Origin of the sequence: Pseudomonas paraveronii, from assembly GCF_963681955.1 — a bacterium.
GTDB lineage: Bacteria > Pseudomonadota > Gammaproteobacteria > Pseudomonadales > Pseudomonadaceae > Aquipseudomonas > Aquipseudomonas paraveronii.
This window is the reverse complement of record NZ_OY817130.1, coordinates 6,313,024-6,369,728: the sequence shown is the minus strand read 5'-3', so window position 1 is coordinate 6,369,728 and position 56,705 is coordinate 6,313,024. Positions and strand designations below refer to the sequence as shown.

Here is a 56,705-nt window from a genome sequence, read left to right as displayed (position 1 = left end):
AGATGACCCCGGCCAGCACGGTGATCTGGTTGGCGGTGGTGCCGTTGTCATAGAGACGCTGCACGAGGGGGCGCAGCAGGTTTTGAAACCGCGGTTTGAGCTGATAGATCGAAATCATGGGGGTGACGCTTCCTTGTCCGTGAACCCGCGAAAAACTGCTCGGGAGTGTGCCGATTAATCGTAGCCTGCACCAGTGATGGCGCGTGTTTATGGGGGTTTAGTCACGCTCCGGAGCGCGATGAAGAACAAATGTGGCAGGGGGCTTGCCCCCGATGGCGGCGGACCGGCCAACCCATGCATCAACTGACCCAGAGCGATCGGGGGCAAGCCCCCTCCCACAGTGGATCTGTGTTGCATGTAAAGACGGCGTTCAGCGAACAAAAATTTCACGCATTGTGTTATATCGTAACGAATTATGTACAAGCGGGCATGAGTGGATGCAAGTGGATCTAGAAGCTGACGGCGCTTCGGTTGAAGGCCTGCCGCGTTTTCAGCAAGGGCTGTTCCATGCCCGTCGATTGAGGCAAGCCGGTATCAGCCTGACTGCCGTGGCCATCAGCGGCTGGGTGTTGGCGCTGTTTGTTGCGCTGTTTGCACCGGTGTCGATCTGGCCGGTGGTGTTGATCAACTGCGCGTCCGCGCTGCTGGTGCTGGTGGCCGGGTTGCAGTCGGCGTGGTGGGTCGCCGATTGGCGTGCCCAGGCGCTGGAAGCGTCGGCACCTGAGTTACTCGTAGCAGAGGACGAACCCGCCGGCTGGCAGGCGCGCCTGGTGGGGCGTTTTGGCAGAGGGTTGCTGGCCCAGATCGGCGCGCCGGTGTTGTGGCTCGGCGGTTGGTCGTTGTTCGCGCTGGTCAGCATCATCGAGTTCTGGAACCTGGGCTTGCCGGCGGCAGCGGTCGGCCAATCCGCCAGTATCGGCGCCGCGCTGGCCTTGGCATTGGCCTTTGGCCTGCTGGTGTTCGAGCGGCGCCTGGCCCAGGAAACCGCCGCGCAATGGCCGGAAGCCGCGCAGTTGGCGCAACTGAGCCGGGTGGCGATTGCGTGCCTGCTGATCAGCGCGATTTGCCTGCTGTTTGCCAGTGCCGGGTCGGTGTGGCCGCTGCGCCTGGCGACGCTGGTCGGGCTGTTGCCGGCGCTGGTCGCGCTGGAGTTTCTGTTACGGGCCGTGCTGTCACTGTTCAGCCCGCGCCAACCGCGCCTCGAACCGCGCCTGATGGCGCAGAGTTTTATCGCCGGTCTGCTGCGCTGGCCGCCGCAACCGCTGCAGGCCTTGCAGCACGAATTGCACAACCGCTTCGGTATCGACCTGCGCCAGATCTGGGCGTTTACCTACATGCGCCGGGCGTTTCTGCCGGTGCTGCTGGTGGTGCTGGCCGTCGGCTGGGCGCTGACGGGGGTGCATGAAGTGCCCCTGCAAGGCCGTGGGATCTATGAGCGCTTTGGCAAACCGGTGCAAGTCTTCGGCCCTGGCCTGCATGCCGGGTTGCCGTGGCCGTTGGGCCGCGTGCTGAACGTGGAGAACGGCGTGGTGCATGAGCTGGCGACCAGCGTCGGCGAAGCCGCCAGCCCGGAGCTCGCGGCGGCCGAAGGCCCGGCGCCGCTGATCGCCAACCGCCTGTGGGACGCCAGCCATGTGAATGACAAATCCCAGGTGATCGCCAGCAGCCGTGGCGACAAGCAGAGCTTCCAGATCGTCAATATGGATGTGCGCTTCGTCTACCGTATCGGCCTGACCGACCAGGCCGCGCTTGCCGCCACCTATAACAGTGCGGATGTGCCGACCCTGATCCGCAGCACCGCCAGCCGTATCCTCGTGCATGACTTTGCCTCGCGCACCCTCGACGAATTGCTCGGCGAACAACGCACCGGCCTGGCCGACGAGATCGGCCGCGCCGTGCAAGCGGACCTGCAAAAACTCGACAGCGGCGTGGAAATTCTCGCCACGGTGGTCGAAGCCATCCACCCACCGTCCGGTGCCGCCAACGCCTATCACGGCGTGCAAGCGGCGCAGATCGGCGCCCAGGCGCTGATCTCGCGCGAACGCGGCGCCGCCAGCGAACAAACCAACCAGGCCCTGCTGCAAGCCAGCACCGTCCGCGACCAGGCCCAGGCTACCGCGCGCGAGGTCAATGCCGGCGCCCAGGCGGCGGACCTGCGCTTTGCCGCCGAACAAAAGGCCTACGCCAGCGCGGGCAAAGCCTTCGTGCTGGAGCAGTACCTCGGCCAGCTGACCCAGGGCCTGGCCCACGCCAAGCTGTTGATTCTGGATCATCGCCTGGGCGCCGACAGTGCGCCGACGATCGATCTGCGTTCTTTTACCTTGCCGGCCGATCCCTCGATGCCGCGTAAAGCCGTTCAATAAGGAGTCTGTCTGTTGAGCGCTCATTCTCACGATCATGGTCACCACCACCACGGCCACCATCACCACCACCACGGTGATGAACAACCCGCCGGCCCATTCCCTTGGCGGCGCATGGCCTGGGCCGTGCTGCTGGTGCTGTTTGCGGTCGCGGCCGCGAGCCTGGTGCAGGTGCGGTCCGGCGAAGCCACGGTGATTACCCGTTTCGGCAACCCGTCGCGGGTGTTGCTGGAGCCGGGCCTTGGCTGGCGCTGGCCGGCGCCGTTCGAAGCGGCGATCCCGGTGGACCTGCGCCTGCGCACCACCTCCAGCGGTTTGCAGGACGTCGGCACCCGCGATGGCCTGCGCATCATCGTGCAGGCTTACGTGGCGTGGCAGGTGCAGGGCGATGCCGACAATGTGCAGCGCTTCATGCGTGCGGTGCAGAACCAGCCGGATGAAGCGGCGCGGCAGATTCGGACCTTTGTCGGTTCGGCGCTGGAAACCACGGCGGCCAGCTTCGACCTGTCCAGCCTGATCAATACCGATGCCAGCCAAGTGCGCATCGCCGATTTCGAAGCGCAGTTGCGCCAGCAGATCGATCAACAATTGCTCACCACCTATGGCGTGCGCGTGGCGCAGGTGGGCATCGAGCGCCTGACCTTGCCGTCGGTGACGCTCACCGCCACCGTCGACCGCATGCGCGCCGAGCGTGAAACCATCGCCACCGAACGCACCGCCGTGGGCAAGCGTGAAGCGGCGCAGATTCGCTCTGCCGCCGAGCGCGATGCGCGGATCGTGCAGGCCGATGCCACGGTGAAAGCCGCCGACATCGAAGCGCAATCGCGGGTCGAAGCGGCGCAGATTTATGGGCGCGCCTACGCGGGCAATCCCCAGCTGTACAACCTGCTGCGTTCGCTCGATACCCTGGGCACCGTGGTCACCCCGGGCACCAGGATCATCCTGCGTACCGATGCTGCGCCGTTCCGCGCATTGGTGGATGGGCCGAAGGATGTCCAGCCATGACCGAGCGTGACAGCCCGGACAGCCCGTGGATCCAGGCCGGGCGCCTGACGTTCATGGCGCTGTACGCGGTGACGGTGTTGGCCGCCCTGGCCTGGGCGTTTTCCAATGTGCGCCAGATCGACCCGCAGAATCGCGCCGTGGTGTTGCACTTCGGCGCGCTTGATCGGATTCAGAATGCCGGGCTGTTGCTGGCGTGGCCGCAGCCGTTCGAGCAGGTCGTGCTGTTGCCGGCGGCGGACCGGGTGATCGAGCGGCGGGTCGACAACCTGCTGCGTTCCGATGCCGCGGTGCAGGCCGACCGCGTGGCCAGTTTGGCCACGCCGTTGAGCGATGCCCTGGCCGGCTCCGGCTACCTGCTGACCGGCGACGCCGGCGTGGTGCAGCTGGATGTGCGGGTGTTCTACAAGGTCACCGAGCCGTATGCGTTTGTGTTGCAGGGCGAGCACGTGCTGCCGGCGCTGGATCGTCTGGTGACGCGCAGCGCCGTGGCCCTGACGGCGGCGCGGGATCTGGACACGATTCTGGTGGCGCGCCCCGAATTGATCGGTAGCGACAACGGCGCCGCCGAGCGTCGTGAACGGCTGCGCGGCGACTTGGTGCAAGGCATCAACAAGCGCCTGGCGCAGTTGACCGCCAGCGGCTTGGGAGTGGGCATCGAAGTCACCCGCGTCGATGTGCAATCGAGCCTGCCGAGCCCGGCGGTGAATGCCTTCAATGCGGTGCTCACCGCCAGTCAGCAAGCCGACAAAGCCGTGGCGAATGCGCGGACCGACGCGGAAAAACTCACGCAAACCGCGAACCAGCAGGCTGACCGCCTGGTGCAAGTCGCCCACGCCCAGGCCAGCGAACGCCTGGCCAACGCCCAGGCGCAAACCGCCACCGTCGCCAGCCTGGCCCAGGTCAAAGACCCCGGCTTGCTGTTGCGCCTGTACCGCGAACGCCTGCCGAAGATTCTCGGCCAGGCCGGTTCCGTGACCACGGTCGATCCCAAAGACGACTCCCGCTTGATCATTCAGGGAGCCGAACAATGAGCGCGCCCATGCTGACATCCGCCGAGCAGCGCAGCGCCGCCCGGCAATTGACCCTGGCCATGCTCGCCCTCGGTTTGCTCGTGCTGGGCCTGGTGTGGCGCTGGCTGGCGCCGGACCAGAGCGGCGTCAGCCAGTTGCTGCTCGGCGTGGCCTCGCTGCTGGTGGCCGTGCCGGTGATGCGCTCGGCCTGGTACAGCCTGCGTTTTCCGAGCCTGCATGGCATCACCGACCAGCTCATCGCCCTGGCGATGCTCGGCGCGTGGGCCACGGGCGATCTGCTGACCGCCGCGTTGCTGCCGATCATCATGATCTTCGGCCATGTGTTGGAAGAGCGCAGCGTGATCGGCTCCCAGGAAGCGATCCATGCCCTCGGCAAACTGACCCGTAGCCACGCACGCCTGGTGCAGGCGGACGGCAGCATCAGCGAAGTCGACAACGGCACGCTGAACACCGGCGACATCGTCGAAGTGCGCGCCGGCGACCGCGTGCCCGCCGATGGCGTGGTGCTGTCGGGCCAGGCCAGCCTCGACACGGCGCCGATCACCGGCGAGTCGGTGCCGCTGGAAGCCAGTGTCGGCGTGCAAGTGTTCGGTGGTGCGATCAACCTCGACGGGTTGTTGCGCCTGGAGGTGACCCGCACCGGCAACGAGTCGACCCTGGGCAAAGTCATCGCCCTGATGCAGAACGCCGAACGCTCCAAGCCGCCGATCACGCGGCTGCTGGAGCGCTACGCCGGCAGCTATATGGTGTTGGTGCTGTTGCTGGCGGCGGTGACGTGGTTTGTTACCAATGACGCCCAGGCGATGCTCGCGGTGTTGGTGGCGGCGTGCCCATGCGCGCTGGTGCTGTCGGCCCCGGCCACGGCGATTGCCGGGATTGCCGTGGCGGCGCGGCATGGGATTCTGATCCGCAGCTCGGCGTTCCTCGAAGAGTTGGCGGACCTGACCTCGCTGGTGGTCGACAAGACCGGCACCCTGACCTTTGGCACCCTGCGTTTGCAGTCCATCGAAACCACCGCGCCGGACCGCCAAGGGTTGTTGAACCTGGCGGCCAGCCTCGGGTCGGCCAGCAGCCACCCGGTCAGCCGCGCGTTGGCGGGGTTGGCGAGCCAGGAACAGCTGTTGGTGCTCACCGACATCCGCGAACGCCAAGGCCTCGGCGTGGTGGCCCGGACCGCGCAGGGCGAAGCGGCGCTGGGCCGGCCGGAGCTGTTCGAGCAGTTGGGCATCGTCACCACCCGCGTCCCCGACCATGATGGCCCGATTGCCGGGCTGGCCTTGAACGGTGCGTTCCTCGCCTGGCTGTTGCTCGCCGACAGCGTCAAACCCGAAGCGCGCCAGGCCCTGCAAGAGCTGCGCGACCTGGGCCTGGGTCGCCAACTGCTGTTGACCGGCGACCGTCAAAGCGTGGCCGACAGCCTGGCTCTCGACGTCGGCATCAGCGATGTCGAAGCCCAGGCGTTGCCGGAAGACAAACTCAACCGCGTATTGGGCGAGATCCGCAGCGGTTTCCGGCCGATGGTGGTGGGCGACGGCATCAACGACTCCCTGGCGCTCAAAGCGGGCGTGGTCGGTGTGGCCATGGGCGCGGGCGGTGCGGACATCGCGCTGGCCTCGGCGGATGTGGTGTTGATTGGCAGCGACTTGCGCCGCCTGGGCACGTGTGTGCGCTTGAGTCGCCAGTGTCGGCACACGTTGCAGGTCAATGTGATCATCGGCCTGGGCTGGACGCTGGCCATCGTGGTGTTCGCCGCGTTTGGCTGGTTGGGCGCCGCCGGCGCGATGATCGCGGCGGTGTTGCACAACCTCAGCACCTTGCTGGTGCTGGGCAATGCCGGGCGTTTGCTGCGGTTTCAGGAGCCGCTGTCGAAGCTGGAGAAATAACTGTCAGGTTTTTTTCGAGGGTGCTGTAACGGCAAGGGGTCACCTCACTCTAGGGGTATGTCGGGACTGAGCATGTTGCTCAGCCGACCTAACCACGCTCTATGAGGATGACCCCATGACCATCAAAAACGCCATTTCCGGTGCTGCCCTGGCGCTCGCTGCTGCCACCCTGTTTGCCGGTGTCACCACCCAGGTACAGGCCGCCGACGCTGCGGTGCATTGCTACGGCGTCACTTCCTGCAAAGGCATGAATGACTGCAAGACCGCTGAAAACGCCTGCAAGGGCCAAGCGGTTTGCAAGGGTCATGGTTTCAAGGCCATGACCAAGGCGGCGTGCGACGCGGCCGGCGGCAAAGTCGGCGAATAATCGGCGACCGAGTGCAACCGCAGCGGTTGCCACCTGCCGCTGCGGACACTTTTGCCCAGGAGTGTCTGATGTCTATGTCCCTTCCGAGCCTGGGTTACGGCCTGGGTCTACGCAGTGAGTACTATCAGCAGATCCTTGAACAATCGCCGGCCGTGGATTGGTTCGAAGTGATCTCCGAGAATTACCTGGTGCAGGGCGGTAAAGCCTTGTACTACCTGGATGCGATCGCCGAGCGCTACCCGCTGGTGATGCACGGTGTGTCCCTGTCCATCGGCGGGCCTCATGCCCTCGATATCGATTACCTCAAGCAGCTCCAGCAACTCGCCGCGCGCATCCAGCCGGCGTGGATCTCCGATCACCTGTGCTGGAGCCGTGGCAGCGCGCATCAATTGCATGACCTGCTGCCCCTGCCTTACACCGAAGAAAGCCTGTATCACGTGGCCAGTCGTGTGCTGCAGGTGCAGGATGTGTTGCAGCGCCCGCTGGTGCTGGAGAACGTCTCCAGCTATGTGCGCGCCAAGGCGGATGAATTCACCGAGTGGGAATTCCTCAACGCGCTGACCCGATTGACGGGGTGCCAGTTGCTGCTGGACGTCAATAATGTGTACGTCAGCTCGCGCAATCACGGTTTCGATGCCTGGACGTTCATTCACAACCTGCCGCCGCAGAGCATCCGCCAACTGCATCTGGCGGGGCATATGGACTACGGCGATTACGTGGTCGATACCCATGACCATCCGGTGTGTGATCCGGTGTGGGCGCTGTATCAACAGACCCTGGAGCACCTGGGCCCGGTCTCGACATTGCTGGAGCGCGATGACCATTTCCCACCGTTCGAAGAGCTGCTCAGCGAGTTGGACAAGGCTCGCACGCTGGGTGCGACCGCCTTGGCCAGGAGAACGCTATGCGCCTGACGGATTGGCAACAGGCCTTCGAAGAGCACTTATTGGCCGAAAGCCCCGTGGCCGGCACCGGCTTTGCCGCCACGTTGCTGGGTGGTCCTACGCTGGATGTGGAAACGGGCCTGGCGATTTATCACAACGCCTACCTGTCGCGGTTGCAGGACGTGTTACGGCAGGACTTCGGCGCCCTCTGGTATTGGCTCGGGGATGACGAGTTTGCCGCGCTGACCGAGGCCTACGTGCGTCGCTACCCGTCCGCCCACTACAGCCTGCGCTGGCTGGGCCAGCGGTTCGCGGCGTTTATCCAGGAGCACCTGGTGGCTGAGCAAAGCGCGCCGCTGTCTGAGCTGGCGCGGCTGGAGTGGGCTTTCACCCTGGCGTTCGACGCGCCGCCGGGTACACCGCTGACCGTGGACGATATGGCGCGACTGTCGCCGCACGACTGGCCGGGTTTGCAGGTCACCCTGGCGCCGACCGTTCAGCAGATACTCTGCCGCTTCAACACCGTAGAGACCTGGCGCGCCGGCAAGGCCCAGTCGGACTTGCGCGCCAGCCAGCCTCTGGATGCGCCGCAGATCTGCCTGGTGTGGCGCCATCAGCAGGTGAGCCGCTACCGCAGCCTGGAACCCGCAGAAACCTGCGCTTTGGCGGGTATGGTGACCACCGGCTGGTGTTTTTCAGAACTGTGCGCGCAGTTGGCAGTCAGCTATGGAGAGGGTGCGCCCCTGCAAGCGGTCTCATGGCTGAAACAGTGGATTCAGGACGGTTTGCTCGAACGCCGATTTCCATAGGCGCAGGTTATGAAATCGATAGCTTTCTACGCTGTCGTAGGATGGTCTACCCTCTTTCCAGACGTCTGAAACAAGGGGGGACTACTCATGCTCGCGCAACTTCCACCGGCCTTACAGAATCTTCAGCTACCGCTGCGTCTTCGACTCTGGGACGGCCATGAATTCAACCTGGGCCCCGAGCCCAGTGTGACCATCGTGGTGAAGGACCCCACGGTTGTGTCCACGCTTTTCCATCCCACGCTCGATTCATTGGGCGAAGCCTTCGTCGAGGGCAAGCTGGAGCTGGAAGGCTCCATCGCCGAGGTGATCCGGGTGTGTGACGAGTTGAGTCATGCCCTGATCGATGACGATGTGGACAATCATCCGGTGCGCTCGATCCACGACAAGGCCACTGACGCGGCGGCGATTTCCTACCATTACGACCTGTCCAACGAGTTCTACCAGTTGTGGCTCGACCAGGACATGGCGTATTCCTGCGGTTACTTCGAAACCGGCAGCGAATCCATCGACCAGGCCCAACAAGACAAATTCCGCCACCTGTGCCGCAAGTTGCGCTTGCAGCCGGGGGAGTATTTGCTCGATGTCGGCTGTGGTTGGGGCGGGCTGGCGCGGTATGCGGCGCGGGAGTTTGGGGTAAAAGTGTTCGGCATCACCCTGAGCAAGGAGCAACTGGCCCTGGCCAAAGAGCGCGTGAAAGCCGAGGGCCTGGAGGATCAGGTGGACCTGCAACTGCTCGATTACCGTGACCTGCCCCAGAACGGCCGTTTCGACAAAGTGGTGAGCGTGGGCATGTTCGAACACGTCGGCCACGCCAACCTGGCGCAATACTGCAAGACCCTGTTTGGCGCGGTGCGCGAAGGTGGCTTGGTGATGAACCATGGCATCACCGCCAAGCACATTGACGGTCGCCCCGTGGGCCGTGGCGCCGGGGAGTTTATCGAGCGCTACGTATTCCCCAACGGCGAACTGCCGCACCTGGCGATGATGACCGCCGAGCTCAGCGAAGCCGGGCTCGAAGTGGTCGACGTGGAAAGCCTGCGCATGCACTACGCACGCACCCTCGACCATTGGAGCGAACGCCTGGAAGACAACCTGGAAGCGGCGGCGAAGCTGGTGCCGGAACAGGCATTGCGCATCTGGCGGTTGTACCTGGCCGGTTGCGCCTACGCGTTTGCGCGGGGCTGGATCAACCTGCACCAGATCCTGGCAGTAAAACCCTTCGCCGATGGCAGCCACGAACTGCCGTGGACGCGGGAAGATATCTACCGCTGAAGCGCTTTCCCGCAGCCCCGCGGATGCAAAATGTGGGAGGGGGCTTGCCCCCGATTGCGGTGTGTCAGCTAGCGGATTGGGCACTGATTCACTGAAGTGCGCCCCAAAAGTTGGACAGTGATTGTTAGGCTACAGCGGACCGGGCTCTGTACGCTACAGGGCTCAGTCCGCCAAGCTTCGTTTTGATTCGTTTATGGTTGTAGTAATGGATGTATTCAGCCAGTCCAGCCTGCAACTGAGCCACGCTGTCGAAGCTTTCCCGGTAGTAAAATTCTGACTTCAACGTACCAAAGAAGCTCTCCATTGTGGCGTTGTCATAGCAGTTTCCTCTGCGTGACATGCTCTGTTCCAACCCTGCTTTTTCTAGTTGATCCCGGTACTTTGGGTATCGATAGTGCCAACCCTGATCCGAGTGCAGCATGGGTTTGACGCCCTCAGGCAAGCGCTCAAGAGCTTGTTCCAGCATGTCGCCCACCAACGCATATTGGGGGCGTGTGGCGGTCTGATAAGCCACGATTTCTCCGTTGTACAAGTCTAAAACTGGAGACAGATACAGCTTTCCGCCAGCCACTTTGAACTCGGTGACATCCGTTACCCATTTCTGATTCGGTTGTTCAGCCTCGAACTGACGAGCCAGGGTATTGGGCGAGACTTTTCCCATCGGCCCTCGATACGATCTGTATTTCTTCGGTCGTACCGTACATTTCAGACTCAACTCCCCCATCAGTCGCCGCACCGTTTTACTGTTGATCAACTGTCCGTTGCTGCGCAGAGCTAAAGTCATACGACGATAGCCGAAGCGCCCCTTATGCTCGTCTTGAAGGCTCTGGATAGAGGCTTTCAGCGAAACGAACCGGTCTGCTCCGTCCATCGCCTTGAGTTGGTAGTAGTACGTGCTGCGGGCGAGCCCAACCAGTTTGAGCAAAGGGTCCAAAGGGAAGCTTTGCCTCAACTCAGAGACTAATCGGGCTTTTTCTTCGCTTCTTTCTCGCGCCTCATTACCGCCTCGCCTAACTCCCCAAGCTTTTTAGGTAGGCGTTCTCCATGCGCAAATACTGGAGTTCATCAAGTAAAGCCTTGTGAGCACGCTCTTGGTCGGTGAGTGGGGCAGCCGTTTTTCGAGGTTTAGCTGGTGGTTTGGACATAGCGATATTCAATCCTTTTTCCCCTGAGGCCAGGGCTTCAATACCGCCACTGTAATACTGCTGCTGCCATCTGCCCACTTGGGTAGAGTCACCCAGATTGAAGAGTGCCGCTGCGCGGCGAAAAGAGAGGGAGTCACGCCACATGCGTTGCAGAACGGAGAACTTGAACAAAGCACTATAACGTCCACCGGAACTACTCAGACTGGCCTCACCGTGCAGCCGGTAAGCTTCCACCCAGCGGCGAAGCAAAGTGGGGTCCATTTGAAATCGGGCTGCAATATGGCGAAAGCCTCGGCCTCGCTCTAGGAAGGCGGTAATGGCGGAAAGTTTGAACTGCGCGGTGTACTTGCTCATGAAAAAGCCCCAGGAGTTGGATGAGTGTCCAACTTTTGGGGCGCACTTCATCACCGCAATCGGGGGCAAGCCCCCTCCCACATTTTTACCGCAGTGTCTGTTAGAGAATCGGTGAGATAAGCCGCGCGATCCGCATGCTGGCAGTAAAACCCTTCACCGATGGTCGCCACGAACTGCCGTGGACGCGGGAAGATATCTACCGCTGAAGCGCTTTCCCGCAGCCCCGCGGATGCAAAATGTGGGAGGGGGCTTGCCCCCGATTGCGATGTGTCAGCTAGCGGATTGGGCACTGATTCACCGCTATCGGGGGCAAGCCCCCTCCCACATTTCTACCGCAGCATCTGTTAGAGAATCGGTGAGATAAGCCGCGCAATCCGCATGCCCAGTTGTTGCAGGCGGCGGGTTTCGCGGCTTTCTTCCTGGCTGACTTCATGGGCCTGGGCGAAGTCATCGAGCAGCATGTGCTCCACTTGCTGGGCGAAGGCTTCATCGACGGTCAGCAACATCACCTCGAAATTCAGCCGGAACGAACGGTTGTCCATATTCGCACTGCCGATGGCGCTGATTTCGCTGTCGACCAACACCACTTTCTGGTGCAGAAACCCCGGCGTATAGCGGAACACCCGCACCCCGGCGCGCACCGCTTCGATCGCGTAAAGGCTGGAGGCGGCATACACAATGCGGTGGTCGGGCCGCGACGGCAGCAGCAGGCGCACGTCGACCCCGCGCAGCACCGCCAGGCGCAGGGCGGCAAACACCGCTTCATCCGGGATGAAATACGGGCTGGTGATCCACACGCGCTCGGTCGCGGCGTGGATGGCTTCGACAAAAAACAGCGAGCAGGTTTCATAAGGGTCGGCCGGGCCGCTGGCGAGCAATTGGCAGAGCACCCCGTTTTCGGGGTAGGTGTCCGGCAGGATCAGCGGCGGCAGTTCCCGCGCGGCCCAGAACCAGTCTTCGGCAAACGATTCCTGCAGGCACGCCACCACCGGGCCGCTGACCTGCACATGGGTATCGCGCCACGGCGCCAGTGGTGGTTTTTTGCCCAGGTATTCGTCGCCGACGTTATGCCCGCCGACAAACCCGGTGATGCCATCCACCACCACGATCTTGCGGTGGTTGCGGAAGTTGACCTGGAAGCGATTGAGCCAACCGCTGCGGGTGGCGAACGCCTTGACCTGCACCCCGGCGTCGCGCAGCGATTGCACATAGCGAGAGGGCAGGGCGTGGCTGCCGATGCGGTCGTAGAGCACGTAGACGGCGACGCCTTGGGCGACTTTTTCCTTCAGCAAGGCATGCAACTGCCTGCCGAGTTCATCGTCATGAATGATGAAGAACTGGAACAGCACGGCGGTTTTGGCGCGGCGAATTGCGTCGAAGATCGCACTGAAGGTGGCGTCACCATTGATCAGCAAGCGCACTTCATTGTTCGCCAGACACGGCATGCGCCCCAGCTTGGGCATCGCCCGCAGCGAGGCGTAGGCGCTGGAGTTGCGTGCGGCCAGGGCTTCCTCGACCCACGGGCGCCAGTTCAGTTCGTTGATTGCGGTGTGCATTTCCTGGTTGGCCTGGCGCCGCGCCTGGATGTACGCATCGAAGGTGCTGCGGCCGAAGATCAGGTAAGGAATCAGCGTCAGGTAGGGCACGAACATCAGCGATAAGGCCCAGGCAATCGAGCCTTGGGCGGTCCTGACCGTCAGCACCGCGTGGATCGCTGCAAGCGTCCCGAGAAAATGCAGCGTGGCGATAAAGTAGGCGAGCAGGTGCGGGCCAAAAAAATCCATGGACGATGTCACTCCAGGCAATCCAGTGCTTAACAGACCATGTTCGGTCAGGAATGTCGCTATTTTCTTTGTCGTGCAACACTGGCGCTTTTGTGGCGTCTAACGCCCACAATTGCCCAGGAGTTACCCGATGAATGCTCGTCTGCTAGGTTTGGCCATGGTTATTGGTTTGTCGCTGCCCGTGGCGGCACAGGCGCAGATGCTGGCGCCGGGCTTGTGGGAATTGACTACGAGCAACATGAAAGTGGATAACCAGGACCTGCCGGACTTGTCGCTGATCCTCGGTCAGCTCAAGCAACAGATGACCCCGGAACAGCGCGCTATGCTGGAAAAACAGGGCATCGCCATGGCCGGCAAAGGCGTCCAGGTGTGCCTCACCCCCGCCCAGGTAGCCTCCGACTCGATCCCGCTGACCGACCCGCAGTCGGGTTGCAAACAGCAAGTGACCGACAAGAGCGGCAACCAGTGGAAATTTCGTTTCAGTTGCCCGAAAGCCCAGGGTACCGGCGTGGCCACCTTCCAGAGTCAGAAAGAGTTCACCACCACGGTCAACGGCACCTTCAACGCCACCGGCATTCAGCAGAAGGGCAGCCTGGACAGCCACGCCCAGTGGCTGGGGGATAACTGCGGCAGTGTCAAACCGCGCGCTTAACCCTGAAAGTGCAGGGGTAGCCCCTGGCAACTGTCGACCACCTGGCCGTTGTGCCAGGCTAACTGGCCCGACACCAGGGTGGTGCTGACGCTGTGGCGAAAGCGGCGCTCGGCGAACGGTGTCCAGCCGCAGCGCGCCAGGATCGGCTGGCGGCTGACCGGCTTGCCCTCGGGTTCGGGTTTGATCAGCACCAGGTCGGCCCAATAGCCTTCGCGCAGGTAGCCACGGTCGGGGATCGCGAACAGGTCGGCGACGCGATGACTGGTTTTCGCCACCAGGGTGGTCAGCGGCAGCAGCCCATCGGCCACCAACTCCAGTAACGCCGGCAACGCATGTTGCACCAGGGGCAAACCCGACGGTGCCTCACCATACGCCAACTGCTTTTGCGCCCAGGTATGCGGCGCATGGTCGGTGCCGATCACATCCAGCCGCTCACCGAGCAGGGCCAGGCGCAGAGCGTCGCGGTCGGCGCGGGTCTTGATCGCCGGGTTGCATTTGATCTGGTGGCCCAGGCGGTGATAGTCGCGGTCGTCGAACAGCAGGTGATGCACGCAGACCTCGGCAGTAATGCGTTTCTGCGCCAGCGGTTTATCTTCGAACAACGCCAACTCGCGGGCGCTGCTCAGGTGCAGCACATGCAGGCGCGTGCCGTGACGCTTGGCCAGTTCCACCGCCAGTGAAGACGAGCGATAACAGGCTTCGGCATCCCGGATCAGCGGGTGGGCGACGGCGGGGATGTTGTCGCCAAACCGCTCGCGCAAGCGCTGTTCGTTGGCCTGGATACTCGGCGTGTGTTCGCAGTGGGCCAGCAGGATCGTCGGCACCTCGGCGAACAAGCGTTCCAGAATCCGTGGATCGTCCACCAGCAGGTTGCCGGTGGACGCGCCCATGAACACTTTGACCCCGGCCACCTGCCGAGGGTCGAGCGCGGCGACGGTGTCGAGGTTGTCATTGCTGACGCCGAAGTGAAAGCCGTAGTTGGCCACCGAGTGCTGGACGGCGCGGCGTTTTTTGTCGGCCAGCGCTTCCAGGGTGAGGGTGGCCGGCCGGGTGTTGGGCATGTCCATGAAACTGGTGATGCCGCCGGCCACCGCTGCGCGGGATTCGCTGTAGAAACTGCCTTTGTCCGGCGCGCCGGGGTCGCGAAAGTGAACCTGGTCATCGATCATACCCGGCAGCAGCCATTGACCGTGGGCGTCGATTTCTACGGACGCCGTGTGCCCCGCGATGCTGCTGGCGATCTTCTCGATACGGCCATGGGCGACCAGCACGTCGGCGTCGAATACCTGGCCTTCATTGACCAGTCGGGCGTTGCGGATCAACAGGCGGCTCATGGTTCAGAACTCGTTTTGCAGGGCTTTGTAACCCTGCACCAGATCGACGTTGGTACGCGCTACGTCCTCGGAAAACTCCGATGCGCTGACGCTTACCGGCGGGAATTGCGACAGGTCGGTGTTGGGTCCGATGCGGGTGGTGGAGGGCACGTAGAACGCGGCGGGCAAGTCGCGGCCGTCGACCACGGAGTTGTGGCGCACCACGCAGCCGTCGCCGACGGCGCAGTTGAACAACACGCTGTTGAAGCCGATGAACACGCGGTCGCCGACGCTGCACGGGCCGTGGACGATGGAGCGGTGGGCGATGGAGGTGAATTCGCCGATGGTCACCGCCGCGCCGGATTTGGAGTGAATCACCACGCCGTCCTGGATATTGGAGTTGGCGCCGATGGTGATCGGGTCCATGTCGCCGCTGGCGTCGACTTCGTCCGCGCGGATCACGGCGTAGGGGCCGACGAACACGTTCTCACCGATGATGACCTTGCCGCAGATGATTGCGGTTTTGTCGACGTAGGCCGATTCGGCAATCACCGGCAGATCGCCGGATGGGTTCTTGCGGATCATGGTTTGCCCAGCGCCGCGCACAGGGTGTTGAGGTTGTATTCGAACAGCCCGATAAAGGTGCTGGCCGGGCCTTCTGCGGCGAGGGCGTCGGAGTACAGCGTGCCGCCGATCTGCGCGCCGCTTTCGCTGGCGATCTGTTTGAGCAGGCGCGAGTCCTTGATGTTTTCAATGAACACGGCTTTGACCTTGTCTTTGCGGATCTGAGTGATCAGCGCGGCGACTTCAGCGGCTGAAGGCTCACGCTCGGTGGACAAACCCTGGGGTGCCAGAAACTGGATGCCATAGGCCTGGCCCAGGTAGCCGAAGGCGTCGTGGGAGGTGACGATACGGCGGTTGCCCGCTGGCAACGCGCCGAACTTGGCCTTGGCCTCGGCGAGCAGGCGGTAGATGTCTTTCAGGTACGCCTGGCTGTTGCGCAGGTAGTCGGCCTGGTTGGCCGGGTCGGCGGCCACCAGCGCCTTGGTGATGTTGTTCACATAGATTTCGGCATTGGCCAGGTTATGCCAGGCGTGCGGGTCCGGGATGGTTTCGCCGTCTTCCTCCATGGTGTGGGAGATCACGCCTTTGCTGGCGGTGACCACGGTGGCGCGGGTTTCGGTGCTGGCCACCAGGCGGTCCAGCCACGGCTCGAAGCCGAGGCCATTTTTGATGATCAGCTTGGCCTTGAGCAGCGCCTTGGCGTCGTCCGGGCTCGGCTCGTAGGTATGCGCGTCGGCGTCGGGGCCGACCATGTTGCTGATCTGGATGTGCTCACCGCCGATCTGGTGAGTGATGTCATCGAGAATACTGAAGCTGGTCACCACCTGAAGTTTGTCGGCGGCCTGGGCCATGGACAACGGCAGTAGCAGACTGAACAGCACGAATAGAGCGCGCATCGGGAAACACCTCATTGGGATGACAGCAAGGGCGGGCGGCGCAGCAAGCCATGCACCGGACCGAAAACCACGGACAGCAGGTACCCACCACCAGCCACCAGCACAATCGCCGGGCCGCTGGGCAGTGAGTAGTAGAACGACAGCAACAAGCCAAGCCACACCGACAGGCAGCCCAGCACTGCCGATACCGCGATCAACACCGGCAAGCGCCGGCTCCAGAACCGCGACGCGATGGCCGGCAGCATCATCAAACCCACCACCATCAGCGCGCCGATGGCTTGGAAACCAATCACCAGGTTCAGCACCACCAGGGTCAAAAACAGCCCGTGGGCCAGCGGGCCGAGGCGGCTGACGGTTTGCAGGAACAGCGGGTCGAGGGTGTCCAGCAGCAGCGGTTTGTAGATCAGCGCCATGGCGGCCAGGCTGAAGCCAGAGACCCAGAGCATGCCGGTCAAGGTGGTGTCGTCGACGGCCAGCGCGGAGCCGAACAACAGGTGCAGCAGGTCCAGGCGCTTGCCGGCGAGGCCGAGGATCAGCACGCCGGCGGCGAGGGAGATGGGGTAAATGGCGGCCAGGCTTGCGTCTTCGCGCAGGCCGGTGCGACGGGTGATCCACGCTGCCAGCCCAGCCATGCTCAAGCCGGCGCCGAGGCCGCCGAGGGTCAGCGCGGGCAGGCTCAGGCCGGCGAACCAGAACCCCAGGGCGGCGCCGGGCAGGATGCCGTGGGCGACGGCGTCACCGATCAGGCTCATGCGCCGCAGGATCAGAAACACCCCCAGCGGTGCGGTGCTGCAGGCGAGTACCAGGCCGCCGATCAGGGCGCGGCGCATGAACACGAAGTCGAGAAACGGCATCCACAGGTGGGCGGTGAAGTGCATCAGGCCACCTGCATGTGCGGTTGCGGTCGGATCAGTTCTTTGCTCGGCCCGAACAGGCAGCCCGTGCTTTTGATCTGCACCACTTGCTGGGTGTGTTGACGCACGGAGGCCAAGTCATGACAGACCACGACCAGCGTGCGACCTGCGGCGTGCCAGGCGTGGATGTGTTTCCAGCACAAAGCCTGGCCGTCTTCGTCGAGCGCCGCGTGGGGTTCGTCGAGCAACAGCACCGGCGCGTCGGCCAGGCTCATGCGGGCGAGCAGGGCGCGTTGCAGTTCGCCGCCGGACAACGCCATCAACGGGCGCTGTTCCAGGCCGCCCAGGCACCAGTCTTCCAGCACCGCCTGCAAACGCTGGCTGCGTTGCGGCGCGCTGAGCTGCGTGCCCCAGAAACCGGCGGCGACCAGTTCTTGCAGGCTGATCGGGAACTGACGGTCGAGGTGCTGTTGCTGCGGCAGGAACGACAGGCCGCCACGGCGTGGAATGTCCACGGTGACTTTCCCCGCCAGGGGTTTTTGCAGGCCGGCGATGACTTTGAGCAGGCTGCTTTTGCCCGTGCCGTTGGCGCCGATCACACCGGTAAGGCTGCCCGTTTCCAGGCGCAAGTCCAGCGCCGGGGTCAGTGGTTGGCCAGGGGCGCCCCAGCGTAAAGCCGTGCAGGTGATCATGCCGAGTACCTCGTCCAGCAGCTTTCAGCCACGGCATCGTGCGCGTGCAGGCTTTCGGCGTGGATCACTTTGAGGTGGAAGGCCTGGACGGCGTCCGAGCGTTTCAAGGCGAGGTTCAAGCGGCGGGCGGCGTCTTCGCAGAACATCAGGTTCTGCCCGTTGGCCAGGGCGAAGGCTTGTTCGTCCGCACGTTTCACCGCGGTTTGCACGGCGGTGCCGAGGGCGGCCTCCGCGGTGTTGATCAAATCGGTCAATGCCAGGTGCTCGCCACGCAACTGGACGCGCAGTTGCGCGCTGCTGCGCTGACTGTGGGGCGTGGCGACAATGCCATTGGCGCTGCCGAGCCAGGTCAGCACATCGGCATGCTGCAACGGCGTGTTGCCGAAATCTCCGAGAAATTGCTGCTGAATCAACTGCCTGGCGAGGGCCGCCGAGCACGGGCAGGTTGAGGAATAAGTAACGTCAATTTTTAGTTCCACGTGGAACATCTGGTTTTCCACACGCGCTTCGATGCTCACCGGGTAGCCTTTCCAGCCGGCCAGTGGGCTGACCAATGCCGGGCGTTTGAGCAGCAGATCGGTGTGGATACGCAGGTAGGCGTTATTAGATAAACCTTCATGACTGTCGAGAAACCGCTGCAGTACCTTACGCAGAAGTGCCGGCGTCAGTGGCTGCTGGTCGAGCATCTCCAGCGCCAGGTACAGGCGTGACATATGAATGCCACGAGCCGTGCCGTCGTCCAGGCTGACGCCGGCGTCAGCAGTGGCGGCCAGGCGTTGGCCGTCGAGCAAAATGGGCAAGGCGATGCCGCACATGCCCACCCAGTCGAGCGGCAAGGCTTGGCGTGAAGCCTGCGCGGCGATATCCGGCAGAGTCAGCGCATTCATGAGCAGGTCCATCGTTGGCGATAAAAAAGACATGTTATATTATAACGATTGAGTCGACGATGAATTTTCTGCTCTGGTCTTTTTTCGGTCATGTCGAGTAAGGACGCTCCTCTATCTGCGGTATTTGTCATGCACAGACGTCAGCTCCTTAACCTGCTTCTGGTCAGCCCGCTGTTCACCTTGCCCTTCACCGCGTCGGCCACGCAGATTCGCAACGCCCGCCTGTGGCGCTCGGACGACAAGCTGCGGCTGGTGTTCGACCTCAGTGGCCCGGTGAACTACAAGACTTTTTCCCTGACCGCGCCGGAACGCCTGATCATCGACCTGAGCGGCGCCGGGCTCAGTGGCGACTTCTCTCAGTTGGTCTTGAAGAACAGCGGGATTACCTCGATTCGCTCCGGGCACTTCGGCAAGGCGGATACGCGCATCGTGCTGGACCTCGCCACGCCGATGCAGCTCACCAGCTTTTTGTTGCCGCCCCAGGATGGGCAAGGGCACCGCCTGGTGCTTGATCTCACCAGCACCACCGAGGTGCCTCACCCGATAGCGGCCGCACCCAAACCGCCGGTCGACAGGGCGCACCCCAAGCGCGACATCATTGTGGTGGTCGACCCCGGCCACGGCGGCAAAGACCCCGGCGCTATTGGTTCCAAGGGCCAGCGCGAGAAAGACGTGGTGCTGTCCATTGCCCAATTGCTGGCCAAACGCTTGAAGCGCGAGAAAGGTTTCGATGTGAAGCTGGTGCGCAACGATGACTTCTTCGTGCCGCTGCGCAAGCGCGTGGAGATCGCCCACAAACACAACGCCGACATGTTTATCTCGGTGCATGCGGATGCGGCACCACGGATCACCGCGTCGGGGGCTTCGGTGTATGCCTTGTCCGAAGGCGGTGCGACCTCGGCCACGGCGCGTTTCATGGCGCAACGGGAAAACGGCGCCGACCTGCTGGGCGCTACCAGTTTGCTGAACCTCAAGGACAAGGACCCGATGCTGGCCGGGGTGATTCTCGACATGTCGATGAACGCCACCATCGCCTCCAGCCTGCAACTCGGTAGCTCGATCCTCGGCAGCCTGGAAGGCATCACCTCGTTGCATCAGAAGCGCGTGGAGCAGGCCGGATTCGCGGTGCTCAAGTCACCGGACGTGCCGTCGATCCTGGTGGAAACCGGGTTTATCTCCAACGCGCGGGACAGTGCGCGTCTGGTCACGGCGCGGCATCAACAGGCGGTGGCGGAGGGTTTGTTCGTCGGCCTGCAGCGCTATTTCCAGAAAAACCCGCCGGTGAACAGCTACATGGCTTGGGTCCAGGAACAGAAAAACAACCAGGCCTAACAGCCAGTCACGCGGCTGCAGGTGAACGTGGCGCTGGCGCCACCGGAGCTGGAAAAGCGGTTGATCGTGGTCCAGCCCACGCGCCGCGTGTAGCCGACCCACGCCTCGCCGTCCGAGGCCAAGCCGGTGAAGAACGTCAGTTGCCCGTAGCGGCTGTTGGTCTGAGCCCAGTGGCGCTGGCCGATCACTTCGAAACCGCGCAAATACGTGGTGCTGCCGACCGTCGCCACGCTGTAGGCGTTGCCCAGCGGGTCGACGCAAGCCAGCAGGGTGGCGCTGCGCGTGCAGTTCGCTGACAGGCTCGGTACTTGGGCGCAGGCTTCGGCCGTGATGAGCAACAGCAGGCTGCACAGTAGATATTTCATAGGGTTCTCGATGTAGACAGGCGCCAGCATTGCCCCGTTGGTCATGATGGGCAAGCGGGGGATTGGCTTATTTGTGTTGTTATAATATAACATTAAGTACAGCCCGGCTTGAACGGGCGGCCTGATGAGAATGACCTGATGCCCAATCGTCTCCCCGTTACCGTGTTGTCCGGCTTTCTCGGCGCCGGTAAAAGTACGCTGCTCAACTATGTCCTGCGCAACCGCGACAACCTGCGGGTGGCGGTGATCGTCAACGACATGAGCGAAATCAATATCGACGGCGGCGAGGTGCAGCGCGACGTCACCCTCAACCGCGCCGAAGAAAAGCTGGTGGAGATGAGCAACGGCTGCATCTGCTGCACCTTGCGCGAAGACCTGCTCGAAGAGGTCGGAAAACTCGCCAGGGACGGTCGTTTCGATTACCTGTTGATCGAATCCACCGGCATCTCCGAACCGTTGCCCGTGGCCGAAACTTTCACCTTTCGCGATGAAAACGAGCAGAGCCTGGCCGATATCGCGCGCCTGGACACCATGGTCACCGTGGTCGATGGCATGAACTTCCTGCTCGACTACCAGGCCGCCGAAAGCCTCGCGTCACGGGGCGAAACCCTCGGCGAAGAGGACGAACGCTCGATCACCGACCTTTTGATCGAGCAGATCGAATTTGCCGACGTCATCTTGATCAGCAAGATCGACCTGATCGGCCACCACGAGCGCGAGGAACTGATGGCCATCCTCGAACGCCTGAACGCCCAGGCGGAAATCATCCCGATGGTCATGGGCGAAGTGCCGCTGCACAAAATCCTCAACACCGGCCGCTTCGACTTCGACCGCGCCGCCCAGGCCCCTGGCTGGCTGCAGGAACTGCGCGGCGAGCATGTGCCGGAAACCGAAGAGTACGGCATCGCCTCTACGGCTTACCGCGCGCGCCGACCGTTCCATCCGCAGCGTTTTTTCGAGTTTATCGACCGCCCTTGGGTGAACGGCAAACTCCTGCGTTCCAAGGGTTTTTTCTGGCTGGCCAGTAAGCATCAGGACGCCGGCAGTTGGTCCCAGGCCGGGGGCTTGATGCGCCATGGCTTTGCCGGACGTTGGTGGCGCTTTGTGCCGAAAAGTCAGTGGCCGCAGGACGAAGAAAGCGTCGCGGCGATCATGGGCCATTGGCAACCGAGCACTGGCGACTGCCGCCAGGAACTGGTGTTCATCGGGCAGAACATCGACTTCGCGCAGATGCGTGCCGAGTTGGACGCCTGCCTGCTCACCGATGCAGAAATGGCCCAGGGCGTCGACGCCTGGCGCTTGCTGGCCGATCCTTTTGGCCCTTGGTATGAAGAGGCTGTCGCCTGATGCTGGCACCGCTCATCCCCCTGCGCCCGCTGATCCGCCAGACTTGCGGCGACACCCCGCTGGCGCTGTCCGAGATCCTTGAAGACGGCGTCAACCTGGCGCTGTGGCAGCGCCAATTGCCGTTGCACATCGCCGAGTTCGGCGCCTTGCTGGTGGCGCTCAACGCGCCGTTGGCCGAGTCGCTGGTCATCGAGTTGGGCAGCGACGACGCGGTGCCGAACGTGCAGGGTTTAGCGGCAAGTTGCTGTGATCTTGAAGGTTATGAAGGGTTTGTCGCCGATGTGTCGTGGCTGGTCAGCGCGTTTGCCTGTCTGCTCGGCGCCCGGCGTATCGGCGTGCGTTTGCGCTTGCTGGACAAAGCCATGTGCCCGCGCTTTCACGTCGATCATGTGCCGGTGCGGCTGATCACCACGTATGCCGGCATCGGCAGCCAATGGTTGCGCGAAGGCGTGATGGACCGCCGTCAGTTGGGCCAGGCGGATGCCGAGCCCAGCGAGCGTATCGAGCAGATTCACTGCGGCGAAGTGGCGTTGCTCAAGGGCACGAAGTGGCATGGCAACGAAGCTCACGGGCTGATTCACCGTTCGCCGTCGCTTAAAACCGATGAACGACGGTTAATTCTGACGCTGGATTGGCTGGCATAACCGCGTAGGATCAAACGCTCTACACGGCCTGAATGATGCCCTCTATGCTGCAGAACATTCCCACCCATGTGATTGCTGGCCCCTTGGGCGCCGGCAAGACCAGCCTGATCAAACACCTGCTTGCCCAACGCCCGGCCAACGAGCGCTGGGCGGTGTTGATCAACGAATTCGGGCAGATCGGCCTGGATGCGGCCTTGCTGACCCAGGCCGACGACGGCATTGCCCTGGGCGAAGTGGCGGGTGGCTGCTTGTGTTGTGTGAATGGTGCGCCGTTCCAGGTCGGACTTGGCCGCTTGCTGCGTAAGGCCAAGCCGGACCGTCTGTTTATCGAACCCTCGGGGCTCGGGCACCCGGCGCAAGTGCTCAAGCAATTGCGCGAGGCGCCATGGCAGGAGGTGCTGGCGGTTCAGCCTTGCGTGCTGGTGCTGGATGCGCAAGCCCTGGCGGCGGGCAAACCCTTGCCTGACGCACAGCGCGAAGCACTTACCAGCGCCGGCCTGTTGGTCCTGAACAAGGATGAGGCGCTGGACGCCGCACAGCGCAAGGCGATTGAACGGCAGTTACCCGAGGTTCCGTTTTACTGGACGCGTCAGGCGCAATTGCCGTTGCAACGCTTGCCAGGCCTGAATGCGCGGGCTGTAGCGGCTGTGGATAACTTCGTCGAGCCCAAGGGCTTGGCGCAAATGCCCGCTGTATGGAGCGACCCCACGCTGCCGATCTGCTTGAGTCAGGCCCAGGAGGGCGGTTGGAGCATTGGTTGGCGCTGGCATCCGAGCCAGTCATTCGATCGCCGGCGCCTGGCAAAATGGCTGACGAGCCTTGATTGGCGCCGCGCCAAACTGGTTATCCACAGCAGCGATGGCTGGATCTCCGGCAACGCTGTGGATAACCGCCCACTCGTCTGGCAGCCCAGCGAATGGCGGCGTGATTCGCGTATCGAATTGATTTTCAGCGCGCCACAGGACGTGGCCGCGCTACAGCAAGCGCTGGCAGCCTGCCGTCATTGACGGTGCTTGGCGTGGTCCTGGCGCCACTGGCTGAGTTCGATCACGTCGGCGCTGGGCAGCGGCGTCTTGATTTCGAACGGGTAGGGCGCCAGTTCGATCTGCGCGCTGTGGGCGCCGAACTGGGTGATGGTCCCGGGGTGGCGGGTTTCGCCGGTCACGGTGAATTCGAAATTGTAGATGCGCGCCAGGCGTCGCCGGCCTTTGGCATCCTTCACAAAACCGATGCGTTTCAGGGCCACGGCACCGTCGAGCAACTCGATATCGAGCTTGGCGCAATGCTGTTTGACCCGCTCCAGCGCACGCTCGCGCAGGCCGTGGTTGTGCCATACCCAGGCGGCGCCGGTCGCCAGCAGCATCAACACGAAGATGTTTCCCAGGGTCAGCATGCATAAAACTCCAACAAAGTGAGAGCAGCTTAACTGTGTCGTCGGTCTGTCGTACAGGCTGCGTTTGGTCGCATACTGCGCGACCAGAATTTCAATGGTTTTACGGAAATCTCCTGCATGAAACGCACACCTCATCTGCTTGCGATCCAGTCTCATGTGGTCTTTGGCCACGCCGGAAACAGCGCCGCCGTGTTCCCCATGCAGCGGGTCGGGGTGAACGTGTGGCCGCTCAACACGGTGCAATTTTCCAACCACACCCAGTATGGCCAGTGGGCGGGTGAAGTGTTAGCGCCGCAGCAGATTCCAGCGCTGGTGGAAGGTATTGCGGCCATCGGTGAATTGGGCAATTGCGACGCCATACTCTCCGGCTACCTGGGCAGCGCGGCCCAAGGTCGGGCGATCCTCACTGGCGTGGCGCGGATCAAGGCGATCAATCCCAAGGCCCTGTACCTGTGCGACCCGGTGATGGGCCATCCGGAAAAAGGCTGCATCGTGCCGCAGGAAGTCAGTGATTTTCTGCTCGACGAAGCCGCCGCCATGGCCGACTTCCTGTGCCCCAACCAGTTGGAGCTGGACAGCTTCGCCGGACGCAAGCCGCAATCGCTGTTCGACTGCCTGGGCATGGCCAAAGCCTTGCTGGCACGCGGGCCAAAGGCCGTGCTGGTCAAGCACCTGGATTACCCGGGTAAGTTGCCGGATGGCTTTGAAATGCTGCTGGTGACGGCCGACGGCTGCTGGCACCTGCGTCGGCCGCTGCTGGCGTTTCCCCGGCAGCCGGTGGGTGTGGGCGACCTGACGTCGGGGTTGTTCCTGGCGCGGGTGTTGTTGGGCGACAGCCTGCTGGCGGCTTTCGAGTTCACCGCAGCGGCGGTGCATGAAGTGCTGTTGGAAACCCAGGCCTGCGCCAGCTATGAACTGGAGCTGGTACGTGCCCAGGACCGTATTGCCCATCCCCGTGTGCGCTTCGAAGCCACGCCGATCGACCTGTAATTACACAAAACCCAATGTGGGAGGGAGCAAGCCCCCTCCCACATTTTGCTTGGGTTTACAGTCCGGGACTTACAGCGCGTCGGCTTTGATTTCCTGGTAGCGCTTTTCCAGCTCCTGGCGAATCTGCCGGCGTTGCTGCGCCTGCGCAAACCGGCGGCGGTCTTCGCTGTTGTGCGGTTGCAGTTGCGGCACGGCGGCGGGTTTGCGCTGGTCGTCCACGGCCACCATGGTGAAGAAGCAGCTGTTGGTATGGCGCACGGAGCGCTCGCGGATGTTCTCGGTCACCACCTTGATGCCCACCTCCATCGAGGTGTGGCCGGTGTAGTTGACCGATGCGAGGAAGGTCACCAGCTCGCCGACGTGGATCGGTTCGCGAAAAATCACCTGGTCCACCGACAATGTCACCACATAACGCCCGGCATAACGGCTCGCGCAGGCGTAGGCCACTTCGTCGAGGTACTTGAGCAGGGTGCCGCCGTGGACATTGCCGGAGAAGTTGGCCATATCAGGGGTCATCAATACCGTCATCGACAGTTGGGCGTTTCCGGGTTCCATAGCTCACTCACGGGTTAGGCATTGGTTGGGGTGGCACCTCTGCGGGTGCTGGGGTCTTTGCAGCGCCATCCCTTACGGGACGCCGGTGGGCGGCTTGCCGTCACGCCTGCAGCGATCTGTTTCCATATATTGCACCGGCTTTGCGGCGGAAGTGGTGGTGTTAACCTTCAAAAGTCCTTCTCGGGGCATTTCTTACGATAAAGGCAGACTTTTCCTTCCGCTCTTTGCGAAATTTCAAAGGCGCAGGGGACGTGGGAAAAGCGCCAGTACCCTCAAGGAGCCCCTCGCCATGCACGCCATCAGCTTTATTCAGGATCTGGCCGTGATCATGCTGGTGGCCGGGGTCGTGACTATCCTGTTTCATCGCCTCAAGCAGCCGGTGGTGCTCGGTTACATCGTCGCCGGCTTCATCATCGGCCCTCACACTCCGCCGTTCGGCCTGATCCACGATGAAGACACGATCAAGACCCTCGCCGAGCTGGGGGTGATCTTCCTGATGTTCTGCCTGGGCCTGGAGTTCAGCCTGCGCAAGCTGTTCAAGGTGGGCGCCACGGCGTTTATCGCGGCCTTCCTGGAAATCGTCCTGATGATCTGGATCGGCTACGAGATCGGCCGCTGGTTCGACTGGAACACCATGGACGCGCTGTTCCTCGGTGCGATCCTGGCGATCTCCTCGACCACCATCATCGTCAAGGCGCTCAACGACCTGAAGATGAAAGACCAGCGCTTCGCCCAACTTATTTTCGGCGTGTTGATCGTCGAGGACATCCTCGGCATCGGCATCATTGCCTTGTTGTCGAGCATCGCCGTCAGTGGCACGGTCAGCTCCGGCGAGGTGTTCTCCACGGTCGGCAAGCTCTCGCTGTTCATGATCGTCGCGCTGGTCATCGGGATTTTGCTGGTGCCGCGCTTGCTGGCCTACGTGGCCAAGTTCGACAGTAATGAAATGCTGCTGATCACCGTGCTGGGCCTGTGTTTCGGCTTTTGCCTGCTGGTGGTCAAGCTGGAATACAGCATGGTGCTGGGGGCGTTCCTGATCGGCGCGATCATGGCCGAATCGCGCCAGTTGATGAAGATCGAGCGCCTGATCGAGCCGGTTCGCGACATGTTCAGCGCAATCTTCTTTGTCGCCATTGGCTTGATGATCGACCCGCAGATCCTGTTGCAATATGCCTGGCCGATTGCGGTGATCAGCGTGGCGGTGGTGCTGGGCAAGATGTTGTCCTGCGGCCTGGGCGCATTTATCGCCGGCAATGACGGCCGCACGTCATTGCGCGTTGGGATGGGACTGTCACAGATTGGTGAGTTTTCCTTCATCATCGCCGCGCTGGGGATGACCTTGCAGGTGACCAGTGACTTCCTCTATCCGGTCGCAGTGGCGGTGTCGGTGATCACCACGTTGCTCACCCCGTACCTGATTCGCGGTGCGGACCCGTTGTCGTTGAAGATTGCCGCCGTGATGCCTAAGCGCATGAGCCGGGTGTTCGGCGTGTATGGCGAATGGCTGCGCAGTATTCAGCCCCAAGGCGAAGGGGCGCTGCTGGCGTCGATGATCCGCAAAATCGTGCTGCAAGTGGGGGTGAACCTGGCGTTGGTGGTGGCGATCTTCTTTACCGGCAGTTACTTCGCGTTGCGTATCGGTGGGTATCTGGAGGGCTGGATCAGCGATCCGAGCTGGCAGAAGGCGTTGATCTGGGGCGCGGCGTTGCTGCTGTCGCTGCCGTTCCTGATTGCGGCGTACCGCAAGCTCAAGGCGCTGTCGATGCTGCTGGCGGAGATGAGCGTCAAGCCGGAAATGGCCGGGCGGCATACCCAGCGCGTGCGTCGGGTGATCGCCGAGGTGATTCCGATTTTGTCGCTGCTGGTGATTTTCCTGCTATTGGCCGCCTTGTCGGCCAGCATTCTGCCGACCAACAAGTTGCTGGTGCTGATCGCCGTGGTCGCGGCGGCGGTGGCGGCGGTGCTCTGGCGGTGGTTCATCCGCGTGCATACGCGGATGCAGGTCGCTTTGCTGGAGACTCTGGATAACCACAAGGATACGCCGGAACACTGAGGAGGCTGGGCCGCCCCGCGCGCGAGCCGCAGGTGTCAGCTTTCCAGCCAGACGTCCCGTGCCCAGTGCCACACCGACTCCCAGGTTTCTTCGGTGACGAGTTCTTCTTCGCCGCACCACAGCACCACGGTGCCGTCTTCTTCGACGCAGTAGTAGTCGTCGCCGTCCTGGCAGATCGGGATCAGTTCGCGTGGCACGCCAATGTCCCAGGCCATGGCGGCAACTTCCGGCAAGTAGGTGTGGGAGCCGGGATCGGTGATGGTCACCGGTTCCAGGCTGCCATAGACCACATCGCTGACGGTCAGCAGGAACTCCTTGAAGACGAACGGAATATTGATGAACAGCTCTTCTTCAATTTCCACCAACTGGTCTTCATCAGGCAGTTCCAGAGGAACCGGAACCGGTTCGTTGGCTTCACGCAATTGTTCGATAACTTCTTCCACGGCCGGGATCCTCTTGCTAGATGGCGCGGTTTATAGGGGCGTTTTATACAGTAGCTCGCTATAAGTGCAACCGTGAAATAGAAAACCCCGGAACATGTCCGGGGTTTTGCTTACGGCTTGCTCAAGCGCGGGTATCAGCTGTTCTGGCGGATACCGGCGACCAGCCAAGGCTGGTTCTCGCCTTGCGGACGTTCCATGTTCCAGCTTTCGCTGAACGCTTCGCCCTGGTCGAAACGCGAGGTTTTCGACACGCCGCTGAACGTCAGGGTGGCGATGGTCTTGTCGGCGCGATCATCCACACCTTCCAGCTGTACGCGCAGGTCGTCGATGTAGGTCGACTGGAACGCATCGCCCAGGTCGGCACGTTCGCGCTTGAGGAACTCCAGCAGTTGCGGGGTCACGAACTCGGCGATCTTGTCCATTTCGTTGGCGTCCCAGTGCTGCTGCAGGGACTGGAAGTGGCTGCGGGCCGCTTCGACGAAACGTTCTTCGTTGAACCAGGCCGGTGCATTGATCACCGGACGGGCGGCGGCAGGTGCTGCCGAACCACCGAAGATCGAACCTGCGGCTGGCTTCTGCTCGAACACTTCACGCTGCATCGGCGCGCCGGCTGGAGCCATGTGCTCCTGCTGCTTGCGACGACGGGCAGCGATAAAACGGAAGATCAGGAAGGCGATGACCGCCATGATCAGGATGTCGAAGATCTGCATGCCCTGGAAGCCGCCGCCCATGAACATGGACGCGAGCAAGCCACCGGCGGCGATACCGGCCAGCGGGCCCAACCAGCGCGAAGCACCGCCGGCCTTGGCAGCAGCGCCAGCGGCACCGGCTGCGCCTGCAGTGGCGGCAGCACCGCCGACACCGGCGGATGGGGCCATTTGGCTGGTCTGGTGAGTCGGTGCCGAGCCCATGCTTTTGCCGCCACCGAAGCGCTTGGCGTTGGCGTCGAGGCTCATCGTCAGGCCGATGCACAACGCCATGGCGATGCTAAGAAAACGTTTCATAAAGGGAATTCCCATTTGTGGATTGCACGCGCGCCATGTTGCACAGGTGTCGTGACAGTGGCTAGCGACATAATGTTTCGGGCTTTTGCGTAAGACAGAATCCGAAGGGTCTGTAGGACTAGTTACAGATATTGGCCCGCACGCATCAAAAACAAGGGTGGACGCGAAACCTTCATGCTGAACCGTCCTTTTGTAGGAGCGAGCTTGCTCGCGAAGATCGCCAACGATAACGCGGGCATCCTGGATGAGACGCGTTGTCTGAGGGTTTTTCGCGAGCAAGCTCGCTCATACAGGGGGAAGGGGTCAGCGTGTCAGACCGCTTCGAGTTTCGCGTAACCCATCATCAGCCACTTGCTGCCCTCGGCGAAGTTCACCTGCACCCGTGCCTGGGCGCCGGCGCCTTCGAAGTTGAGGATCACCCCTTCGCCGAAGATCGCGTGTTTGACCAACTGGCCAAGGCTGAACGGGGTTTCCGGGATCTCGGAACCGGCAAACAGGCTGCTGGAATTCTGCTGCTGGCCGCCGCCGAACGGGCGGCTGACGCTGTTGGACAGGCGCACTTCCTGGATCAGACCCTTCGGCACTTCACGCACGAATCGCGACACCTTGTTGTAGGTCTCACTCCCGTACAGGCGGCGGGTCTCGGCGTAGGTCATCACCAGGTTCTGCATCGCCCGGGTAATGCCCACATAGGCCAGGCGGCGTTCTTCCTCAAGGCGGCCGGGTTCTTCCAGGCTCATCTTGTGGGGGAACAGGCCTTCTTCCATGCCCACCAGGAACACGTAAGGAAACTCCAGGCCCTTGGCGCTGTGCAAGGTCATCAGCTGGATGCTGTCTTCATGCTCATCGGCCTGGGTATCGCCGGCTTCCAGCGACGCATGGCCGAGGAACGCGGCGAGCGGGGTCAGCTCTTCATCGGCCTCGGTGTTTTCAAACGCGCGGGCGGCGCTGACCAGTTCCTCAAGGTTTTCCACCCGGGCCTGGCCTTTTTCGCCTTTTTCCGCTTCGTGATAGGCAATCAGCCCGGACTGCTCGATCACGGTCTGGGTCATCAAATGCAGGGGCATGTCCGCGCACTTGGCCGTCAGGTTCTCGATCAGCTCGACAAACACCCCCAACGCCCCGGCAGCACGGCCGGTCAGGCCTTTATTGGCGATCAGCAAGCGCATGGCTTCCCACATCGACACATCGGCGTGGCGCGCATGGTCGCGAATCGCTTCAACGGTTTTTTCGCCGATGCCACGGGCCGGGATATTGATCACCCGCTCCAACGCCGCATCGTTGCCACGGCCTTCCAGCAAACGCAGGTAGGCCATGGCGTTCTTGATTTCGGCGCGTTCGAAGAAGCGCTGGCCGCCGTAAATGCGGTACGGGATGCGCTCGCGCAGCAAGGCTTCTTCCAGCACCCGCGATTGGGCGTTGGAACGGTACAGAATCGCGATGTCGCTGCGCGCCAGGCCGGTTTTCAACGCGCTTTCGATGGTTTCCACCACGTAGCGCGCTTCGTCGTGCTCGTTGAACGCCGCGTACAGATTGATCGCTTCGCCTTCGCCGCCGTCGGTCCACAGCTCTTTGCCCAGGCGCCCGGTGTTGTTGGCGATCAAGGCGTTGGCGGCCTTGAGGATACCGGCGGTGGAGCGGTAGTTCTGCTCCAGGCGGATGGTGATCGCGTCCGGGAAGTCTTCGGAATACTGGTAGATGTTCTCGATTTTCGCGCCGCGCCAGCCGTAGATCGACTGGTCGTCGTCGCCCACCACCATCAGGCTGTCGCCGCCCTTGGCCAACAGGCGCAACCAGGCGTACTGCACGGCGTTGGTGTCCTGGAACTCGTCCACCAGGATATGCCGGAAGCGTTTCTGGTAATGGGCCAGCAGGCCGGGGTTATCGCGCCACAGGTCGAGGGCGCGCAGCAGCAGCTCGGAGAAGTCGATCACGCCGGCGCGCGCGCAGGCGGCCTCGTAGGCTTCATAAATGCTGCGCATGGTGGCCAGGAACAAATCGCCGCTGGCCTGGATATGTTGTGGGCGCAGGCCTTCGTCTTTCTGGCCGTTGATGAACCACTGGGCCTGGCGCGCCGGCCAACGCTGTTCGTCGAGGCCCAGCTCGCGGATCACGCGCTTGACCAGGCGTTGCTGGTCATCGCTGTCGAGGATCTGGAAGGTCTGGGCCAGGCCCGCTTCCTGCCAATGCGCCCGCAACAGGCGGTGCGCCAGGCCGTGGAAAGTGCCCACCCACATGCCGGCCGGGCTGATGCCCATCAACTGCTCGATGCGGTGGCGCATCTCGGCAGCGGCCTTGTTGGTGAAGGTCACCGACAGGATCGAATGCGGGGACGCGTTCTCGACCTGGATCAACCAGGCGATACGGTGCACCAGCACGCGGGTTTTACCGGAGCCAGCACCGGCCAGGACCAACTGACGGCCAACGGGGGCCGCTACGGCCTGGCGTTGGGCATCGTTGAGGGAGTTCAGCAAAAGGGAGAGATCATCGCGCATCGGCGCATTCTATGGCCCGCGGGGGAGTGGGGCAAATCCCATTGCCGGGTGGCCGACGGAAAACCTGCGGCGTGTTCCGGGGTGGGCGAGCATTCTGGCGGCGCTGATGACCGGTCGGTCATAGGCCACAGGCCACGCAGTGTCTCGCTCAAGCTGTCTGGCCCAAAGGTTTGCGCGGCACGCCCCGGTGGTTTTTATGACGCGGAGCAGTTTGGCCCGAGCGCTTGCTTGTGTATGCTCCGTCGACGTTTCGGGCTCACCATTATAAGAACACTGCCTATGACCCTTAGCACCGACCTGTTTGGCCTCACGGCGGCGCCCGCGCAGGTTATCCGTAACCATTACGCCACCGAGATGGCGGTCGAACGCACGCGCCTGCTCTACCAGGGTTCGCTGCTGCCGACCTTGTTGATGCTGGTCAACGGCCTGGTCTGCGCCTGGCTGATCTGGAACCCTAAACACTACCTGCTCGACAGCATCTGGCTGGTCTGGCTGCTGGCGCTGGTCGCGCTGCGCGTGATCCAGGTGGCCGCCTTCGACTCGGCCATGCCCAGTCGCCAGGCCCAGCCGATCTGGCGGCGCATGTTCATGCTCGGCTCGGCTGCCAGCGGCCTGACCCTGGCCATCGCCGCCATCGCCCTGGTGCCGGCGGACAGCTTTACGCAGCAGGCCTGGGTGTTCGGCCTGATCGGCGCGGCGACGTTGTCCGCCAGCGTCGCCTACGCGGTGAGCCTGTCGGCGTTCCTGTCATTTGCGCTGCCGTGCCTGGTGCCGGCCATTGTCTATCTCTTCTGGAACGGCGCCGCGCAGCAACAGGGCTGGGGTGTGCTCGGCCTGATCCTGCTGGGCTCCTTGAGTGTGGTGGCGTGGCAGGTCAACCGCCTGATCCAGCACGGGCTGTTGCGGCGCTTTCAAAACCAGGCGCTGATCGAGCATTTGCAACAGGCGCAGCAGCGCAGTGAACAGTTGAATCAGGACCTGGTGCGCGAAGTCGAGCAGCGCCGCCAGGTCGAGCAGGAACTGCGTGAAGCGCAAATCGGCCTGCAGGACCGCGTGGCACAACGCAGCCAGGAGCTGGACGCCGCCAGCCTGGCCCTGAACAAAAGCGAAGCGCGCCTGGCGATGGCGCTGCAAGCCAGCGAACTGGGCCTGTGGGACTGGAACCTGCAAACCGACGAAGTCCACCATACCCAGCTCAAGGAACTGTTCGGCCTGGAGCCCGAGTACGTCACGGCGATGCTCAGCCACCTCAAGCCGCGCCTGCACCCCGACGACTTGCCGCTGCTCAAGCGTGCCCTGGTGGAGCATCTCAAGGGCCGCAGCGAGGATTATCTGGTGGAATACCGGGTGCGCCATGGCGATGGTCATTGGGTGTGGATCGAAGACCGTGGCCGCGCCGTGGAGCGTTCGCGCAGCGGTCGCGTGACGCGCATGCTCGGCACGCGCCGCGACATCAGCGCGAGCAAAGTGTTGGAAGAACAGCAACGCCTGGCCTCGACCGTGTTCGAAGCGGCCAGCGAAGGCATTGTGATCCTGGACCCGGACTACGCGCTGCTCGCCGTCAACCAGGCCTTCAGTCGGGTCACCGGCTTTGATATCGACGACATGCTCGGACGCAATGTGGTGGAGCTGCCGTGCAGCCGCGATGCCCGGCGGCACTTCCCGGTCATCCGCCAGGCGCTGCTCAGTCACGGCACCTGGCAGGGCGAGCTGGTGGAAACGCGCAAGAACGGCGAGCTGTACCCGCAGTGGCTGCAACTGAACGTGGTGCGCGATATTCGAGGAAACGTCAGTCATATCGTAGGCTTCTTCGCCGATCTATCGGCGCGGCGTGAATCCGAGGAGCGCATGCGCTACCTCACGCACTATGACGAGTTGACCGGCCTGGCCAACCGCTCGCTGTTTCGTGAACGGCTGCGCGAAGCGCATCAGCGGGTGCGGCAAGGTGGGCGTAGCCTGGCGTTGCTGCATATCAACCTCGACCGTTTCAAGTTGCTCAACGACAGCCTGGGTCATGATGTCGCCGACCAATTGTTGCAAAAGATGGCGCGTCGACTGATCAACGCCTTGCCCGAAGCCGACACCATCGCGCGTTTGTCCGGGGATGAGTTCGCTGTGCTCTTCGATGCCTACGGCAACCTCTCAAGCCTGGCGCGGGTGGCCACGCGCCTGCTCGCCAAGTTGCGCGTGCCGGTGACGGTGGAAGGGCATGAGTTGGTGGTCAGCGCCTCGATGGGCGTCAGCCTGCTCCCGGATAATGCGCGGGAAATTTCGGCGTTGGTCAGCCAGGCGAACATGGCCATGCAACACGCCAAACACCTGGGCGGGAATAATTTCCAGTTCTACACCGACAGCCTGCAAGCCAGCACCCTGGAGCGTTTGCAGCTGGAAAACCAGTTGCGCAAGGCCCTCGACGAGCATCAGTTGTCGGTGTTCTACCAACCGAAATTGTGTTTGGCCACCGGCAAGCTGAACGCCGCCGAGGCGTTGATTCGTTGGGAGCATCCGCAGTGGGGCATGGTGCCGCCAGGCGACTTCATCGGCCTGGCCGAAGAAACCGGGCTGATCGTGCCGTTGGGCGAATTTGTCCTGCGCCAGGCCTGCTGGCAGGCCTGTGAGTGGCAGCGTCAGGGGCTGGCGCCGATACGCGTGTCGGTGAACCTGTCGGTGCATCAACTGCGTCAAGGCAAGCTGGTCAGTCTGGTCCGCCAGGTGCTGGAAGAAACCGGCCTGGACCCGCAATACCTTGAGCTTGAGCTGACCGAAAGCCAGTTGCTCGACAGTGTCGAGCACATCATCGCCACCTTCCAGCAACTGCGCGACCTGGGGGTGAAGTTGGCCATCGACGATTTCGGTACCGGCTACTCGTCTCTCAGTTACCTCAAGCGCATCCCCGTGGACTACGTGAAGATCGACCAGACCTTTATCCGCGGCCTCGGCCAGGGGCGGGAAGACGCGGCCATTACCCGCGCGATCATCGCCATGGCCCACGGTTTGGCGCTCAAGGTGGTGGCTGAAGGGGTGGAAGATCAGCAGCAGTTGGATTTCCTGCGGGGGGAGCATTGCGACGAGGTGCAGGGCTACTTGATCAGTCGGCCGATGGAGGCCGAAGGGCTGGCAGATTTGTTACGAAAAAATGCAGATTTTTCCTAGAGACGTGCCTTCAGCCTTTGTGGCTACAACTTGGCTGCCCTTAGATTCAAAGGGCAGCAGGGCGATTTAGTGATGCATCGGACGGGCAAAACGGCAATTCTTGTAGTATAACTACAAACTTGCTACATCCCTGGCATTGGCCAACAACAAGAGTCCTGTCCTTTGAACCTGTTGCAACATATCGCCCAGTCGCGCCACCTGTTACGCAAATCGGAACTCAAGGTTGCCGACCACGTGCTGCTTGACCCTGCGGCCGTAATGCACAGTTCCATGGCTGACCTGGCCCACAGCGTGGGCATCAGTGAGCCGACCATCGTGCGCTTCTGCCGCGCTATCGGTTGTTCCGGCTTCCAGGACCTGAAACTCAAACTGGCCCAAAGCCTGGCCGCCGGCGCGAGCTTCGGCCAGTTTGCGATTCACGAAGACGATTCCGTCGCTGACTACAGCCTCAAGATCTTCGACACCACGTTGCACACCCTGATGGAAGTGCGCGAGAAGCTCGACCCGGTGGAGCTGCAAAAGGCCGTGACGGCGATGTCCCAGGCCCAGCGTGTCGAGTTCTACGGGTTTGGTGCGTCGGGTGCGGTTGCGGCCGATGCCCAGCACAAGTTCTTCCGACTGCTGCTGACGGCGGCGGCCTACAGCGACCCGCACATGCAGGCGATGTCGGCCGTGACGTTGAAGCCGAGCGACGTGGCCATCTGCATCTCCCAGTCCGGCCGCTCCAAAGACTTGCTGATCACCGCCAACCTGGTGCGTGAAAGCGGCGCCACGCTGATCACCCTGTGCCCGAGCCAGACGCCGTTGGCGGAACTGTCCACGGTCAACCTGGCGATCGATGTGCACGAAGACACCGAAATCTATACGCCGTTGACCTCGCGCATCGCCCACCTGGTGGTGATTGACGTGCTGGCGATGGGCGTGGCCATGGCGCGCGGGCCGAGCCTGGTCAACCACCTCAAGAGCGTCAAGCGCAGCTTGCGCAGCCTGCGTCTCTCGCCCAAGTCCGTCAAAGCCCTCGACGACTAAGCGCCACACGGCGATCCAAATGTGGGAGGGAGCTTGCTCCCGATGACGGAGTGAAGTCGACATCCAATCGACTGATCCACCGCTATCGGGAGCAAGCTCCCTCCCACATTTGCATTGCTTACCTGTCCAGAAGATTCATCGTCCTGTCATCCCTGCGCCGCCAAACCGTCATCCCCCACGCCCATCCTGAACTCCCCGCACTCGCATTGGGAGACTCCAAATGGCCCGGCCCTACGAAGATAGCAACAGCTCCGTCAAGACCCGTCGTCAGCAGGAAGACCAGCGCCGCATGGCGTTCCGTCGCGCAATCGAAGACCGTTGTGATCAACGCCAATTGCTGCAAAGCCTCACGGACTACCCGGAACTGCACTGGCAGGCACCCGCGGCTGCCCAGCGAAGCGCTCAGCTAGCGCGCTGATCTGCACCCGCTCGCTGCGGATAAAGCCCAGGAACGCATGGGCCACCGGTGACAGGCGCTTGGCCTTGGCCTGCACCAGGCACCAACTGCGGTACAGCGGCAGTTCTTCCACCGGCAGCTCCTTGAGCCCGCCGGTGGCCAGTTCCAGGTTCAGGGCGTGGCGCGTCAACAAGGCCACGCCCAACCCGGCCACTACGCACTCACGCTGTGCCTCGGCGGAGGCAACGTCCACCGTCTGGGTGAAGTGCACGCGTTTTTCCTTGAAGTATTCCTCGCACGCCAGCCGCGTGCCGGAGCCCGGTTCGCGCAGCAGCAGCGTGTAAGGCTCCAGGTCTTTCAGGCGCAGCGGTCCTTGCAGGCTCAAGGGGTGGTCGGGCGGCGCCACGGCGACAATCGGATTGTTGAGGAATGGCAGGAATTCGAGGCCCATGTCCTGAGGCACCATGGACATGATCACCAGGTCGTCACGGTTGTCCGACAGTCGGCGGATCACTTGGGCGCGGTTGACCACCGTCAGATGCAATTGCACCTCCGGATGCAGGCGCTTGAACGCGGCGAACAGGTGCGGCACGAAGTACTTGGCGCTGGATTCCACCGCCAGTTTCAACTGACCCTGCAGCGAGCCTTGCATGTCCGACAACTGCATATCGAGGTTTTCCAGGCGCCCGAAAATATCGCGGCTGGCCCGTTGCAGGGCTTCTGCCGCCTCGGTCATGTAGAGCTTCTTGCCGACGTAATCGAACAGTGGCTGGCCGATCAGCTCTTCCAACTGGCGAATCTGTAGGCTAACGGCCGGCTGGGTGAGGGACATTTCCTCAGCCGCACGGCTGTAGGAGCGCAAATCGCACACTTCATTGAAAATCTGCAGTTGACGTAATGTCAGCCTCATCAATGACTTACGCATTTTTTAAAGCCCCCGGTCGCGTCCAATCGACCAACTATAAGTCTTTACTTATGCACAACCCAATAATTATTGATTTTTGTTAATCCCTCAACGGGCTTAGTGTGTGTCTCGCGACTGGCTTGAAACATTTAGTCACGCGCCGACCTGAGTCTAGCGGGTCGAAGAACGCAGCAATCGGCTCAAGGGAATTTCCAAGTGATAAAAAAGATCCTGATCGCCAACCGTGGTGAAATTGCCGTCCGAATCGTGCGTGCGTGCGCCGAGATGGGCATTCGCTCGGTCGCGGTCTATTCCGACGCCGACCGCCACGCGTTGCACGTCAAGCGTGCCGACGAGGCCCATAGCATCGGGACCGAGCCCCTGGCCGGTTACCTGAACCCGCGCAAGCTGGTGAACCTGGCCGTGGAAACCGGTTGCGATGCATTGCACCCTGGTTACGGCTTCCTGTCGGAAAACGCCGAATTGGCGGATATTTGCGCCGAACGTGGGATTAAATTCATCGGTCCATCGGCGGAAGTGATTCGCCGCATGGGTGACAAGACCGAAGCGCGCCGCAGCATGATCAAGGCCGGCGTACCGGTCACTCCCGGCACGGAAGGCAACGTCGCCGACATCGCCGAAGCCCTCGTCGAAGGCGACCGCATCGGTTACCCGGTGATGCTCAAGGCCACCTCCGGTGGCGGCGGTCGCGGCATTCGTCGTTGCAACAGTCGCGAAGAATTGGAGCAAGCCTTCCCGCGTGTGATTTCCGAAGCCACCAAGGCCTTCGGTTCGGCGGAAGTGTTCCTGGAAAAATGCATCGTCAACCCCAAGCACATCGAAGCGCAGATCCTCGGTGACAGCTTTGGCAACGTGGTGCATCTGTTCGAGCGCGATTGCTCGATCCAGCGCCGCAACCAGAAGCTCATCGAAATCGCCCCGAGCCCGCAACTGACCCCTGAACAGCGCGCCTACATCGGCGACCTGTCGGTGCGCGCGGCCAAGGCCGTGGGCTACGAGAACGCCGGCACCGTGGAGTTCCTGCTCGCCGAGGGCGAGGTGTACTTCATGGAAATGAACACCCGGGTGCAGGTGGAACACACCATCACCGAAGAAATCACCGGGATCGACATCGTTCGCGAGCAGATCCGCATCGCCTCGGGCCTGCCGCTGTCGGTGAAGCAGGAAGACATCCAGCACCGTGGTTTTGCGTTGCAGTTCCGGATCAACGCCGAAGACCCGAAGAACAACTTCCTGCCGAGCTTCGGCAAGATCACCCGCTATTACGCGCCCGGCGGCCCCGGCGTGCGCACCGACACGGCGATCTATACCGGCTACACCATCCCGCCGTTCTACGACTCCATGTGCCTGAAACTGGTGGTGTGGGCGTTGACCTGGGAAGAAGCCATGGACCGTGGCTTGCGTGCCCTGGATGACATGCGCCTGCAAGGCGTGAAAACCACCGCCGCCTACTACCAGGAAATCCTGCGCAACCCGGAATTCCGCAGCGGCCAGTTCAACACCAGTTTTGTGGAAAGCCACCCTGAGCTGACCAACTACTCGATCAAGCGCAAACCCGAAGAGCTGGCCCTGGCCATCGCCGCCGCCATCGCCGCCCACGCAGGCCTGTGAGGAATATAACAATGAGCAAGAAGATCTTTGTCACCGACACCATCCTGCGCGACGCTCACCAATCGTTGCTGGCCACCCGCATGCGCACCGAAGACATGCTGCCGATCTGCGACAAGCTCGACCAAGTCGGCTACTGGTCCCTGGAAGTCTGGGGCGGCGCGACCTTCGACGCCTGCGTGCGCTTTCTGAAAGAAGACCCGTGGGAGCGCCTGCGCAAACTGCGCGCCGCGTTGCCTAACACGCGCCTGCAAATGCTGCTGCGCGGCCAGAACCTGCTGGGCTATCGCCACTACAGCGACGACGTGGTCAAAGCCTTCGTCGCCAAAGCCGCCGTCAACGGTATCGACGTGTTCCGCATCTTCGACGCGATGAACGACGTGCGTAACCTGCGTGTGGCCATCGAAGCGGTCAAAGCCGCAGGCAAACATGCCCAGGGCACCATTGCTTACACCACCAGCCCGGTACACACCATCGACGCGTTTGTGGCCCAGGCCAAGCAAATGGAGTCCATGGGTTGCGACTCGGTGGCGATCAAGGACATGGCCGGCCTGCTGACGCCGTATGCCACTGGCGAGTTGGTCAAGGCGCTGAAAGCCGAGCAGAGCCTGCCGGTATTCATCCACTCGCACGACACCGCGGGTTTGGCCGCGATGTGCCAACTCAAGGCCATCGAAAACGGTGCCGACCACATCGACACCGCTATCTCCAGCTTCGCCTGGGGCACCAGCCACCCAGGTACCGAGTCGATGGTCGCCGCCCTGAAAGGCAGCGAATTCGACACCGGCCTCGACCTGGAACTGTTGCAGGAAATCGGCCTGTACTTCTATGCCGTGCGTAAGAAGTATCACCAGTTCGAAAGCGAATTCACCGCGGTCGACACCCGTGTGCAAGTCAACCAGGTGCCGGGCGGGATGATTTCCAACCTGGCCAACCAGCTCAAAGAGCAGGGCGCACTCAACCGCATGGGCGAAGTGCTGGCTGAAATTCCGCGCGTGCGTGAAGACTTGGGCTTCCCGCCGCTGGTCACCCCGACCTCGCAAATCGTCGGCACCCAGGCGTTCTTCAACGTGCTGGCTGGCACGCGCTACAAGACCATCACCAACGAAGTGAAACTCTACCTGCAAGGCGGCTACGGCAAAGCGCCGGGCACGGTGAACGAGCAACTGCGTCGCCAGGCCATTGGCAGTGAAGACGTGATCGACGTGCGCCCGGCCGACCTGCTCAAGCCGGAAATGACCAGGCTGCGCGGTGAAATCGGTGCGTTGGCCAAATCTGAAGAGGACGTGCTGACCTACGCCATGTTCCCGGACATTGGCCGCAAGTTCCTCGAAGAACGCGACGCCGGCACCCTCACCCCTGAAGTGCTGCTGCCGATCCCGGAAGCCGGCGGCGTGGCCCGTGTCGGTGGCGAAGGCGTACCGACCGAGTTCGTCATCGACGTCCACGGCGAAAGCTACCGCGTCGACATCACCGGTGTCGGCGTGAAGGCTGAAGGCAAGCGCCACTTCTACCTGTCCATCGACGGCATGCCCGAAGAAGTGGTGTTCGAACCGCTCAACGAGTTCGTCAGCGGTGGCGGCAGCAAACGCAAGCAAGCCACCGAGCCAGGCCATGTGAGCACCACGATGCCGGGCAATATCGTCGACGTGCTGGTCAAGCCAGGCGACGTGGTCAAGGCCGGCCAGGCGGTGCTGATTACTGAAGCGATGAAGATGGAAACCGAAGTGCAGGCAGCGATTGCCGGCAAGGTGACCGCCGTTCACGTGGCCAAGGGCGACCGGGTCAACCCTGGCGAAATCCTGATTGAAATCGAAGGCTGATCCAGCCTTCGACACTACCGCTTAATCCTCGGGGGAGCAGGTGCTCCCCTTTTTTTCGCGTGCAATTTGGCCGGTGCGCAGCGTGGGGTCAGAACCGCATTTGCCATTGGCCCATCAGGCCCTGGTTGCGGCTATGGTTGCCTGTTTCGCTGGCGTAGGTCAGGCCCACGGTGTGTTGCGGCGAGAGTGCGAGGTCCAGGCCGGCTCGGACGTTCAGGCTGTCGCGGTCCAGCGACGTGCCCTGGATGGTGAAGTCGTCCATCAGCCCCGGCGTAACGCGAAAGGATTGGCGGACCTGGCTGTCGACGTCGCCGTACAGGTGTTTCCAGTGGGTGCTGAGGTGGGGTGTCAGGGTCATCTGATTATCGAACCGATACAGCGACGCCAGGCGCAGGCCGAAAGTGCTGCTCAGATTCTGCTGGTTTTGCGAGCCGACGTTCAGCGCGGTCAGGCCACCCCGCTCCTTGAAACCATCGCGGTGATAGCGCTGGTAGCCGAGGCCGGCGAAGGGTTCCACGCTCAAATCCGCAGTGCCCAATTGGTAGCCCATTTCGGAGAAGACGGTTTGGCTGTTGGCGTTGTAATTGGCCCTGAGCTGCTCGGTGTAATCGAGCAGTTTGACGCTGCGCTTGTTCTGCCCGTCATGGCTGCTGTAGATCGCTCCCAGGCGCAGGGCCAACGGGCCGTCCTGACGCACGGCATAGCCGCCCAGGTGCCAGCTGTCGAGGTCGGCGGAAAAGCGCTGGGCATCCAGTTTGCTGCTGGATTTGGCCCCCATCACACCGACACGCCAGGCGTGGTCCAGCGCCCAGTCGGCACCCAGCAACAAGCCTTGAGTGCCATGTTTCAGACCGGCGCTGCCGGCTTTTTTGTCGAGCGTGCCGTCGTTGCCCAGGCTTTGCACCCAGAAGTGGCCAGCGTCGTCGGCGGGCAGGCTGCGCAGGACCGACAGCAGTTGGGTGCTCAGTTGCTGTGTGGTGTTCTGGGTCGCGGCCGCGAGGTTGGCGTTCTGGCTGGCGGCCAATTGCTCAAGGGCCGCGCCGATGCCGCCGGGCTGCTTGGTCAGCGCGTCGGCGAACTTCTCCAGTTCTTTGATTTGTTCGGAGGTCAGTTCGCCGGACTCCAGCAATTGAACCAGCGCGGGCTCCAGGGCCTTGGCGAGCTGCAGGCCATTGTGCGTGGTGGCTTGCCCAGTGAGGTAACCGTCGATGGGTTCGGCTTTTTCAGGCGACACGTCGGCCCACTCAGCATCAAGCGCGTCATAGGGTTGGAAATGATACGGCCGGTATTCGATATCGCCCCGCGCCTGAGCGTGTTGAAGGCTGGCGGCGCTGATCGCAAGCGCCATGACAAGTGCAAGTCGTTGGTGTGTAAAGGACATGTGATCCCAACCTCTGATGAGTGAGGCCGGAAATTTAGCGAGATAGCGGGGCGATAACTGTCAGGCTCTCGACCCCTGGTTTGCGGGAGTTGTCTCTAGTGCGGTGCGATTAAAAACTCATCGGGCTTTGTTCGCGACAGGATAAATGGCTATCTCATTTGCATTAAAATGCATTTTTAGATTAATTCTGGCGGTACAAATGCATTTTAATGCGTAAATCTGGTCATCTGCTGAGCGGGAAATGCACTATATTGCAGTACGCGTCCCGAACATTGCTTGCCAGGTGCACTTAAATGCAGATGGAAACGACCTACTCTTTGATACTGCAGATTTTCACCGCTGGTCATTGGCGTGACGCTATGCGGTTGGAGTTCTCGGAGCCTGAAAAGGGTTTTGATGGACCTTGCAGGTTTCATTATCGACAGGATTATCTAGTCGATAACCTGGACGCTGTCCGATTGCCTTTTTCCAAATCTGTCAGTGCGCGGTTTCCACTGGAGTGGGATGTTGCGGTTCTCAAGAAAGCGCCTGCTTTTTTGCACGATATTGCACCGGCAGGGGCGGCTAAGCGTTCTTTGATGAGCCGTATCGGCCACGAGAGGCCGGAGGGCGTCAGTACCGATTTGTTTTTACTGGGTCGCAGTACGCCGGCCCCCATTGGCCATATGCGGGTCAAGGAATCCGTGCAGGCACTGGACGGTACCGCACCGATTGGTTTTCCTCGTCGGGAAGTGATCAACCGCGATAACAGCTTTCTGGAATATGCCTATGAACAAGGCGCGGCAATCGGCGGGGCAACGGGCGCGGGCGGTGAGGCTTCGAAACTGTTGATGACGCAGAGTGCTGATGGCCTGTTGTACCCGGACGCTACCCTGAACGATGCCGAGGTTACTCAGCACTGGTTTATCAAGTTCGCACGTAACCAGGCGACCCAGAATGATCAAGACATCCTGAGAAGTGAGTATCACTACTACAGAGCTCTTCAGGTCTTGGGAATAGAGACGGTGGGTGCAGAAGGGCTGGCATTGGAAGAGGCCACCAAGCCGAGCCTTTGGATGCACCGCTTCGATCGCAAGGTCAGTAACGCCGGTGTCGAACGATTGGCCGTTGAGTCGATTTATTCCTTGGCGGGAGTGACGACGCCTGGCAGTTACATGGATCATCTTGAGGTGATCAGACTGCTGGTGAATCAATGGCGCGCGGTTGGGCAAGAAGAGCAGGTTGCCGATCTGGTTGCGGAGTACCTACGCCGAGACCTGTTGAACAAGGTGTTGGGTAACTCGGATAACCACGGGCGAAATATGTCGATCATCCGAGGTACCGACTCTCTGCGTCTGGCGCCGATTTATGACTTGGCCCCCATGGTGATGGATGCCGAGGGCGTTACCCGAACGACCAAGTGGCCCAAAGCGCTGGAAGTGGCAGGTGATATCAATTGGCGAGGGGTCTGCGATGCACTGGCCGAGATTATTGACCCTGAGCAAAGTTTTGAGCGGCTGCGACAAGACGCCGAACACTTGCGAGCTCTGCCGGACATCTTGGCTGCAGGCGGTTTGCCAGCGGTCACCTTGAACCACCCCAGCGTCCCGTTGGGGAAACTGGACATGCGTCTGAAGCAATGGGGGCTGAAATGACCATTACCCTGGATGCCCGCGCCCTGTTAATCGAACGTGTCGAACAGGGGCTGGCTGACGGTTCCCTTGCAATTGGCGAAGCCGTGCGCCGCCTGCGCACCGAAGTCACTGGCCTGCACCAAAGCCAGTTCGCCAAGATGTGCAAGATTTCCGTGCGTACCCTGGTGCATATCGAACACGGCGAGGGCAATCAAACCCTGAAATCGCTGAACGCCGTGTTCCGCCCCTTTGGCTTACAGATGGGCGTGGTCAAGGTGCGTCGCGAGTGGGATGACTAAGTCCTCACCCCCGTCGCACATACCCCTTGCCGTAATGCCGCTCCATGCGCGCCTGGATCAGTTCCAGGCCGAGGGACATTACCCAGTAGATGATCGCCGCCGTGGTGAGCATTTCGATATAGCGATAGCTGGAGCGGCCGTAGGACTGCGCGAGGAACATCACTTCCCACACGCCCATCACCGAGATCAGGGACGAGTCCTTGAGCATTGAGATGAACTGGTTGGTGGCGGGCGGGACGATGGTGCGCATGGCCTGGGGCAGGGTGACGTGCCAGAAGATCGCACTGTCGCGCATGCCCAGGGCCAGGGCGGCTTCCCGTTGGCCGTGGGGTACGCCGAGGATGCCGGCGCGGAAGATCTCGCTCAGGTAGGCGCCGTAGTTCAGCGACAGCGCGATGATCCCGGCGATGATGGCGCCCGGCACCAGGCCCAGTTGCGGCAGGCCCAGATAGATCAGCAGGATCTGGATCAGCAGCGGCGTACCGCGAAAGAACGAGGCATAGAAACTCGCGACGCCAAAGGCCACCGCGCTTTTCGACAGGCGTCCCAGTGCGGTGATAAAGCCCAGTACCGACGAAGCCGCGATCGAGCACAGGCACAGGAACAAGGTCAGCGCCGCGCCTTGCAGAAACCCGTTGGGCGCCAGGTGCACGCCGACCAGATTGGGCAGCTTGTCGAGGATGATCGAGAACTTCAGGTCAAAGCTCAGGAAGAAACTGGCGAACAGGCAAAACAGCGCGGCCCAGGTCAGGTACAGGCGCGTGCGAAAACCGAAGAGTCGCTGTAGCCGCGACGCGCTTGTCGGCGGCTTGGGCGGAGTGGGGAGTGCGGTCATTGGCTGATGTCGGCACCGATCCATTTTTGCGACAACTTGCTCAAGGTGCCGTCCTGTTTCAGCTGTGCGAAGACTTCACGCACTTTGCTGTCCCACTGCGGGTCGCCTTTTTCGATGGCCACCGAGTTGGGCTCGGCGTACAGCGCTTCGCCGGCCAGCTTGAAGCGCTTGTCCTGGCTCAGGCGCGGTTGGGCGGTGACCAGGTTGGTGAGGATCGCATCCAGGCGCACACCGGCGCCCAGGCCCAGGTCCTGGAAGGCCACGTTATCGGTGTCGTAGGGGGCAATCTGCACGTTCTCGAACGGGTACTGCAGTTGGGTGTCTTCGGCGCCCTCGATTACCAGGTTTTTGTTCAGGTAGCTCTCGTAGCTGGAGGCGCTGGTGAGGCCGACTTTCTTGCCGCTCAGGTCCTTGGCGCCGTGGATGCGCTCATCCTTGGCATTGACCACGATCACCGCAGGCGAGGCGTAGTACTCCACCGGGAAGTCGAACACTTCAGCGCGGGCCTTGCTTGGGGTCATCGAGCAGATGCAGATGTCGTAACGCCCGCTCCAGCGACCGGCGGCGATCACGTCCCAGGAAGGGGTCTCCAGGCGCAGTTTCACGCCGAGTTTTTGCGCGACGGCCTTGGCCACGTCAACGTCGAAACCGTCGAGCTGGTTCTGCTCGTTGAGGAACGAGAAGGGTGGGTAGCTTTCCATCAGCACGCCGACCAATTCGTGGTTTTGCTCAACCCGGTCCAGGGTTGCACCGCCGAAGGCTTGGGTGGAGGCAGCCAGCATGGTCAGGCCCAGGGCCAGTAGCGGTTTGAGTTTCAAGAGAGGCACCCGAATAAAAAAGAAGTTGTTATGAAGCGAATTTACCGTATTAAATAGTTATAAGAGCGACTCTCATAGTGAGTTATTTTCATAAGCTTATGAGTAAAAAGCATATGGCCGCAGTACGCACAGTAATTCTCGATGGTGGCATGGGCCGCGAACTGCAACGCCGCGGTGCGCCGTTCCGGCAGCCTGAGTGGTCGGCGCTGGCGTTGAGTGAAGCGCCGCAGGCGGTGGAAGCGGTACACGCGGCTTACATCCAGGCCGGTGCCGACGTGATCACCAGCAACAGCTACGCCGTCGTACCGTTTCATATCGGCGAAGCGCGGTTTGCCGCCGAGGGCCAGGCCCTGGCGGCGTTGGCCGGTGAACTGGCGCGGCGTGCGGTGGTGGCATCCGGCCAAGCGGTACGTGTGGCAGGTTCCCTGCCGCCGCTGTTCGGCTCGTATCGGCCCGACCTGTTCGAGGCCGACCGGGTCAGCGAACTGCTGACGCCCTTGGTGACCGGCCTGGCGCCCTATGTTGACCTGTGGCTGGCGGAAACTCAGAGTTCGATCGTCGAGGCGCGGGCCATCCGTGCGGGTCTGCCGGCGGACGGCAAGCCGTTCTGGCTGTCGTTTACCCTGAAGGACGAAGACACCGACGAGGTGCCGCGCCTGCGTTCCGGCGAGCCGGTGGCCGAGGCGGCCGAAGCGGCTGCGCAGTTGGGGGTGCAGGTGCTGTTGTTCAATTGCAGCCAGCCGGAAGTGATTGGCGCGGCGATTGACGCGGCACGCCAGACCTTCGAGCGCCTGGGGGTGGCGATCCAGATCGGTGCCTACGCCAACGCCTTCCCGCCGCAGCCCAAGGAGGCCACGGCCAACGACGGCCTCGACCCGTTGCGCGACGACCTCGACCCGCCGGGCTACCTGCAATGGGCGGCCGATTGGCAGAAGCGCGGCGCCAGCCATTTGGGCGGTTGCTGCGGGATCGGCCCGGAGCATATTGCGGTGCTGGCCGAGCAGCTTGCCGACTGACACCCGGTACGGATGGCACTGACGACCGAGTGTGGGGCAAGCCCCACACTCTGCTCCTGCGCTGTCTGTGGGATTTAGGCGCGGCACTCCGCCAGGCTTTTCAATTGCCCCGAACCTGCCTGGTTGGCCTCCGACAGCCAGTGCTCAAACCCTGCCCCGATCGGCGGCCATTCCGAGTCCAGGATCGAATACCACGCCGTGTCCCGGTTCTGCCCCTTGACCACCATGTGCTGGCGGAACACCCCTTCAAAACTGAACCCCAGCCGCTCGGCGGCATATTTGGAGCGGGCATTGCCGTTGTTGCACTTCCACTCCAGCCGGCGGTAGCCCAGTTCGAAAGCATGCTTGGCCAATAGATAAACGGCTTCGGTGCTTTTCGGCGAGCGTTGCATCGGTGCGCCGAAGGTGACGTGGCCGATCTCGATGCGCCCGTGGGCCGGGACGATGGACATCAGGCTGAGGATGCCCTGCACGTCGCCGCTGGCGCGGTCGATCACGCTGAAGAAATACGGCTCGTTGTGCTGGGCATGGTTGTCGAGCCAGGCATCGAACGCGGCGCGGTCGCTGAACGGGCCATACGGCAAATAGTCCCACAGCTTGGGGTCGGCGCCGGGGCCTTCGAGGGCTTGCCACAGACCGTCGGCGTGGCGTCGCGGGTCGAGTTTTTCCAGGCGAATGAAACGCCCTTCGAGCAGTTGCACCGTGGGCGCCGGGACGCCTTGCCAGTCGGCGAGAGAAGTGGACATGCTGCGCTCCTTAAAGACCTTTGCGAAATTGGATGAAACCAGGGCGTTCGGCAATGCGTTCGTACAGTTGGATCGCGGTGGCATTGGTTTCGTGGGTCAGCCAATGGACCTTGCAGCAGCCGTCGGCTTTGGCCGTGGCGTAGACGAATTCGATCAATTTGCGGCCAACCCCGCTGCCGCGCTGGGCCGGGTCCACCAGCAGGTCTTGCAGGTAGCAGGAGTTTTCAATGCTCCAGTTGGAACGGTGGTAGATGAAGTTGACCATGCCCACCGCTTTGCCGTCTTGCCAGGCGAGCGCCGAATGGGTCGGCTCGCGTGCGTCGATCAGGCGTTGCCAGGTGCTCTGGCTGACGGCGTCCGGCAGTTCGGTGTTGTAGAACTGCAAATACGCGTGCCATAGCGGCAGCCAGGCGGCTTGGTCGGCGGCAGTGACCGGGCGGATGTCGATCGGGCTCATTCTGGGGCTCCTTGAGGAATGAAACGGGCGAGGGTCTGGTCGCGCACGTCAAGGCTGGCGGCCAGCCCTGCGCGCACGCCCTGGATGTCGGCGGCACTGCGGTTCTGGCTGAGTTTGCGTTTGCCGATCAGGCGTTCGATGGGCAAGGCGAAACCGACGATGGCCTTGAGCATGCCTTCAATGTAGTCGGCCGGCGCGTCGCTGACTTTCCAGGGCTGGGCGCGGCGGCCTTCGTGGCGGTCGGTGAGGGCGCTGACCACGCCGAGCAGGCGCTCGGCGTCGGTAAACACGTCGGCCGTGCCGTAGGCGTGCACCGCCAGGTAATTCCAGGTGGGCACCACTTTGCCGTGCTCGGCCTTGGCCGGGTAAAACGCCGGGCTGACATAGGCGTCGGCCCCGGCAAAAATCACCAGCGCTTCGCCGCCGTTCTGCAGGTCGTGCCACTGCGGGTTGGCCGTGGCCAGGTGGCCGTAGAGCGTACCGTTCGGGCCTTCGTCCGGGTTGAGCAGCAGTGGCAGGTGGCTGGCTTGCAGGCCGTGCTCACCCATGGTCACCACCTGCGCCAGGCGTGTGTGCTGGATCAGTTGCTGCAGTTCGGGTAAATCGTCGAGGGCAAAGGCGCGCGGTGTGTACATGAAAGTATTCCTTGGCGAATGCCTGCATCCTAGGCAGGCTAATGGTTCGTTGTAAGAGCCATCTATGACCCATTTTATAGGTCCAATTCCGGAGCCTGCCCTATGTCGCCCCCTGCGCCGCCGCTGTCGTTCAACCCTGCGGGAATCGAGCTGGATCGTCGTCAGGGGCTGACCCGCCAGCTGTATGAAGCCTTGCGCCAACGGGTGCTGGACGGGCGATTGGTCAGCGGCACGCGCTTGCCCGCCACACGCGACCTGGCCGCGGCGTTGTCGATTTCGCGCAACAGCGTGGTACGCGCCTACGATCAGCTGTATGCCGAGGGCTTCACGCAAAGCCGGGTGGGCGACGGGACTTACGTCGCCCAACTGCCCAGCTCAAAAAAACTATCCACAAAACTGTCCACAGGGTTATCAACAGGCTTATCCCCAACCTTATCCACAATCGACCTTAAAAAGGCCGATATTCCGTGTGAAAAAGTTATCCACAGCGCGGCCCTGGATCGCCTCGAAAACAACCATTTGCCCCTGCCGCCCACCGGTCCACCACGGGCGTTCCGGGTGGGGGTGCCGGCCTTCGATCTGTTCCCCTTTGACGTCTGGGCCAAGCTGAATGCGGCTTTTTGGCGCAAGCCGGACCTCGAACTCTTGTGTTATGGCAACCCGGCCGGGGACGAGCGATTGCGCGGGCTGATCGCCGCTTACCTGCGCAGTTCGCGGGGCATGCAATGCACGGCTGAGCAAATTGTGATCACCAGTGGCGCACAGCAAGCAATTAGCCTTTGTGCACAGTTGCTGGTGAGCCCCGGCGATAGCGTGGCGATTGAAAATCCCGGCTACCGCGCCGCCGGTCATGCGTTCGCCCTGGCCGGTGCGCACCTGCAGGGTGTGGCGGTGGACAGCGAGGGGATCGACTGCGGCGTATTGAACCGCCTCGACAACTGCCGCCTGGCGTATGTCACCCCGTCCCATCAGTACCCCTTGGGCGTGGTCATGAGCCTGGCGCGGCGCCTGGAGTTGCTGGCCTGGGCCGAACGCAGCGGGGGCTGGATCGTCGAGGATGACTACGACGGCGAGTACCGTTACAGCGGCGCGCCGCTGGCCCCGCTGGCGGCCCTGGATCGCAGCGGGCGGGTGTTGTATGTGGGGACGTTCGGCAAAGTCGCGTTCCCGGCGCTGCGTCTGGGTTATCTGGTGTTGCCGCCGACGCTGGTCGACGCGTTCGCCCAGCGCCGCGCCGTGGATGTGCGGCACTCGGAGGTCAGCACCCAGGCGGTGATGGCGGAATTCATGGCGGCGGGGCATTTTCAGCGACACATCCGGCGCATGCGCCGCGCCGCGCTCAGCCGGCGCAACGCACTGTTGGAGGGCTGGCCGGGCGCGCTGCCGGGGGTGGGCAGCCTGCCCAATAGTGCCGCAGGCCTGCACCTCACCGTGCGGGTGGACAGCCTCGCCCGCGAACAACAACTGGTGGCGCAGGCCCGCGCGGTGGGCGTGGAGGTCAATGGCCTGAGCAGCTATTGGCTGGCGCAGGCCGGGCCACCGGACGATCAGCGCGCCGGCCTGGTGCTGGGCTTTGCCGCAGTGCCCGAGGCGGCGATCCGCCAGGCGCTCGCGCGGTTGCGCGAGGCCTGGACAGGTCAGGCTGAGGGCTGAGGCGGCTTGGCTTTCAGGAACAGCGAGCGGGCCAGGTGCAGGCCGATTTCACTGCGGTACACGGCGATGTCGCTCAAGGGTTCGAACCGGCCGCCCATCAGTCGTTGCTGGCGGTTCTTCAGGTGGGCTGCGGTGTAGGCTTCTTCCGGCCCGGTGAGGGAGGGGTAGTGAAAGTGCGCGTACCACAACGGGCGCTTGGTGTTGGCGTCCACCACCGCATATTCCTGCAGGAAACCCTTGTCGCGCCCCCTCAGTCGGGTGCGGGGGCCGACAGGCGGGTTGACCGTCACGGCGCCCTCGCGCAACAGCAATTCGACGTGCGCCGCCTCCGGTGGTCGGCGTTTGAGCACTTCGATCTTGATCCGTTTGCCTTCCCGGTAAAGCTGGGTGATCGCCTCATCGAGGCGGCGGTTAGTCAACGCGGCTGACGGCGAGGCGCTTTCGGTCTGGTTGCTGGAGGTCAGCGCCTCTTCGATATCCTGGCTGGCCCGTTCGAGTTTTTTGGCGTGCTGGTGGAAGCGCTCTTCGATTTCCACCGGCAGTTGCCGGGTTTCCTTCGCCCAGGCTTCCTTGTTGGTGATAAAGGCGTTCACCCCATCGACCAGCGCCTGACCGGCGCTGATGCTGTTTGCCAGGTTACGCGCCTGGCTGCGGGAAGCGGGCTTGGGCGTCAGTTCGCGTTCGACCCACACCCCCGGCTCCTTCTCATGGAAGGTCGCAATCACTTTGCCGGTCAGGGGTTCCTTCACGTCGACCAGTGTCTTGCCGTCTTCGCCGGGGCTTTCACGCTCTTCGCCGACCACCGTCCCCTTGAAGCGCGTCTTGATGTATTTTTTCTTCGTCATAGGGGCGGCGCGCGACGGGCCAGCAGTGGGCTCCATGGCTCTGCGTTCGCGAAGCTGGGTCGTCAGTTGTTTCTCTGCGTGTCGCGCGAACTCGTCCACCTGTTTGCGCAGGTTTTCCAGGTCGGGCTTGTTGAGGTCGTTGGGAAACTCGGCCGGTAGATCCACCAGGTTCTGGTCCACCCTGGAGAATTGGTCCATCAGGCTGTCCAGGGTTTCGATCAACTGCTCCGGCGGCACCGCGTTGCGCGGTTGCAGGGCCTCTCTGAAACTTTGGACCGCCAGCTCCGCCACATCGACGATACGGTGCAGGGCTTCCCTGGCGTCGGCGCGCGTGGCCGATTCGCCGTCGGCCACGCACAGGAAGTGGCCCAGGGTGATCTTGAACGCCTTGAGATCATCAAGGGCATAAGCGGGCAGGTGCGGCTCATGCAACTGGATCAGCCGGACCCCGAGCGCGCCCAGGGCGCGAGCCTCCTTGAAGCGTGCCTGAAGGTAGCCCAAACGTTCCACCATCGCCTGTGTCGCGTCATACATGGTGCGATAGTGAACGGCGGGCAAGGCGTCTTCTTCAACGCCCTCGATATCGAGGTGGCCCTGTATGGCTTCCAGTTGTTCGCGAAACGGAACCTGTTGTTCGCTGATGGCGGAGCGCGCCAGAAACAGCTGATGTTCCAGGTAGCCGGCCATGGCGTTCTGATAGTTGGGCACCGTGTCGAGAATATTCAGGGATTTGAGCTGGGAAATCGGTACGTCGATTTCTTTGAGGCGTGTATCCACCTGTTCGAGAAAGGTGGTTCTGGCCGCGCCTCTGGCGTCGTCCGTCGCGCTGTCGATGGCGCCTTGCAGGGCTTCAATGTCGTGCTGGCGCTGGGCCTGCTCGCTGTCGAAGGTTGCCAGTTGCCGGCGTAAATCGGTGATTTTCGGCGGCCTGAGGGCTTCGCCTTTTTTGCGGCGGCTGCGCAGGCCGCCTGCGCGCAGGCGCAAGCGCGTGTCGACGAACCATTGACCCAGGCGATTGGCGATCAGCGGCGGGCCGCGCCGGCCGGGTTGGCGCGGATCGATGATCAACACGGTGTCGTTTTCGTCGACCATCACTTCAAACCAGCGTGTACCCACCGGCGCATACCAGTGTGCGGTTTTGGCGTAGAGATGCTGATGGGGGCCTTCCACCGTCTGTTGCGCGCCCAATTGATCGGGTTTGGGCAGCGCGAAACTGTCGAGGAATGTCCCCAGGTTCTGTGCGCTGCGGTTCAGGGCGCCACTGATGTGCAGGGTGTGTTCGTGGTCGACGGGCAGTTCTTCTGTGGCGATATCCGGCTTTTGCACGGCTTCTACCGTGGCCTCCGGGGTCGGCAATGCGGGCGGTTCGCCAGGTTTTTCGAGCGGCGATGCAGGCTGGTGCGCCGTGGCGACGTGCGTCGCCAACACCATGCCGAGCGTCAGCAAGATATCCACCAGCGCCGAGAGCCCGGCTGAACGGTCACCGATCTCGTTGGCGTCGACCATCTGTTGCAGGTCATCCATCAGTTGCCAGATCCAGGTCGCGGCGCCCGCAGCGCGGCCCATGAACGGCAGCGCGGTATTGAGCATCAGCCACCCGGCATGCTTGAAACTCTCCCAGCGCGCCTCGGCGTTCGACACCGATTGGCGATCGGCCAGGGTGACCAGCGCGTCGGCGTTGGCCCGGAACAGCGTGGCGAAGTCGTCGTTGCGCAGCACTTCGCGGCCCAGGTCGATGGGCCCGGTCATCACCAGTGCGTTGAGCGGGTCGTTCAGCAGACTGGTAAATACCCACGGCGAGGGCAGGCTGCCGGGAAACACAAACTGCGCATACGCCGTTCGCACCTTGTCGGGCAGCCAGGCCAGGACCGATTGGCGCAACGGCGTGTCTTGTTTGATCGCGTACAGCAGGTTGGTCGGTGACGGGAACTGCATCAACGCTTGGTTGGACAGTGGACGGTAGAGCAGGCAGGGGCCTTGTTTCGGGTCTTGCGGGCCAATGACGAACATGTTGCCGACGACGTCGACCGCCGAGCCCGGGCGGCGTTTGGGGAGCAGGGACAAGCGGCGGATGACCACCGCCGCGCCGTCGACCACACGCGCTGCGCTGTCTGGATTCATCACCGCGCAGACATAGCGATAGCCCTGTTCGCTGAGGCCGTAGACCCCTCGGACTTTGTACTGTAACGCCAGTAAGGGTAATTGCAGGCGTAATTGAGCGGTGTAGAGACGTTGCCGGCGCAAGGACTCGGCAGGCTCGTCGAGCAACATGCGTTTGACCAGCGCCGGGTAGTGCTCACCAATGTTCGCCTGGGTAATCAACTGCTCCAGGTAGGCCGCCGTCATCCAGGCGGGTACGGCGCTGGCGTTTTCATAACGGACGGTTTTGTTGCCCAAGGGCAAGGCGATCAGGTTTTCCAGGGCCAGTTCGGCCAGGGTAAAGGTTTGGGTCTGGATGTTTCCCGGCACGATCAGGGTGCCCCACACCTGCACGCTGGTGACGCTGATCCGCACGTTGTCCAGCGTGGTGCGGGCCACGCCGGGGTGGTCCTTGATCATCAGGGTGTGGATCGCATCCAGGGCAAAATCGCCGATGTGCTTGATCCCGTCATCGAAGGCTTTACCCGCATGCTGCAGGTGCAGGGCCGCGAGGTCCATCATGTAGCGCCCGTAGGTGGCCTGATCCGACGGGGATGCGGTGAGTATCCAGTCGGGCAAGGCGCCATGCACCCAGTCGATTCTGTCTTGATCGAGCGGCGCGCGCGGGGCGATTTCGCTGGTCGGCTTGTCGTGCGCCATGGCCGGGATCAGCTCATCGCTATCGAACGCGATTGCGCCGATCGCCTGAATCTGCAAGGAAATAAACGCACAGGCCTGCTGTTCGAAAAAGTCCCCGGCAGGCTGGAACAATCGCCAGTGGAGCTTGGCCGCCTGTGCAGTGGTGACGCGAATGCGCAGGGAATCGCCAAACGCCTTCAGGCTTTTGAAGGAGGCGTACCCGTCGGCGATCGAATAGCTGAGGATGATGTCACGCTCGCCAAGGCGCCCGACCAGCACCGCCAGCGCCGACAGGTTGAGGTGTTTGACCTGTGTGGCGTGCTCCAGGTCGACGTCGATCAGATAGGCCTTGGTCGCGTATTTGTCCTGGGGCAAACGCCGGGCGGAATCCGGCGTGTGGAACACCGCCCTGGCCATATTGCATTCATCCTCGTCCCAGCCTTCCACGCTGTCGACATTCCAGATCGCCCGCAAGGCATTGGCAAAGGTGCGCCAGCGCGGGCCTTTGTGGTGGTCGTTCTCGTTCCAATACGCGAGTTGTTGCTCTTGATAGGCGACGCGCAGCAGCGGTGCCAGCTCATTGATCAGACGGCCGATGGCGTCCACTTTGACCGGCAGATGCACGTTCGGCCCGGCGGCGGATTGATAGATCAGGTAGTGCTTGCCGTCGAGCCACGTCACTGGCACGCCGGATGTTGCACTGCGGCACAAGGCGCCGGTCAGCGACTGGAGTGTCGGGGCACCGGGCAGGATCGCCCCGGCCGTGATCCGCCAGCCTGGCGTCACCAGCGTGGTCAGGTCGGGGTCGATGGCGAGATCCGGGTACAGCTCGCGCACGCTCGAGCGCAGGGTGGCGGCCGCGACTTCGCGCAAGGACGGGCCGGTGGTCAGTTGAGTCAACAGGTCATTGGCGCTGGGGGGAAATGAGGGCAAGGGAGGGCTCCTGACGGGCGAGGCGGGCTGCCGAATGCAGCCCAGCACCTCGACCACGTTAGGGCGCAGGCCCGTCAGGTGGTGGTAGTTAGATAGCGGGCGCGGCTATGTCCCCGATTTGATCTTGGTCCAGGCCCGTGTCCTGGCGCGCTCGGCGTCGCGGCCCAGGGGTTTGAGGGTATACAGCGTGGCCATCGCCGCCTCGGTGGGGTACAGGTTGGGGTTGTTGCGGATCGCAGGGTCGACCCGTTCCGTCGCGTCTTTGTTCGGGTTGGGGTAACCGACGAAGTCGCTGATCGGCGCGATCACCTGTGGTTGCAGCAGGTAGTTGATGAAGGTGTAGGCGTCCTGCGGGTTTTTCGCGCCTTTGGGCAGGGCGAGCATGTCGAACCAGATCGGCGCGCCTTCCTTGGGCAGGCGCATGTCCACAATCACGCCGTTCTTGGCTTCCTTGGCGCGGTTGGCGGCCTGGGAGAAGCTGCCGGAATAACCGACGGCCACGCAGATGTCTCCGTTGGCGATATCGGCCATGTACTTGGAGGAGTGGAAGTAGGTGATGTACGGGCGGATTTTCATCAGCAGCGCTTCGGCTTTTTCATAGTCCTTGGGGTTGTTGCTGTTGGGGTCCAGGCCCAGGTGTTGCAGGGCCAGCGGCAGGATCTCGGACGGCGAATCGAGCAGCGCGACGCCGCACTGCTTGAGCTTGCTGATGTTCTCTTCCTTGAAGATCAGGTCCCAGCTGTCCACCGGCGCATCGGCGCCGAGCGCGGCCTTGATCTTGTCGGGGTTGAAGCCGATCAGGATGGTGCCGTACATGTAGGGCACGGCGAACGTGTTGCCGGGGTCGTTGGCCTCGAGCAGCTTCATCAGCTTGGGGTCGAGGTGGTTCCAGTTCGGCAGTCGGCTGCGGTCCAGGGGCTGGAATACCCCGGCTTCGATCTGCTTGGCGAGGAATACGTTGGACGGCACCACCACGTCGTACCCGGAATTGCCGGTGAGCAGCTTGGCTTCCAGGGCCTCGTTGGTGTCGAAGATGTCGTACACCAGCTTGACGTTGGGGTTCTGCGCCTTGAAGTCTTCCAGCGCCTTGGGCGTGATGTAGTCGAACCAGTTGTAGACCTGCAGGGTTTTCTCTTCGGCATGGGCCGCGCCGCCGAGAACGGCGGCGCAGAGGACGAGCGATTTGAGCATGTTCATTGGATGGCCCCCTCAAAACCTTCGAGAACGTTGACGGCGTTGATGCCGATTTCTGCCACGGCGTAGCCGCCTTCCATCACAAACAGCGTGGGTTTGCCCAGGCGCGCGATGCGTGCGCCCATGGCCAGGTAGTCCGGGCTGTCGAGCTTGAACTGCGAGATGGGGTCGTCCTTGAACGTGTCCACGCCCAGGGACACGACGACGATGTCGGCGGCGTAGCGCTCGATTTCTGTGCAAGCCTCGTCAAGCGCCGCGCTCCAGTGCGCCCAGTCGGAACCGGCCGGCAAAGGATAGTTGAAGTTGAAGCCTTCCCCGGCGCCTTCTCCGCGTTCGTCGGCGTAGCCGAGGAAAAACGGGAACTCCGCTTCCGGATGTCCGTGGATCGAGGTAAAGAGCACGTCGTTACGCGCGTAAAAGATCGATTGAGTGCCGTTGCCGTGGTGGTAGTCCACGTCGAGGATCGCCACCTTCCGCTGGCCCTGGTCGAGAAACGCCTGGGCGGCGATGGCGGCGTTGTTGAGGTAGCAATAACCGCCCATCAAGTCGCCGGCGGCATGGTGCCCCGGCGGGCGACACAAGGCGAACGCACTGTGGGCGCCGCGCTGGATCGCTTGTTGCGCGGTCAGCGCGACCTGGGCTGCGCTGTAGGCGGCTTGCCAGGTACCGGCGGTAATCGGTGCGCCGCCGTCGAAGCTGTAGTAACCGAGCTGGCCGTGCAGGCTGGTGGGCAACACGCGGCGCAAGGTGCGGGCGGGCCAGGTGTAGGGCAACAGGTCGCCGTCCTCGCCGAATGCGCTCCAGCGTTGCCAGGCACCTTTGAAGAAGTCCAGGTAGTCGCGGCTGTGCACACGTTCAAGCGGCGCCAGGCCAAAGTCCTGTGGGGCAAGGACCGGGCCCAGCCCACGGGCTTTGACCCGCTGCAGTACGTGGTCGGCGCGCGAGGGCATTTCGAAGCAGGGCATCAGTTGCCCGTCCATCAGTTCACAACGGCCGTGGTGCAGGTGGTGATCGTCCGAGTAGATCGTCAGCATGTTGTTGTTCTCCGCAGGCGGTATCGGTGCCTGCAGTCTTGCGGGTGGGGCGCTTTATGAGAACGGCAGGAGCGGCCAAAAGGGGATAAATCGGGCCAAATTGTGTGTCCGCAATTCGCCCATCAATGGGGCGTCATGCGCGAAATTGGCTCGGCGCCAC

50 protein-coding genes (2 of these 50 only partly in view) are annotated in these 56,705 nt (G+C 62.3%); 24 read left to right on the top strand and 26 right to left on the bottom strand.

The annotated features are described in order from the left end of the window. Positions 1-118, bottom strand: the start of a protein-coding gene (locus tag U5A08_RS29570; protein WP_253400213.1) for a CDP-alcohol phosphatidyltransferase family protein. 506 nt of this gene lie to the left of the window's left edge; only the first 118 of its 624 coding nucleotides appear in the window; its start codon is at positions 116-118; its stop codon lies beyond the left edge, outside the window. A 319-nt stretch (positions 119-437) separates the two neighbouring features. Between U5A08_RS29570 and hflK (U5A08_RS29565) the strand changes: the two genes are divergently transcribed. The 8 genes from hflK (U5A08_RS29565) (at position 438) to cfaB (ending at position 9,611) form a co-directional block, all read left to right on the top strand. Further along, positions 438-2,363: a protease modulator HflK gene (hflK, locus tag U5A08_RS29565; RefSeq protein WP_321849656.1), complete on the top strand. Its 1,926-nt coding sequence runs from the start codon at positions 438-440 to the stop codon at positions 2,361-2,363. Between the two features lie 12 nt (positions 2,364-2,375). Next, positions 2,376-3,365, top strand: a complete 990-nt coding sequence (hflC, locus tag U5A08_RS29560; protein WP_253400211.1) for a protease modulator HflC — start codon at positions 2,376-2,378, stop codon at positions 3,363-3,365. Then, the gene (gene hflK / locus U5A08_RS29555) at positions 3,362-4,396 is read left to right on the top strand and encodes a protease modulator HflK (RefSeq protein WP_253400210.1); all 1,035 of its coding nucleotides are present in this window, start codon (positions 3,362-3,364) and stop codon (positions 4,394-4,396) included. Before hflC ends, hflK (U5A08_RS29555) begins: the two co-directional genes overlap by 4 nt. Further along, positions 4,393-6,279 carry a cation-translocating P-type ATPase gene (locus U5A08_RS29550; protein ID WP_321849654.1) on the top strand — a complete coding sequence of 629 codons (1,887 nt, stop codon included), beginning with the start codon at positions 4,393-4,395 and terminating at the stop codon, positions 6,277-6,279. The genes hflK (U5A08_RS29555) and U5A08_RS29550 overlap by 4 nt, the downstream gene beginning before the upstream one ends. A gap of 115 nt (positions 6,280-6,394) precedes the next feature. After that, positions 6,395-6,646 (top strand): BufA2 family periplasmic bufferin-type metallophore, encoded by a 252-nt coding sequence (gene bufA2 / locus U5A08_RS29545; protein WP_253400208.1) that lies wholly within the window; start codon positions 6,395-6,397, stop codon positions 6,644-6,646. 68 nt (positions 6,647-6,714) lie between these two features. Further along, positions 6,715-7,560 carry an MNIO family bufferin maturase gene (gene bufB, locus U5A08_RS29540; protein WP_253400207.1) on the top strand — a complete coding sequence of 282 codons (846 nt, stop codon included), beginning with the start codon at positions 6,715-6,717 and terminating at the stop codon, positions 7,558-7,560. Next, on the top strand, positions 7,551-8,339 hold the full coding sequence (locus U5A08_RS29535; protein ID WP_321849653.1) for an HvfC/BufC family peptide modification chaperone: 789 nt from the start codon (positions 7,551-7,553) through the stop codon (positions 8,337-8,339). The genes bufB and U5A08_RS29535 overlap by 10 nt, the downstream gene beginning before the upstream one ends. Positions 8,340-8,426: 87 nt before the next feature. Next, positions 8,427-9,611 carry a C17 cyclopropane fatty acid synthase CfaB gene (gene cfaB / locus U5A08_RS29530; RefSeq protein WP_321849652.1) on the top strand — a complete coding sequence of 395 codons (1,185 nt, stop codon included), beginning with the start codon at positions 8,427-8,429 and terminating at the stop codon, positions 9,609-9,611. 124 nt (positions 9,612-9,735) lie between these two features. On the opposite strand, the gene U5A08_RS29525 is transcribed toward cfaB, so the two are convergent. Together U5A08_RS29525 and cls are read right to left on the bottom strand one after the other, a co-directional pair. Continuing rightward, a protein-coding gene (locus U5A08_RS29525; protein ID WP_425262816.1) for an IS3 family transposase occupies positions 9,736-11,110 on the bottom strand; the annotation gives its coding sequence in 2 pieces (ribosomal slippage) (positions 9,736-10,629 and positions 10,631-11,110; 1,374 coding nt in all). Between the two features lie 344 nt (positions 11,111-11,454). Next, positions 11,455-12,894 carry a cardiolipin synthase gene (gene cls, locus U5A08_RS29520; protein ID WP_253400204.1) on the bottom strand — a complete coding sequence of 480 codons (1,440 nt, stop codon included), beginning with the start codon at positions 12,892-12,894 and terminating at the stop codon, positions 11,455-11,457. Between the two features lie 130 nt (positions 12,895-13,024). On the opposite strand from cls, the gene U5A08_RS29515 reads away from it, so the two are divergent. Further along, positions 13,025-13,546 (top strand): DUF3617 domain-containing protein, encoded by a 522-nt coding sequence (locus U5A08_RS29515; protein WP_253400203.1) that lies wholly within the window; start codon positions 13,025-13,027, stop codon positions 13,544-13,546. Here the strand turns inward: U5A08_RS29515 and U5A08_RS29510 are convergent. The 6 genes from U5A08_RS29510 to folE2 are packed head-to-tail and all read right to left on the bottom strand — an operon-like array spanning position 13,543 to position 18,752. Then, on the bottom strand, positions 13,543-14,880 hold the full coding sequence (locus U5A08_RS29510) for a dihydroorotase (RefSeq protein ID WP_253400202.1): 1,338 nt from the start codon (positions 14,878-14,880) through the stop codon (positions 13,543-13,545). The two genes, U5A08_RS29515 and U5A08_RS29510, sit on opposite strands and share 4 nt — an antisense overlap. A 3-nt stretch (positions 14,881-14,883) precedes the next feature. Then, entirely contained in the window at positions 14,884-15,444 is a 561-nt protein-coding gene (locus U5A08_RS29505; protein WP_017850050.1) for a gamma carbonic anhydrase family protein, read from the bottom strand. After that, positions 15,441-16,319: a metal ABC transporter substrate-binding protein gene (locus tag U5A08_RS29500; protein WP_253400201.1), complete on the bottom strand. Its 879-nt coding sequence runs from the start codon at positions 16,317-16,319 to the stop codon at positions 15,441-15,443. The genes U5A08_RS29505 and U5A08_RS29500 overlap by 4 nt, the downstream gene beginning before the upstream one ends. Positions 16,320-16,330: 11 nt before the next feature. Then, on the bottom strand, positions 16,331-17,197 hold the full coding sequence (locus U5A08_RS29495) for a metal ABC transporter permease (RefSeq protein ID WP_321849647.1): 867 nt from the start codon (positions 17,195-17,197) through the stop codon (positions 16,331-16,333). Continuing rightward, positions 17,197-17,865, bottom strand: coding sequence for a metal ABC transporter ATP-binding protein (locus U5A08_RS29490; protein WP_321849646.1), 669 nt, complete (start codon positions 17,863-17,865; stop codon positions 17,197-17,199). Before U5A08_RS29490 ends, U5A08_RS29495 begins: the two co-directional genes overlap by 1 nt. Next, the gene (gene folE2, locus U5A08_RS29485; RefSeq protein ID WP_321849645.1) at positions 17,862-18,752 is read right to left on the bottom strand and encodes a GTP cyclohydrolase FolE2; all 891 of its coding nucleotides are present in this window, start codon (positions 18,750-18,752) and stop codon (positions 17,862-17,864) included. The genes U5A08_RS29490 and folE2 overlap by 4 nt, the downstream gene beginning before the upstream one ends. A gap of 129 nt (positions 18,753-18,881) precedes the next feature. On the opposite strand from folE2, the gene U5A08_RS29480 reads away from it, so the two are divergent. After that, entirely contained in the window at positions 18,882-20,084 is a 1,203-nt protein-coding gene (locus U5A08_RS29480) for an N-acetylmuramoyl-L-alanine amidase (RefSeq protein WP_321849644.1), read from the top strand. Here U5A08_RS29480 and U5A08_RS29475 read toward each other — a convergent pair. Continuing rightward, positions 20,081-20,449 carry a glutamine synthetase gene (locus U5A08_RS29475; protein WP_253400196.1) on the bottom strand — a complete coding sequence of 123 codons (369 nt, stop codon included), beginning with the start codon at positions 20,447-20,449 and terminating at the stop codon, positions 20,081-20,083. The genes U5A08_RS29480 and U5A08_RS29475 overlap by 4 nt on opposite strands. 138 nt (positions 20,450-20,587) lie before the next feature. Between U5A08_RS29475 and zigA the strand changes: the two genes are divergently transcribed. From zigA to U5A08_RS29460, 3 genes are read left to right on the top strand one after another with little or no spacing between them, the layout of a single operon-like run. Then, positions 20,588-21,796, top strand: coding sequence for a zinc metallochaperone GTPase ZigA (gene zigA, locus U5A08_RS29470; protein ID WP_321849642.1), 1,209 nt, complete (start codon positions 20,588-20,590; stop codon positions 21,794-21,796). After that, entirely contained in the window at positions 21,796-22,440 is a 645-nt protein-coding gene (locus tag U5A08_RS29465; RefSeq protein ID WP_321849641.1) for a DUF1826 domain-containing protein, read from the top strand. The genes zigA and U5A08_RS29465 overlap by 1 nt, the downstream gene beginning before the upstream one ends. A gap of 44 nt (positions 22,441-22,484) precedes the next feature. Then, on the top strand, positions 22,485-23,447 hold the full coding sequence (locus U5A08_RS29460) for a CobW family GTP-binding protein (RefSeq protein ID WP_321849639.1): 963 nt from the start codon (positions 22,485-22,487) through the stop codon (positions 23,445-23,447). Here U5A08_RS29460 and U5A08_RS29455 read toward each other — a convergent pair. Beyond that, positions 23,441-23,833, bottom strand: coding sequence for a DUF3301 domain-containing protein (locus tag U5A08_RS29455; RefSeq protein WP_017850040.1), 393 nt, complete (start codon positions 23,831-23,833; stop codon positions 23,441-23,443). The two genes, U5A08_RS29460 and U5A08_RS29455, sit on opposite strands and share 7 nt — an antisense overlap. A 117-nt stretch (positions 23,834-23,950) precedes the next feature. Between U5A08_RS29455 and pdxY the strand changes: the two genes are divergently transcribed. Beyond that, positions 23,951-24,823: a pyridoxal kinase PdxY gene (gene pdxY, locus U5A08_RS29450; RefSeq protein WP_247402955.1), complete on the top strand. Its 873-nt coding sequence runs from the start codon at positions 23,951-23,953 to the stop codon at positions 24,821-24,823. 69 nt (positions 24,824-24,892) lie between these two features. Here pdxY and U5A08_RS29445 read toward each other — a convergent pair whose 3' ends face one another. Next, positions 24,893-25,378 carry an acyl-CoA thioesterase gene (locus U5A08_RS29445; protein ID WP_017850038.1) on the bottom strand — a complete coding sequence of 162 codons (486 nt, stop codon included), beginning with the start codon at positions 25,376-25,378 and terminating at the stop codon, positions 24,893-24,895. Between the two features lie 289 nt (positions 25,379-25,667). On the opposite strand from U5A08_RS29445, the gene U5A08_RS29440 reads away from it, so the two are divergent. Beyond that, positions 25,668-27,431, top strand: a complete 1,764-nt coding sequence (locus U5A08_RS29440) for a cation:proton antiporter (RefSeq protein WP_321849637.1) — start codon at positions 25,668-25,670, stop codon at positions 27,429-27,431. A gap of 35 nt (positions 27,432-27,466) precedes the next feature. On the opposite strand, the gene U5A08_RS29435 is transcribed toward U5A08_RS29440, so the two are convergent. The 3 genes from U5A08_RS29435 to uvrD form a co-directional block, all read right to left on the bottom strand. Then, positions 27,467-27,874, bottom strand: coding sequence for an SMI1/KNR4 family protein (locus U5A08_RS29435; protein WP_321849635.1), 408 nt, complete (start codon positions 27,872-27,874; stop codon positions 27,467-27,469). A 134-nt stretch (positions 27,875-28,008) separates the two neighbouring features. Then, positions 28,009-28,878 carry a Tim44 domain-containing protein gene (locus U5A08_RS29430; protein ID WP_253400190.1) on the bottom strand — a complete coding sequence of 290 codons (870 nt, stop codon included), beginning with the start codon at positions 28,876-28,878 and terminating at the stop codon, positions 28,009-28,011. A gap of 311 nt (positions 28,879-29,189) precedes the next feature. Next, positions 29,190-31,373: a DNA helicase II gene (uvrD, locus tag U5A08_RS29425; protein WP_253400189.1), complete on the bottom strand. Its 2,184-nt coding sequence runs from the start codon at positions 31,371-31,373 to the stop codon at positions 29,190-29,192. Between the two features lie 279 nt (positions 31,374-31,652). On the opposite strand from uvrD, the gene U5A08_RS29420 reads away from it, so the two are divergent. From U5A08_RS29420 to U5A08_RS29410, 3 genes are all read left to right on the top strand, one after another. Then, positions 31,653-34,526 carry an EAL domain-containing protein gene (locus U5A08_RS29420; RefSeq protein ID WP_253400188.1) on the top strand — a complete coding sequence of 958 codons (2,874 nt, stop codon included), beginning with the start codon at positions 31,653-31,655 and terminating at the stop codon, positions 34,524-34,526. A gap of 162 nt (positions 34,527-34,688) precedes the next feature. After that, positions 34,689-35,555: a transcriptional regulator HexR gene (gene hexR, locus U5A08_RS29415; RefSeq protein ID WP_003213447.1), complete on the top strand. Its 867-nt coding sequence runs from the start codon at positions 34,689-34,691 to the stop codon at positions 35,553-35,555. A 220-nt stretch (positions 35,556-35,775) separates the two neighbouring features. Then, positions 35,776-35,973 carry a PA3496 family putative envelope integrity protein gene (locus U5A08_RS29410; RefSeq protein WP_321849633.1) on the top strand — a complete coding sequence of 66 codons (198 nt, stop codon included), beginning with the start codon at positions 35,776-35,778 and terminating at the stop codon, positions 35,971-35,973. Here the strand turns inward: U5A08_RS29410 and U5A08_RS29405 are convergent. After that, positions 35,903-36,877: a LysR family transcriptional regulator gene (locus U5A08_RS29405; RefSeq protein WP_253400186.1), complete on the bottom strand. Its 975-nt coding sequence runs from the start codon at positions 36,875-36,877 to the stop codon at positions 35,903-35,905. The genes U5A08_RS29410 and U5A08_RS29405 overlap by 71 nt on opposite strands. A 195-nt stretch (positions 36,878-37,072) precedes the next feature. On the opposite strand from U5A08_RS29405, the gene U5A08_RS29400 reads away from it, so the two are divergent. Together U5A08_RS29400 and oadA are read left to right on the top strand one after the other, a co-directional pair. Beyond that, positions 37,073-38,488, top strand: a complete 1,416-nt coding sequence (locus U5A08_RS29400) for an acetyl-CoA carboxylase biotin carboxylase subunit (protein ID WP_247405728.1) — start codon at positions 37,073-37,075, stop codon at positions 38,486-38,488. 11 nt (positions 38,489-38,499) lie between these two features. Next, positions 38,500-40,308 carry a sodium-extruding oxaloacetate decarboxylase subunit alpha gene (gene oadA, locus U5A08_RS29395; protein WP_321849628.1) on the top strand — a complete coding sequence of 603 codons (1,809 nt, stop codon included), beginning with the start codon at positions 38,500-38,502 and terminating at the stop codon, positions 40,306-40,308. A gap of 88 nt (positions 40,309-40,396) precedes the next feature. Here oadA and U5A08_RS29390 read toward each other — a convergent pair whose 3' ends face one another. Continuing rightward, entirely contained in the window at positions 40,397-41,689 is a 1,293-nt protein-coding gene (locus tag U5A08_RS29390; RefSeq protein WP_253400184.1) for an autotransporter outer membrane beta-barrel domain-containing protein, read from the bottom strand. Between the two features lie 293 nt (positions 41,690-41,982). On the opposite strand from U5A08_RS29390, the gene U5A08_RS29385 reads away from it, so the two are divergent. Both U5A08_RS29385 and U5A08_RS29380 read left to right on the top strand, forming a co-directional pair. Then, the gene (locus tag U5A08_RS29385) at positions 41,983-43,323 is read left to right on the top strand and encodes a type II toxin-antitoxin system HipA family toxin (RefSeq protein WP_321849625.1); all 1,341 of its coding nucleotides are present in this window, start codon (positions 41,983-41,985) and stop codon (positions 43,321-43,323) included. Further along, on the top strand, positions 43,320-43,601 hold the full coding sequence (locus U5A08_RS29380; RefSeq protein ID WP_017850027.1) for a helix-turn-helix domain-containing protein: 282 nt from the start codon (positions 43,320-43,322) through the stop codon (positions 43,599-43,601). The genes U5A08_RS29385 and U5A08_RS29380 overlap by 4 nt, the downstream gene beginning before the upstream one ends. Before the next feature lie 4 nt (positions 43,602-43,605). Here the strand turns inward: U5A08_RS29380 and U5A08_RS29375 are convergent, their stop codons facing one another. Together U5A08_RS29375 and U5A08_RS29370 are read right to left on the bottom strand one after the other, a co-directional pair. After that, positions 43,606-44,436 carry an amino acid ABC transporter permease gene (locus U5A08_RS29375; RefSeq protein ID WP_321849623.1) on the bottom strand — a complete coding sequence of 277 codons (831 nt, stop codon included), beginning with the start codon at positions 44,434-44,436 and terminating at the stop codon, positions 43,606-43,608. After that, complete coding sequence (locus U5A08_RS29370; RefSeq protein ID WP_017850025.1) at positions 44,433-45,254, bottom strand: ABC transporter substrate-binding protein; 822 nt, start codon at positions 45,252-45,254, stop codon at positions 44,433-44,435. The genes U5A08_RS29375 and U5A08_RS29370 overlap by 4 nt, the downstream gene beginning before the upstream one ends. 113 nt (positions 45,255-45,367) lie before the next feature. Between U5A08_RS29370 and U5A08_RS29365 the strand changes: the two genes are divergently transcribed. After that, positions 45,368-46,270, top strand: coding sequence for a homocysteine S-methyltransferase family protein (locus U5A08_RS29365; protein WP_253400181.1), 903 nt, complete (start codon positions 45,368-45,370; stop codon positions 46,268-46,270). A gap of 74 nt (positions 46,271-46,344) precedes the next feature. On the opposite strand, the gene U5A08_RS29360 is transcribed toward U5A08_RS29365, so the two are convergent. Genes U5A08_RS29360 through U5A08_RS29350 form a run of 3 tightly spaced genes read right to left on the bottom strand, consistent with a single transcriptional unit; the run spans position 46,345 to position 48,108 of the window. After that, positions 46,345-47,016 (bottom strand): GNAT family N-acetyltransferase, encoded by a 672-nt coding sequence (locus U5A08_RS29360; protein WP_321849621.1) that lies wholly within the window; start codon positions 47,014-47,016, stop codon positions 46,345-46,347. A gap of 10 nt (positions 47,017-47,026) precedes the next feature. Next, positions 47,027-47,473: a GNAT family N-acetyltransferase gene (locus U5A08_RS29355; RefSeq protein ID WP_321849620.1), complete on the bottom strand. Its 447-nt coding sequence runs from the start codon at positions 47,471-47,473 to the stop codon at positions 47,027-47,029. Beyond that, on the bottom strand, positions 47,470-48,108 hold the full coding sequence (locus U5A08_RS29350; RefSeq protein ID WP_321849618.1) for an FMN-binding negative transcriptional regulator: 639 nt from the start codon (positions 48,106-48,108) through the stop codon (positions 47,470-47,472). Before U5A08_RS29350 ends, U5A08_RS29355 begins: the two co-directional genes overlap by 4 nt. A 102-nt stretch (positions 48,109-48,210) precedes the next feature. Between U5A08_RS29350 and pdxR the strand changes: the two genes are divergently transcribed. Beyond that, entirely contained in the window at positions 48,211-49,761 is a 1,551-nt protein-coding gene (pdxR, locus tag U5A08_RS29345) for a MocR-like pyridoxine biosynthesis transcription factor PdxR (protein WP_321849616.1), read from the top strand. Here pdxR and U5A08_RS29340 read toward each other — a convergent pair. The 4 genes from U5A08_RS29340 to U5A08_RS29325 form a co-directional block, all read right to left on the bottom strand. After that, a complete protein-coding gene (locus U5A08_RS29340; RefSeq protein ID WP_321849615.1) occupies positions 49,746-54,317 on the bottom strand; it encodes a dermonecrotic toxin domain-containing protein in 4,572 nt (1,523 codons plus the stop codon). The two genes, pdxR and U5A08_RS29340, sit on opposite strands and share 16 nt — an antisense overlap. Before the next feature lie 105 nt (positions 54,318-54,422). After that, the gene (locus U5A08_RS29335) at positions 54,423-55,514 is read right to left on the bottom strand and encodes a polyamine ABC transporter substrate-binding protein (protein ID WP_321849614.1); all 1,092 of its coding nucleotides are present in this window, start codon (positions 55,512-55,514) and stop codon (positions 54,423-54,425) included. After that, positions 55,511-56,545, bottom strand: coding sequence for a histone deacetylase family protein (locus tag U5A08_RS29330; protein ID WP_321849613.1), 1,035 nt, complete (start codon positions 56,543-56,545; stop codon positions 55,511-55,513). The genes U5A08_RS29335 and U5A08_RS29330 overlap by 4 nt, the downstream gene beginning before the upstream one ends. A 133-nt stretch (positions 56,546-56,678) precedes the next feature. After that, a protein-coding gene (locus U5A08_RS29325) for an AraC family transcriptional regulator (RefSeq protein ID WP_321849611.1) crosses the window boundary here: on the bottom strand, positions 56,679-56,705 show its end. Its footprint extends 966 nt past the window's final position; only the last 27 of its 993 coding nucleotides appear in the window; the start codon falls outside the window, past its right edge; the stop codon is at positions 56,679-56,681.

Bases quoted from the DNA above. Each gene is read 5' to 3' on its own strand.
- pdxY (WP_247402955.1), top strand. From the start codon at position 23,951: ATGAAACGCACACCTCATCTGCTTGCGATCCAGTCTCATGTGGTCTTT.
- U5A08_RS29510 (WP_253400202.1), bottom strand. From the start codon at position 14,880: ATGAGCCGCCTGTTGATCCGCAACGCCCGACTGGTCAATGAAGGCCAG.
- U5A08_RS29500 (WP_253400201.1), bottom strand. From the start codon at position 16,319: ATGCGCGCTCTATTCGTGCTGTTCAGTCTGCTACTGCCGTTGTCCATG.
- U5A08_RS29350 (WP_321849618.1), bottom strand. From the start codon at position 48,108: ATGTACACACCGCGCGCCTTTGCCCTCGACGATTTACCCGAACTGCAG.
- U5A08_RS29480 (WP_321849644.1), top strand. From the start codon at position 18,882: ATGCACAGACGTCAGCTCCTTAACCTGCTTCTGGTCAGCCCGCTGTTC.
- uvrD (WP_253400189.1), bottom strand. From the start codon at position 31,373: ATGCGCGATGATCTCTCCCTTTTGCTGAACTCCCTCAACGATGCCCAA.
- U5A08_RS29405 (WP_253400186.1), bottom strand. From the start codon at position 36,877: ATGCGTAAGTCATTGATGAGGCTGACATTACGTCAACTGCAGATTTTC.
- U5A08_RS29430 (WP_253400190.1), bottom strand. From the start codon at position 28,878: ATGAAACGTTTTCTTAGCATCGCCATGGCGTTGTGCATCGGCCTGACG.
- U5A08_RS29360 (WP_321849621.1), bottom strand. From the start codon at position 47,016: ATGTCCACTTCTCTCGCCGACTGGCAAGGCGTCCCGGCGCCCACGGTG.
- U5A08_RS29465 (WP_321849641.1), top strand. From the start codon at position 21,796: ATGCTGGCACCGCTCATCCCCCTGCGCCCGCTGATCCGCCAGACTTGC.
- hflK (WP_321849656.1), top strand. From the start codon at position 438: ATGCAAGTGGATCTAGAAGCTGACGGCGCTTCGGTTGAAGGCCTGCCG.
- U5A08_RS29475 (WP_253400196.1), bottom strand. From the start codon at position 20,449: ATGAAATATCTACTGTGCAGCCTGCTGTTGCTCATCACGGCCGAAGCC.
- U5A08_RS29515 (WP_253400203.1), top strand. From the start codon at position 13,025: ATGAATGCTCGTCTGCTAGGTTTGGCCATGGTTATTGGTTTGTCGCTG.
- folE2 (WP_321849645.1), bottom strand. From the start codon at position 18,752: ATGAATGCGCTGACTCTGCCGGATATCGCCGCGCAGGCTTCACGCCAA.
- U5A08_RS29455 (WP_017850040.1), bottom strand. From the start codon at position 23,833: ATGCTGACCCTGGGAAACATCTTCGTGTTGATGCTGCTGGCGACCGGC.
- oadA (WP_321849628.1), top strand. From the start codon at position 38,500: ATGAGCAAGAAGATCTTTGTCACCGACACCATCCTGCGCGACGCTCAC.
- U5A08_RS29445 (WP_017850038.1), bottom strand. From the start codon at position 25,378: ATGGAACCCGGAAACGCCCAACTGTCGATGACGGTATTGATGACCCCT.
- cls (WP_253400204.1), bottom strand. From the start codon at position 12,894: ATGGATTTTTTTGGCCCGCACCTGCTCGCCTACTTTATCGCCACGCTG.
- bufA2 (WP_253400208.1), top strand. From the start codon at position 6,395: ATGACCATCAAAAACGCCATTTCCGGTGCTGCCCTGGCGCTCGCTGCT.
- U5A08_RS29495 (WP_321849647.1), bottom strand. From the start codon at position 17,197: ATGCACTTCACCGCCCACCTGTGGATGCCGTTTCTCGACTTCGTGTTC.
- U5A08_RS29410 (WP_321849633.1), top strand. From the start codon at position 35,776: ATGGCCCGGCCCTACGAAGATAGCAACAGCTCCGTCAAGACCCGTCGT.
- U5A08_RS29505 (WP_017850050.1), bottom strand. From the start codon at position 15,444: ATGATCCGCAAGAACCCATCCGGCGATCTGCCGGTGATTGCCGAATCG.
- U5A08_RS29335 (WP_321849614.1), bottom strand. From the start codon at position 55,514: ATGAACATGCTCAAATCGCTCGTCCTCTGCGCCGCCGTTCTCGGCGGC.
- U5A08_RS29330 (WP_321849613.1), bottom strand. From the start codon at position 56,545: ATGCTGACGATCTACTCGGACGATCACCACCTGCACCACGGCCGTTGT.
- U5A08_RS29535 (WP_321849653.1), top strand. From the start codon at position 7,551: ATGCGCCTGACGGATTGGCAACAGGCCTTCGAAGAGCACTTATTGGCC.
- U5A08_RS29375 (WP_321849623.1), bottom strand. From the start codon at position 44,436: ATGACCGCACTCCCCACTCCGCCCAAGCCGCCGACAAGCGCGTCGCGG.
- U5A08_RS29420 (WP_253400188.1), top strand. From the start codon at position 31,653: ATGACCCTTAGCACCGACCTGTTTGGCCTCACGGCGGCGCCCGCGCAG.
- zigA (WP_321849642.1), top strand. From the start codon at position 20,588: ATGCCCAATCGTCTCCCCGTTACCGTGTTGTCCGGCTTTCTCGGCGCC.
- U5A08_RS29460 (WP_321849639.1), top strand. From the start codon at position 22,485: ATGCTGCAGAACATTCCCACCCATGTGATTGCTGGCCCCTTGGGCGCC.
- U5A08_RS29355 (WP_321849620.1), bottom strand. From the start codon at position 47,473: ATGAGCCCGATCGACATCCGCCCGGTCACTGCCGCCGACCAAGCCGCC.
- U5A08_RS29365 (WP_253400181.1), top strand. From the start codon at position 45,368: ATGGCCGCAGTACGCACAGTAATTCTCGATGGTGGCATGGGCCGCGAA.
- U5A08_RS29490 (WP_321849646.1), bottom strand. From the start codon at position 17,865: ATGATCACCTGCACGGCTTTACGCTGGGGCGCCCCTGGCCAACCACTG.
- U5A08_RS29550 (WP_321849654.1), top strand. From the start codon at position 4,393: ATGAGCGCGCCCATGCTGACATCCGCCGAGCAGCGCAGCGCCGCCCGG.
- U5A08_RS29380 (WP_017850027.1), top strand. From the start codon at position 43,320: ATGACCATTACCCTGGATGCCCGCGCCCTGTTAATCGAACGTGTCGAA.
- cfaB (WP_321849652.1), top strand. From the start codon at position 8,427: ATGCTCGCGCAACTTCCACCGGCCTTACAGAATCTTCAGCTACCGCTG.
- hflK (WP_253400210.1), top strand. From the start codon at position 3,362: ATGACCGAGCGTGACAGCCCGGACAGCCCGTGGATCCAGGCCGGGCGC.
- U5A08_RS29390 (WP_253400184.1), bottom strand. From the start codon at position 41,689: ATGTCCTTTACACACCAACGACTTGCACTTGTCATGGCGCTTGCGATC.
- bufB (WP_253400207.1), top strand. From the start codon at position 6,715: ATGTCTATGTCCCTTCCGAGCCTGGGTTACGGCCTGGGTCTACGCAGT.
- U5A08_RS29440 (WP_321849637.1), top strand. From the start codon at position 25,668: ATGCACGCCATCAGCTTTATTCAGGATCTGGCCGTGATCATGCTGGTG.
- U5A08_RS29385 (WP_321849625.1), top strand. From the start codon at position 41,983: ATGCAGATGGAAACGACCTACTCTTTGATACTGCAGATTTTCACCGCT.
- pdxR (WP_321849616.1), top strand. From the start codon at position 48,211: ATGTCGCCCCCTGCGCCGCCGCTGTCGTTCAACCCTGCGGGAATCGAG.